Origin of the sequence: Micromonospora sp. CPCC 206060 (genome assembly GCF_036906895.1) — a bacterium.
Classification (GTDB): domain Bacteria; phylum Actinomycetota; class Actinomycetes; order Mycobacteriales; family Micromonosporaceae; genus Micromonospora.
In genome coordinates this window covers 57,050-114,294 of record NZ_JBAKHU010000004.1, presented here as the reverse complement: position 1 = coordinate 114,294, position 57,245 = coordinate 57,050, and the positions used below count along the sequence as shown (strand labels likewise).

The window sequence follows — 57,245 nt, the reverse complement described above, 5'->3', positions numbered from 1 at the left end:
GCCGGGCTGTGATCCTCAGCACCGGATCGGCCTGGCGTCCGCTCGGCGTCCCCGGTGAGCAGAAGTACCTCGGCCACGGCGTGTCGTCCTGCGCCACCTGTGACGGTTTCTTCTTCCGGAACCAGCACATCGTGGTGGTCGGCGGCGGCGACTCGGCGATGGAGGAGGCCACGTTCCTGACCCGGTTCGCCGAGTCGGTGACCATCATCCACCGCCGCGACTCGTTCCGGGCCAGCAAGATCATGGCGGACCGGGCGCTGAGCAACGAGAAGATCAAGGTCGAGTGGAACACCGTGGTCGAGGAGGTCCTCGGCGACGACGGCAAGGTGTCCGGCGTACGGGTGCGGAACGTGCACACCGGTGAGTCGAAGGTGCTCGACGTGACCGGCGTCTTCGTGGCGATCGGCCACGACCCGCGCAGCGAACTCTTCCGCAGCCAGGTGGAACTGGACGACGAGGGCTACGTGAAGGTCCAGTCGCCGAGCACCCGGACCAGCGTGCCTGGTGTGTTCGCCGCCGGTGACGTCGTGGACCACACCTACCGTCAGGCGATCACCGCTGCGGGTACGGGCTGCGCCGCCGCCCTGGACGCCGAGCGCTTCATCGCCACCCTGGAAGTCTGAGCAGTCTGACCAACGCCCCGAGGAGGGTTAACCGTGGGAGCAACAAAGGCGGTCACCGACGCGAACTTCGCCAGTGACGTCCTGAAGTCCGACAAGCCGGTGCTGGTCGACTTCTGGGCGGAGTGGTGCGGCCCGTGCCGCAAGGTGGCACCGCTGCTGGAGGAGATCGCCGGTGAGATGGGCGACCAGATCAGCATCGTGAAGCTCAACATCGACGAGAACCCGGAGACCGCCCGCGCGTACCGGGTCATGTCGGTGCCGACCCTCACCATCTTCAAGAACGGCGAGCCGGTGCAGTCGATCGCGGGCGCCAAGCCCAAGGGCGAACTGGTCCGCCTGATCGAGGCCGCGCTCTGATTTTGGGTCACCCCTGACCGGTTCCGGCTCCCCCCGGACCACCGATGCGCCCGCAGTCCTCCGGCTGCGGGCGCACTGCTTTGTGCGGTTGGGCCACGCACCGCCCCACCAGCGCATACCGTGCTAACGGGGCCAGGGCCGGAATATCCCGGTACGCTCCAGTACGTCACGCAGTGGGGATGGCAGTTGGACCGGGTTCCGGCCGGGCGTCACGACGCCCTGGTCGGCCGGCGTTCCACGCAGAGGGGGTCCGCCATGCGCCCGATCCGTCCTGGTGACCGGGGGCCTGCGGTACGCGAGATCCGCAGCATCCTGGCCCGACTCGATCTGCTTGCCCCGGCCGTGGGGGCGGACGAGTTCAACGCGGACACCGAACGCGCGGTACGCGCCTTCCAGCAGAGCCGGGGCCTGAGCGTCGACGGTCGGGTGGGGCCGGAGACCTGGCGGGCGCTGGACGCGGCCCGCTGGCGGCTCGGCGCCCGTACCCTCTACCACGCCGTACCGGAGCCGCTGGCCGGCGAGGATGTCCGGACCCTCCAGGAACGGCTGCTGGAGATGGGGTACGACGTCGGCCGGGCGGATGCGGTCTACGGGGTACGGACCGCCCGTGCGGTGGCGCAGTTCCAGCGGGAGATGGGGCTCGTCCCCGACGGGTCATGCGGGCCGCACACCATGAACGCGCTGCGCCGGCTGGGGCGCAAGGTGGTCGGGGGACGACCCCAGTGGCTACGCGAGTCGGACGCGATCCGGCAGGCCGGCCCCACGCTGGTGGGACGGACCGTGGTGATCGACCCCGGCCACGGCGGAGCCGACCCGGGTGTGGTCGTACCCGACGGACCGCTCTGCTGGAGCGAGGCCGACCTGGTGCACGACCTGGCCAGCCGGCTGGAGGGGCGGCTGGCCGCCGCCGGGATGCGGGTACAGCTCACCCGTGGTCCGGCTCCCGCCGCACCGCTGCCGGACGTCGAACGGGCGGAACTGGCCAACGCGTTGAACGCCGACGTCTTCATCTCCCTGCACGTCGACTGCCACACCAACCCGGCGGCCGACGGGGTGGCCACCTACCACTACGGCACCGACAACGGGGTCACCTCGGCCACCGGTGAGCGGCTGGCGGGCCTCGTGCAGCGGGAGATCGTCGCCCGGACCGGCCTGCGGGACTGCCGTACCCATGCCAAGAGCTGGGAGTTGCTCCGGTTGACCCGGATGCCGGCGGTCCGGGTGGAGGTCGGTTACCTCACCTCGCCGACCGACCTGGCCCGGCTCATCGATCCACGGTTCCGGGACCGGGTGGTCGACGCGATCGTCGCCGCGGTGCAGCGGATGTACTTCCCCATCGAGCGGGACGTGCCGACCGGCTCGATCAACGTGAGCGAACTGCGGGCGGCGGCGGCCAGCCGGGTGGCGACCACCGCCCCGGCCTGACCGAACTGGGGTGCTCAGCTACCGGAGACCGAGCTGGTGGCCGGGCGTACCGGGCGGAGCAGGGTCTCCGGGCTCATCGAGCCGAGGAGCTTCTCCAGCGCGTACTCGACGTCGGACTTCCAGGACAGCGCGGTTCGCAGTTCCAGGCGCAGCCGGGGGTACCGGGGATGCGGGCGTACGGTCTTGAACCCGACGGAGAGGAAGAAGTCGGCCGGGGCGACACAACCGCCGCCCCCGGGCTCGTCGGCGTCACCGAACTTGGCGTCACCGAACGCCTCGATCGCCTTGATGCCGCGTTTGGTGAGATCCCGGGCGACCCCCTGGACCAGCATCCGGCCCAGGCCACCGCCGGCGAACGCGGCGACCACGTGTGCGGTCATCAGCAGGGCGGCGTCGGCGGAGACCGGTGAGGTGGGGAAGGCCATCGAGCGGGGTACGTAGGCCGGCGGGGCGAACATGACGAACCCGGCGGGCATCCCGTCGACGTAGACGAGCTTGCCGCAGGAGCCCCACTCCAGGAGGGTCTGGGACACCCAGGCCTCCTTCTCCAGGCCCGGGTCGCCGGCTGCGCAGGCCCGTTCTGCGGAGACCGGGTCGAGTTCCCAGTAGACGCAGCTACGGCAGGGACGTGGTAGGTCCTCCAAGGTGTCGAGGGTCAGGCTGACCAGACGTCGCGACATGGCGCATCCCCACAGATAGGCTCGACGGTGCCGGGCACCGTGAATACGTGTGCAGTGGCGGTGCGGACACCCCCGGGCCATCGCCGCCGCCGGTATACCCCCGACGTGCGATCGTACGCCGCCCCGGGACACGGCGGGAGGAGTACGCGCGATCCGGTCCGTCCGGTGCCCGCCATGTGGACTCGACTCACATCCCACGACACGCCGTGGCCTGGGCGGACTACGATCGACCAACGGACACGCGATCGAGGTGATGTCATGACCGGCACGACGCTCGACGACTACACCGACCGGTACGCCCGCCGGGTGCGCGGCATGACCGCCTCGGAGATCCGGGCACTCTTCGCAGTGGCCAGCCGGCCGGAGGTGGTCTCGCTCGCCGGTGGCGCGCCGTACATCGCCGCGCTCCCGCTCGACGCGGTCGGTGAGATGCTCGGGCGGCTCGCCGCCGAGCAGGGCCACACCACCCTCCAGTACGGCATCGGCCAGGGCACCCTGGAGCTGCGCGAGCGCATCTGCGAGGTGATGTCGCTGTCCGGCATCGACGTGGGCTGCGGTGCCTCGCCGGAGGACGTGGTGGTGACCGTCGGTGGGCAGCAGGCCCTCGACCTGGTCGCCCGGCTCTTCCTGGATCCCGGTGACGTGGTGTTCGCCGAGGGGCCGACCTACGTCGGCGCGCTCGGTGTGCTCCAGGCCGCCCAGGCGCAGGTCGTGCACGTGCCGATGGACACCGAGGGGCTGATCCCGGAGGCGCTGGAGGCGGCCATCGCGGACGCCGCCCGGGCCGGCCGCCGGGTGAAGTTCCTCTACACGATCCCGACCTACCAGAACCCGACCGGCGTGACGCTGACCGAGGAGCGACGGGAGCGGGTGCTGGACATCTGCGAGCGGGCCGGGCTGCTGGTGGTCGAGGACGACCCGTACGGTCAGCTCGGTTTCGCCGGGGACGCCCCGGCCCCGCTGCGGGCCCGTCGCCGGGACGGGGTCTTCTACCTGAGCACCTTCTCCAAGACGTTCGCCCCCGGGCTGCGGGTCGGCTGGATCCTGGCGCCGCACGCGGTACGCGACAAGCTGGTGATCGCCAGTGAGGCGCAGATCCTCTGCCCGAGCGCGTACGCCCAGGCGGCGGTGACCACCTACCTGAGCACCATGCCCTGGCGGGAGCAGCTGAAGGTCTACCGCGAGGTGTACCGGGAGCGCCGGGACGCGATGCTGGACGCGCTGGGTGACCTGATGCCGGAGGGCACCACCTGGACGGAACCGGACGGCGGGCTCTTCGTCTGGGCCACCCTGCCGGACGGGCTGGACTCCAAGGCGATGATGCCGAGGGCGATCGCCGCCCGGGTGGCGTACGTGCCGGGGACCGGTTTCTACGCCAACGGTGCGGGCGCCGGCAACATGCGGCTCAACTTCTCCTTCCCGCCGCCGGAGCGGATCCGGGAGGGTATCCGCCGGCTGGCCGGGGTGATGGAGCAGGAGATCGCCATGCGCCGGGTCTTCGGTCCGGTCGCCGGGCAGGCCGCCGGGCGCCGCCGCGGGCAGGCCGCCGCGGACGTGCCGGGTCCTGACTTGGCATGATCTCCCGCATGGGTACATCCGCTGCCGGCACTGCTGGGCACTCCGATCCCCGTATTCTCGTCCTGGCGGGCGGGCTCTCCTACGAACGCGACGTGTCGCTGCGGTCCGGGCGGCGGGTGCTCGACGCCCTGCGGTCGGTGGGCATCGAGGCCGAAATCCGGGACGCCGACGTGGCCCTGCTCCCGGCGCTCCAAGCCGATCCGCCGGACGCCGCAGTGATCGCCCTGCACGGCGCGACCGGTGAGGACGGCTCGCTGCGCGGTGTGCTCGACCTGTGTCGGGTGCCGTACGTCGGTTGTGACGCCCAGGCCGCCCGGGTGGCCTGGGACAAGCCGTCCGCGAAGGCGGTGCTGCGCGAGGTCGGTATCCCCACCCCGGACTGGGTGGCCCTGCCGCACGACCGCTTCTCCGAGTTGGGCGCGGTCGCGGTACTCGACCGGATCGTCGACCGGCTCGGCCTGCCGCTGATGGTGAAGCCGGCGCAGGGTGGTTCCGGGTTGGGGGCGGCGGTGGTCCGCGAGGCCTCCGCGCTGCCCGCCGCGATGGTGGGCTGCTTCGCGTACGGCTCGACGGCGCTGGTCGAGCGGTACGTCTCCGGCATGGACGTGGCCGTCTCCGTGATCGACCTGGGCGAGGGTCCGCAGGCTCTGCCGGCGGTCGAGATCGTGCCCCGCAACGGCGTCTACGACTACGCCGCCCGCTACACGGCCGGCCTGACCACCTGGCACTCTCCGGCCCGGCTCACGCCGGAGGTGGCGGCGGAGGTGGCCCGGGTGGCCCTGGCCGCGCACACCGCACTCGGGCTGCGCGACCTTTCCCGGGTGGACCTGATCGTGGACGCCGCCGGCCGGCCGCACGTGCTGGAGGTCAACGTCTCCCCGGGTATGACCGAGACCTCGCTGCTGCCGCTCGCGGTGCAGGCCGCCGGGCTGGACCTCGGCCGGGTGCTCGGGGCGATGGTCCGCCGGGCCGCCGCCCGGTCGACCGCCGTCGCCTGACGGCAGGGTCCACCCGACTCCGGCACACCCGCTCCGGCCTCGGCGCCCTTGGGGCGGGCGGTCACTCGGCTTCGAACGCCTCGTGCAGCTTCTCCAGGCGGGTCAACTCCTCATTGGAGAGCCGGAGCGCACCAGCGGCCACGTTCTCGACCAGGTGGTCCGGATTGCCGGTACCCGGGATGGCGAGCACGTTGGGGCCACGATGCAGCGCCCACGCCAGCCTGATCTGCGCGGGCGTCGCACCGTGGGCGGCGGCGACGGCGCGTACCTCGTCGTGTTCGGCGTCGACCGCACCCTTCTCCCGACCGGTGGTGGCGATGGAGAAGAACGGTACGAAGGCGATTCCCTGTTCGTCGCAGGTCCGCAGCAGCCCGTCGTACCGTCGGCGGTAGCCGAGGCCGTACGGGTTCTGCACGGCGACCACCGGAGCGATGGCCTGGGCCTCGGTGAGTTGCCAGGGCTGGACGTTGGAGACGCCGAGGTGGCGGATCAGCCCGGCGTCGCGCAGCTCGGCCAGCGCACCGAACAGCTCGGCGATCGGCTTCCGGCCGTGTATCCGGAGGTTCACCAGGTCGAGGTGATCGCGGCCGAGCTGGCGCAGATTCTCCTCGACCTGGCCGCGAAGCTGCGCCGGGCTGGCCAGCGGCAGCCACTCGCCGGACGGGCCCCGACCCGGACCGACCTTGGTGGCGATCACCAGGTCGTCCGGGTACGGAGCGAGGGCCCGGTTGATCAGCTCGTTGGCCGAGCGCAGCGGGGAAAAGTAGAAGGCGGCGGTGTCGATGTGGTTGACGCCCAACTCGACCGCCTGACGCAGGACCCGGATCACCCGGTCCCGGTCACTCGGGCTGCCATCGGCGTTCGCGGTCAGCCGCATGGCGCCGAAGCCCATCCGGTTGACGGTGCGGTCCCCGAGTTGCCAGGTACCTGCCGATGCTGCGGTGCATGCCCCAGGAATCATCGCCGGAGTCTGCCACGGAGGTGGGTTCGACTGCTGCCCCTTCAAGCCCCGCCCGGCTCTACTCCTCCCGGGCCGGTGGCTCCTCCGCCACGGTGATCGAGACCGGGTCGCCGTCACCGTGGGCCGCTGCTGCGGTCGGCTCGGACTCTCCGCCCTCGGTGAAGCTGGCCGGGGCCTGCCAGTGGATCCGGGGCGGTTCGGCCAGCGGTCGTCCCTCGAAGTCGGCCAGCCAGGCAGCCACCATGGCCAGGTTCTCCCGCCACCTCTCCTCGGAGATCGGCGGCAGGATGGCGTCCCACAGCGACAGGAACGTCCCCCGGAGCTGAAGCTGCCCGTACGGGCGGGCGAGGAACCACAGGTGCAGGTGCGCGGAGCCGTCACCCCAACGGTTCACATGCACCCGGGCGACCCCGTCGAGCGACCGGATGGCCCGCTCCAGCCGTACCGTCATCACGCCCAGCTCGGCGGCGAGCAGGTTCGGCAGGTCACCGAGGTCGAGGTGGGACCGGGTTTCCAGGATGAGCACCATGGGCAGGCCGGTGGGCCGGTCCATGGTGCGCACCCGCCATCGCTCACCCACCCAGATGTACGCGTCGTCGGGGGAGGTGCAGGCGGTGCACTCTCGGGAGCCCTCGCCCTTCCGCAACGGCTCAACGTCCACCGGGTCGTCGAGCTGGCGGACGCGGAAGTCGCCCTCGAAGGGAAACGAGGGCCAGTTGGTGAACTCAGGAACAGCGGGAGGGGTGTGCGGCACGACGCTGACCCTAGCCCTTTTGGGGGCGCCTGTCCCTCCCTGCTTCGCGCTGCCACCGGACGGCTACCGACAAGTTATCCACAGGCTCGCTGGGGACAGCGCACCGCGTCAGCCCTTGCTTCCGGGCGGTAATCCACAGGCTCCGAGGGACTTCTACGCGCTGTTTCACGTGAAACAGGGGGTGCCTGTGGATAACTCCTGTGGATAAAGATATCCACCGCGCGGGACTCCCTGTGGAGAACCGGGGCAGTGTCGTCGCGGGCGGCTGTGGGGGTACCCGGATATAGCAACGACGCCCCCGGCCGGATCGGTACGGGGGCGTCGCCATCGATCTGCTCAGTTTTCCAAAGCGCTCCCCCGGCGGGGGCCGACTGTGCCGACGGCGGCCACGAAGCCCCGCCACACCGCCGGGCTGAAGGTCAGCACGGGCCCCTGCCGGTCCTTGCTGTCCCGCACCGCCACGACCCCGGGGAGGTTGTCCGCCACCTCCACGCAGGAGTTGCCACCGTTGTCGCTCCGGGTGGACTTACGCCACCGGGCACCGCTCAGCTCCATAGCTCCTCCGCCACCTTCGCTATCAGCTCGGCGGACTGTCGCCGGGACAGCGCCTCCCCGCGCACCGCCTCCCATCGCCGGTTCAGGTTAGCAACGTCCTCAGGCCGGTCGATGACCTGACCGTGCAGCGGGGTGTCCAGATGGACCACCCGGGTGCCGTCGTCGTAGCAGCCCAGCACGAACGGTCCGGCCAGCCCTGGGTACTCGCCCACGTCGGCGGGGACCACGTGGATCTGGATGTGCGGGCGCCGGCCCATCTCCACCAGGTGGGCCAACTGCTCCCGCATCACCGCCCGGCCGCCCACCGGCCGGTGCAGGATCTGCTCGTCGAACACCGCGACGAACTGCGGCGGCCGGTCCCGGGTGAGCACCGCCTGCCGCTGCATCCGGGAGGTGATCAGCCGCTCGGCCCGGTCCTCGGGGAGCAGGCCGCCGGTGGCCAGCACCGCACGGGCGTAGTCCTCGGTCTGGAGCAGACCGGGCAGCACCGACACCTCGAAGGACCAGAGCGCGGCGACCTCCTGCTCGACTGCCATCCACTCCCGGAACCAGGGTGGCGCGGACTCGATGTGCACGAGGGCCTGCAACCGGACCAGCAGACCGTCGGTGTGAAGCACGTCGTCGGCCCGGGTCATGAAGTCGAGGCCCGGGGTACGGCGGGCCTGTTCGATCATCGAGACCAGGGACTGGGAGTAGTTGATCTGCTGGGCCAGGTCCTCCTGGGAGAGCCCGGCCGCGGTACGGGCCCGGCGCAGCTCGCCAGCAAGGAACTCCAGGGTCGACATCCGGGGGCCGGCCATCACACCTCCATGACGTCCGGCGCACCCGTCAACCACCCTGGTGAGGGGGAACGGACACGACGGACCGGGTAGCTGGGTCAGTGGTTCCGACCGTAGTGGGCGAATCACCACACTGTGAGCGACACGCCACCGCGAGTCGTCCGTACCGCGAGTGATGTTCGCCAGCTCTGAGGAGGAAACCCGTGCCTGCCTACTCCGGTGACTACGAACCGATCCCGTCCCCCCGTACCCCGATCGCCGCCGTCCCGGTCCCGGTCCCGATTTCGGCACCGCCGGAGCCCGACCCGCCTACGCCCGATGTCGGCCCTTCACCGGCATCGCCCGACCCCGCTGCTGGCCCCGCGGGTGCTGGTGCCCCGGTGGCTGCTGCCCCGGCAACTGCTGGCCCGGCAACTGCTGGCCCGGCGGGTGCTGGCCCGGCGGGTGCTGGTGCCCCGGCAACTGCTGGTGCCCCGGCGGCGGCTGGCCTGGCGGGTGTTGGCCCGTCCTTCCCCGCCAGCCCCGGATCACCGGGTGATGGTGCGGCCCCGTCAACCGGGCTACCCCGGACGTGAGGAGCGATCCGGTGCCACTCCAGCCGCGCCACCGCCGGCTCTGGCAACGTTGGGGACGGTGGTGCTCCTGCGGTCTCCGCTGGCCCTGCCCCGATCGCGACCGATCCTCACCTGATCGCGGCTGGGACACTCCCGCTCGCGGACGGTCCGCTCCCGAGCGGAGCCGATCACCGTGGCGACGGTGAATCCGGTGCTGCCGGCCCGGGTGGACGGCCATCTTCCGCTACGCCCGATCTGGCTCTGCCGCTCGTGCCACCGTCCGTGGCCCTGCGCCGCCGCCAGGCTGGCGCTGCGCTGCGAGTACGGCCGAGACCGGGTGGGGCTGGCTGTGCTGATGGCCACCCATCTGCTCGACGCACTGCCGGAGCTGGCCGCGCTCATCCCCGAGCTGGACCCGAAAGTCGCCTTCGAGCGATTCCTGGGCTGGACCCCACCGCACCCCTTGGCGGGCGGGTCCACGGGTTTCACGTGAAACGCGCCGCCGCTCGTCGCATTGACCACGAGATTGACGGTGTCCACGGACCCATCAGCGCCGCTAATCATGATCACCGCGCCGGATGGTTCTGTTTCCGAACGCCGGGACGACGCTGGCCGCGCCCCTCAGAAGGAAGGAGGGTGCGCGGCCAGCGTTGTTGTTCCTGGCGACCGAGTGTGGGCCTCAGCAGGGACCTCCCGCAGCCACTGCACGTGGGGCATGTCTCTGACCTGACCCGGCCCACCCGTCGTACTTTCTGCCCCTGGCCTGGCGGCTGATCACCACCCACAGCGGGGATGGACCAGCCCGGCCAGACCAGGGCGTCCGGCCCGCTCCCGTGGAGCGTTGTCAGTCCTCGGAGTCGGCGTCGGACTGGTCGACACCGATGATGCCGACGATCCGCTCCAGGTCGTCCACCGTGGCGAACTCAATAGTGATCTTGCCCTTGCTGCGCCCGATATCGACCTTCACCCGGGTGTCGAACCGGTCCGAGAGCCGGTCCGCCAGATCGGTGAGCGCCGGGGCGTGCGGCTTGGTCCGCCGCTTGGCCGGAGTCTTCGCCGGCCCTTCCGCCAGCGCGAGCTGGACGATCTCCTCGGTGGCACGCACCGAGAGCCCTTCGGCGACGATGCGGTGGGCGAGCTGCTCCTGCGCCTCCGGCTCGTCCAGGCTGAGCAGCGCCCGGGCGTGCCCGGCGGAGAGCACACCGGCGGCCACCCGCCGCTGGACCTGGGCCGGCAGATTGAGCAGCCGGATGGTGTTGGAGATCTGCGGACGGCTCCGGCCGATCCGCCGGGCCAACTCCTCGTGCGTGGCGCCGAACTCCTCCAGCAACTGCTGGTAGGCGGCAGCCTCTTCCAACGGATTCAGGTTGGCCCGGTGGATGTTCTCCAGCAGAGCGTCCCGGAGCATCGCGTCGTCCCGGGTGTCCCGCACGATCGCCGGGATCGCCTCCCGGCCGACCGCCTGGGCGGCGCGCCAACGCCGCTCACCCATCACCAGCTCGTACCGCTCGTCCTCAAGCTGGCGCACGACGATCGGCTGGAGGAAGCCGACCTCCTCGATCGAGGTCTTCAGCTCCTCCAACGCCTCCTCGTCGAAGACCTGCCGGGGCTGCTTCGGGTTCGGCACGATCGCGTCAACCGGGATCTCGGCGAACCGCGCTCCGGGAACCGGCGCGAGCTGGGGACCAGGATCGACAGCCGGAGGCGGCTCCACCGGCTGCGGAGCCGCCGGAGCCGATGCCGAACCGTTCGCCGTACCCGCAACGGCGTCCGACGGATCAACCGGAACCGGGTCGACAGGTGCCTCGGCGATGGCGACCGCGGACGGCTGGGTCGGCCCGGTGGGGATCAGTGCCCCTAGCCCTCTACCCAGCCCGCCCCGTGGACGGTTCTTCATGCCACGCCTCCCAGCGACTTGTCCCCACTACGCATTCCGGCCGACCGGTTCCTTCACGCCGCGCTCCGCAATCTCCTGCGCAGCCTCGAAGTAACTCGTCGCACCCCGTGACCCGGGATCGTAGGTCATCACCGACTGGCCATAGCTCGGCGCCTCCGAGACCCGTACGTTCCGGGGGATCACCGCCTGGAGGACCTTGTCACCGAAGTGGTTGCGGACATCCTGCTCGACCGCATCGGCCAGCCGGGTACGGCGGTCGTACATGGTCAGCAGGATCGTGGACACGTCGAGGTTCGGGTTGAGGTGCTGCCGTACCAGGTTGATGTTCTGGATGAGCTGGTTGAGCCCTTCCAACGCGTAGTACTCGCACTGGATCGGGATCAGCACCTCCTGCGCGGCAACGAGCGCGTTGACCGTCAGTAGGCCCAGCGAGGGCGGACAGTCGATGAAGACATAGTCGAAGTGGCCCGGGTAGGCGGCGATAGCCCTTTGCAGCCGTGACTCACGGGCCACCACCGAGACCAACTCGATCTCGGCACCGGCCAGGTCGATGGTCGCGGGTACGCACCACAGGTTGGGGATGCCCTCGACGCCCTGGGCCACCTCGGCCAGCGGCACGCTGTTGATGAGGCAGTCGTAGACATCGGGCACACCGCTGTGGTGCGGGACGTTCAACCCGGTCGAGGCGTTGCCCTGTGGGTCGAGATCGATCACCAGTACCCGGTTGCCGTGCAGAGCCAGAGCCACGGCCAGGTTCACCGTGGTCGTGGTCTTGCCGACGCCGCCCTTCTGGTTGGCGACGCACATGACCCGGGTCCGTTCGGGCCGAGGCATGGTCACCTCGCCACTCGGGTTCAGGATCTGCACGGCGCGCATCGCCTCCATAGCCAACGGTGGGTCATCCTCTTCGCGCGTCGGGGTTTCACGTGAAACGTACGCGGCCGGCGCGGTTTCCGGGGGGACCGCTCCGGCGTACGGGGTGGGCGTGTCGACCTGCGCCGCCCAGCGCTGGGGAAGATCATCCCCGGGAGGTTGCTCCCCGACCGGCACAGCGGGAAGGTACTCCACCGGCGCCGGACCTGCGGGCGCCGGCGGTAGTGCCGGAGACTGCTGCGGCGGACGGGCCCGGCCCGCCGCCGACCAGCCATCGGACGCCGTTTCACGTGAAACGGCGTTACCCGGCGCGGAGGGGAAACTCCGGGGCCGGGTCATTCCTGGTTCGTCATTCCTACCGTCGTCCTGCACCCTGTCATCCCTGCCCGCTTCGGATGGTCGGCCGGATCGGCAGAGATGTCGGGGCCGTCGCAACTCGACACGGACCGATCCACATTATCGACGCGCAGTCAGCCTACGGCGGAAAGGTGGATCAGGTCCACGGCGGTTGCTCACGTGAGTCGAGGCGCACCCCGCTGGGGAGCGCAGCTCCGGCAGGAGTCATCGTCCGGGTGCATCGGCAGGGGAGCCGGAACCGGCCCGGTCAGCGGGCCCATTCCCGTCCAAACCTCTCCCCGCCCCCGGCCGCCGGCCATCCCCGTCGCGGCGGGGACATGGTCCGACCGTTAGTCATCCCCGTCGCGGCGGGGACATGGTCCGACCGTTGGTCATCCCCGTCGCGCTCGTCGCCCGCCCCCGGCCGACGAGCCGGACCGTCGAGCCGACTTCGACGGCTTCACCGGTCGGACACCCGGCGGATGCACGATCCGCTCCCGCACGATCTCGACCACGGTGGTCGGCGGGTCGATGATCCCGACCCCGCACTGGTGCACGCTGGGTTCACCACCCCCGAGCCGTTCCACCGCTTCCGCGTGTTCGGCGATCTCCTCCGCTGCGGACATCCCCTTCAGCGCGACCAGCCGACCGCCACGTCCCACCAGCGGCAGACACCACCCGGTGAGCCGGTCGAGTGGCGCCACCGCGCGGGCGGTGACGATGTCGCCGACAAGTACGCCGGCGCTGGTGGTACCCGCCGCCACCTCGTCGGCCCGACCCCGGACCACCCGGACCGACCGGGCCAGGCCGAGACTCTGTACCGCCTCCACCAGGAAGGAGGTACGCCGGGCCAGTGGCTCGACCAGCACCATGGTGAGGTCCGGACGGGCGATCGCCAGGACCAGACCCGGCAGGCCGGCCCCTGATCCGACGTCTAGCACCGTCGCCCCGGCCGGGATCCGCTCGGCGACGGCCGCACAGTTGAGCAGGTGCCGGGACCAGATCCGCGGTGCCTCCCGGGGCCCGATCAGCCCGCGTACCACGCCCTCGGTCGCCAGCAGCTCGGCGTAGCCGGCCGCCAGGTCGAGTCGCTCACCGAAGAGCAATCGGGCGGCACCGGCCAGCTCCGGTGGCAGCGTCACATCGCCGGCCGTGGGCAGTTCGTCGCCATCCGGGGTCACCTGGTCGGTCAGCGGTGTCCCGTCCACAGCCGACGGCCCGGGTGGCGTGCCACCCGGGCCGGACACGGCATCAGCCGCACTGTCGTACGTCATCAGGTCGTCAGTCCTTGGCGGGGCGGACAACGATGCGCCGGTCGGGCTCGACGCCCTCGGACTCGCTCTCCACCCCCGCCATCGCGTTCACCACGTCGTGCACGCACTTGCGCTCGAACGCGGACATCGGCTCCAGCCGGACCGGCTCGCCGTACTCCTTGACCTTCTCCACCGCGTTCTTGGCGACGGCGGCGAGTTCCTTGCGACGGTTCGCCCGGTAGCCACCAACATCCAGCAGCAGACGGCTCGGTGCACCGGTCTGCCGGAAGACCGCGAGGCGGGCCAGTTCCTGCAACGCCTCCAGGGTGGCACCACGCTGACCGACGAGGGCCTGGAGCCGGCCACCGACCACCTCCACCACCGGCCGGCCACTGGAGACCAGCTCGTCGATGTCACCGTCGTAGTCGAGGATGTCGAGCAGCCCCTCGATGTAGTCCGCCGCGATCTCACTCTGCCGGAACAGGTCGGTGTCAGCCGGTACCTTCCGGGCTACTGCCGTCTCCTCGGCCACGTCCTCGGTGTCGTCGGTCTCCTGATCGGCGATCGGATCCGCCGCAGCGTCCAGGGACTCCTTAGTGCGCGGGATGCTGGTGTCGGTCACGGTTCATCTCCGTACTCGTTCGGCCGGACCGTCGGTCCGTTGATCTCCCGCGACCGGGGGATTTCGCCGGTCGCGGGCACGTCTGTACGGGCAGTGTCGCCCGTGACCGCGCTGGTACGCGGCGGAATCCACTTCCGGCGCCGGCGCACCTGGCGGCTGCACGGGCGTGGATTCGGCGCGGTCACCGATGGTGGTGCCACCGGTGACCGCACAAGCTCAACCCTGGCGCTTCGCCGGGCGGTTCTTCTTCGGGTTGGCCGGCTTGGCACCGGGCTTCGGGGCCAGCGCCTTGTTCACCGGCTTCGCCGGAACCACCGGCTGGGCCTGCGTCTTACCCCGGCCGAAGAGACCACCGGACCTGGCCGGCTGCACCGGGCTGCGGGACGCACCCGGCTTCGCAGCACCGGACTTGGCCACACCGGTGTTCATCACCAGCGGCGGGAACTTCCGCAGCACCCACTGCTGCTGCCCGAGCGTGAAGAGGTTGTTGGTGACCCAGTAGATGATCACACCGATCGGGAAGATCGCACCGGAAACCAGCAGGGAGAGCGGGATGCCGTAGAGCATCAGACGCTGGATCATCCGCTGCTGCGGGTCCTCGGCCCAGCCGGTCTTGAGGATCATCTGACGGCTGGTCAGGTAGGTGGTCAGCATCATGACCAGCACCAGGACACCGGCGATGACCTTGACGGTGGTGCCGTTCGCGCCGAGCCGGGACAGTTCCTCGGCCGTCGAGCCGAACTTGCCGGCGATCGGGGCGGTGAAGAGGTTCGCCTGGGAGGCGCTGTTGAACTGGTCGACCGTCCAGCCGTAGAGGGTCTTGCCGGCCTCGCTCTTGTCCGGGTTGAGCCGGCGCAGCACGTGGAAGAGGCCGAGGAAGACCGGGATCTGGAGGAACATCGGAAGGCAGCCCATCAGCGGGTTGGCCTTTTCCTTCCGGTAGAGCTCCATCATCTCCTTCTGGAGCGTCTCCCGGTCACCCTTGTGCTTCTCCTGGAGCTCCTTGACCTTGGGCTGGAGCGCCTGCATCGCCCGCTGCGACTTGATCTGCTTGACGAAGACCGGGAAGAGAATCACCCGGACGGTGACCACCAGGAAGATGATGGCCAGGATCCACGCCCAGTTGGTGCCCGCTACCGCGTCGTCCGGCACCCCGATGGCGTCCCAGGCCGAGTGCCAGAGCAGCAGGATCCACGAAATCGCAGAGTAGATCCAGTCGAGACTCAATTCGGGGCTCCAGTCACGTCGGTACGGCGGGGGCGGCCCGGCTCGGGCACCGGGTCATGCCCACCAGGGTGAAAGGGGTGGCAGCGCAACAGCCGCCGGACCGCCAGGATGGCTCCGCGGAGCGCACCGTGCCGCGTTACCGCCTCCAGGGCGTACGCGCTGCACGACGGGTAGAACCGACAGCGGGCCGGCAGTGCCGGGCTTATCCACCGACGGTACGCGATGATGGGTCCTGCCAGCACCCGGGCACCGACTGTGGCCGGGCGGGACGAACCTGTCGCACCGGTCACCGGGGTCGCCGACCCGACCCGCGCGGGGTCCGTGCAGCGGCCAGGGCAGCGTCGAGATCGGCGCCGAGCCGGGTGTACGACGCTCCCGCCGCAGCGGGCAGCGCCCGGACCACCAGAGTGGCCCCGGCAGGCAACGAGTCGAGCCGTTCCCGGACCAGGTGACGCAGCCGGCGACGGACCGCGTTACGCACCACGGCATTGCCCACCGCCTTGGACACGACAAAGCCGGCACGGGCGGACACGGAGGGCTGCTCCGCGTCGATCGTCCGCGCCGGCTCTGCCGGAGAACTCACGTCAGGGGTGCCGATGGTGTCGGGGAGGTGCAGATGCACCACGACAGCGCCACGACCGGCCCGCCGGCCACCACGGACCGCTGCGGCGAAGTCGACGCTGCGCCGCAGTCGCTGCGCGGCTGCCAGCACGACTGCCCACGTCCCCCGGATCGGGCCCCGTCGGCCGTCAGGCCGACAGGGTGACGCGACCCTTGGCGCGACGGCTCGACAGGATGGCGCGACCGGCCCGGGTGCGCATGCGCAGCCGGAAGCCGTGGGTCTTCGCGCGCCGGCGGTTGTTCGGCTGGTAGGTGCGCTTGCTCACGTCAGGCTCTCCGTCTTCCGTACGTCCCGGGCGCGGGGAGCGCCGGGATCGTGTGGTGGTCTGGCGTGGGCCACCGGACGGGTGGCCCTCCTCGGTGCTGCCCGACGTCGCACGGGCCTCGACGATGCGGGGACGTGACTGCGGACAGCAAGCACCCATCACCCTAGCAGAGGGCGTGAGAGCGGCCGCTCCAGCCTAGGCAGGGGGGCAATCGTCGTCAAACCTCCCCGGCACCGGGTGCGGCGGGCCGTCCCGGTCCAGCCCGGTCCACCTGCCGCGACGCGGGGCGTACCCGCTGGTGGGACCATTTGCGGGGCGAGGCGAAGCGACGGTTTTGACGCATACCGAGAAGGCCGGTGACACTCGCCGGTTGTAGGTGCGTGGAGAACGCTGTTACCGTGCGCGTTTGCGGTCCGCGTCCGGGACCTGACTGTCACCGGGCCGGTCGTCACGGTGGCTCGGTGTCACTGTGGTCCGGTTCTCGCGCCAGCGCAAGACCGGACAAGGTGGTGAATCGTTCGGCACGGTGAACCCGCTTCGGCGCCCGTTTCAGGCAGGGGCAGGTCTGGCACGAGTCCGGCGGGCGGCCACAATCGGTCGATACACAGGCTGTGGATAACTTGTGGATGGTGGATCGACCGACGGTTCGAGCAGGCGACGTTCAGCCTGGTCGAGCGCGGTGGCAGGCCCGGAACGGCGGCTGGGACAGCAGCGGCGGCCGGGGAGCAGAGGCGAGGGGGTGGCACCAGGGTGGCCGGAACGATCGACCTCGCCGCGGTGTGGACGGCGACGACCGACGAACTCGCCGACGAGATCATTTCCGCGCAGCAGCGTGCCTACCTCCGCCTCACCCGGCTCCGTGCGATCGTCGAGGACACCGCCCTGCTCGCCGTACCCGACGCGTTCACCCGGGACGTCATCGAGTCCCGGCTGCGGCCGGCGATCACCGAGGCGCTGACCCGACGGCTGGGCCGGCCGATCCAGGTGGCAGTCACCGTCCGGGTGGCCGAGGAGGGTCAGGCCCGCACCACGGGGACCGTCTACGGCAGTGAGGCGACCGGTTACCCGGCACCCGGCTACGGCGGGTACGACGGACCGACCGGTAACCCGCCCACCGCGCCGGACCACCCCCCGTTCGGAGCGGGCGGCTACGCCGACGACCGTGACCTGGCCCGGGACCTCACCCACGAACGCGACCGTGACCTCGCCCTGGAGCGTGACCGCGAGCTCGCCCGGGAACGCGACCGCAACCACGAGGATCTCAACCGGGATCTCGAACCGTCCCGGGAGCGGGACGCCGGCCGGGAGCGTCCGTCGGCCGGTGGGCCCGGACCGGACCCGGGGATCAGTGGTTCCGCCCAACACCTGCCGGGGGAGACCGGCCTGCGGCCCGGCCTGATCCCGGCCAGCCGGGACGGGCAGGAGGCCCTCTTCTCCGCCCCCTACCTGGAGTCCCGCCGCCCGCCCGCCCAGGAACGGCGGAACCGGGACGACCGGGCCGCCACCGGATCCCCGGTCCTGCCGCCACCGGATCCCCAGGCCTTCGAGCCCCGTTACCGCGACGACGCCGGCGTGCTGCGTGACCAGCCCACCCTGCGGGGACTGCCCCGCGACGGCGGGACGGACAGCGGCCCGGGACGCGGACCGGCCCCCACCGAGCACCGACCCGGCGGCCGGGACGACCGGCGTCCCGGCATCGGTGTGGACACCGGGGGCAACCGGCTCAACCCGAAGTACATGTTCGAGACCTTCGTCATCGGCTCGTCGAACCGGTTCGCCCACGCGGCGAGCGTCGCGGTCGCCGAGTCGCCGGCCAAGGCGTACAACCCGCTCTTCATCTACGGCCACTCCGGGCTGGGCAAGACCCACCTGCTCCATGCCATCGGCCACTACGCCACGACCCTCGGTCACGCCCGCTCGGTGCGGTACGTGTCGACCGAGGAGTTCACCAACGACTTCATCAACTCGCTGCGCGACGACAAGACCAGTGCGTTCCAACGCCGCTACCGCGACGTCGACATCCTGCTGATCGACGACATCCAGTTCCTGGAGAACCGCGAGCGGACCCAGGAGGAGTTCTTCCACACCTTCAACACGCTGCACAACGCCAACAAGCAGATCGTCATCACCTCGGACCGGTCCCCGAAGCAGCTCGCCACCCTGGAGGACCGGCTCCGGACCCGGTTCGAGTGGGGGCTGCTGGCCGACATCCAGCCACCGGATCTGGAGACCCGGATCGCGATCCTGCAGAAGAAGGCCGCCCAGGAGCGCCTGTACGCGCCACCGGACGTGCTGGAGTTCATCGCGTCCCGGGTCGCCAGCTCGATCCGGGAACTGGAGGGTGCCCTGATCCGGGTCACCGCCTTCGCCAGCCTGACCCGTTCCTCCGTCGAGCTGTCCCTGGCCGAGGAGGTGCTCCGGGACTTCATCCCGGACGGCTCCGGGCCGGAGATCAACGCGGACCAGATCATGATCTCCACCGCGGACTACTTCGGCGTCAGCCTGGAGGACCTGCGGGGGCACTCCCGGTCCCGGGTACTGGTCAACGCCCGTCAGGTGGCGATGTACCTGTGCCGGGAACTGACCGACCTCTCCCTGCCCAGGATCGGGCAGGCGTTCGGTGGCCGTGACCACACCACGGTGATGCACGCCGACCGGAAGATCCGGCAGCAGATGGCGGAACGGCGGTCGCTCTACAACCAGATCGCCGAGCTGACCAACCGGATCAAACAGAACGCCTGAGACGTCGCATCGGAAGGTGGCCCGGCCGTTGAGCCGGGCCACCGCCGTTTCCGGGTCCTCCGTCACCCACATCCGGCGTCGGTTCTCCACAGCGGGGCGCACTTGTCCACACCCTGTTATCCACAGCTCGGTGGACAACCTCTGGTGTCCCTCGACCCGGAAACCCACAACCTGTGGACAAGTCCTGTTGACAACCCTGTGGACGGGTCGACACGTTCGGCGCGTCGTCCACCGGCGCTGGGTCCCCTGTGTACAGCCTGTTGAAGGATCTGGGGACAACGGCGCCGGTAACCGATCCGGATTTCCACAGCACTGGGGAGAAAGTCGGTGGATAACCGGTGGATGAGCTGTGGACGGCGGTGGAAAACCTGTGGACCCGGAACCGCCTGTGGAAAAACAGGGGGGTTTTACCCCAGGTCATCCACAGCTAAACCACCGGTGGATAATCGTCTGACCTGCGCAAACGCGGGTTCTCCACAGTTTGCACAGCACCGATGAAGACGATGGCTTCTATCTCTTCTAGAGAACAAAAACCAATCATCACCGTTGGGCTTTCTGTGGATCCCGCTCTCCGTACCGGCCTGGCCGGCAGCGGGAGCGGAATCGGAGGGGCCGGACGCACAGCCGATGGCCGAGCGCCCTAAGGTGCGAGGGTGACCCGCACGGTCGGGCGGGTCGGTAGGCAGCGGTCGGCATGAGAGAGTTGTCGCTGACGTCGACGCGGAGGCATGCATGAAGTTCCGAGTAGAGCGCGACGCGCTCGCCGACGCGGTGGCGTGGACCGCGAAGAGCCTGCCCAACCGGCCATCGGTACCGGTGCTTGCCGGGGTGATGTTGCGGGTTGCCGATGGCAACCTGCAGGTCTCCGGCTTCGACTACGAGGTTTCCAGCCAGGTCACCGTCGAGGTGCAGGGCGACGCCGACGGGGCGGCCCTGGTCTCCGGTCGGCTGCTTGCCGAGATCACCAAGGCTTTGCCGGCAAAGCCGGTGGACATCGCCGCCGACGGCGCCCATCTGGAGCTGGTCTGCGGCAGCGCGCGGTTCACCCTGCCCACCATGCCGGTGGAGGACTACCCGACCCTGCCGGATATGCCGGCCAGCGCCGGGACGATCGACGCGGCCGCGTTCGCCGCCGCGGTCGCCCAGGTCGCGGTTGCCGCCGGCCGGGACGAGACCCTGCCGATGATGACCGGGGTACGCATCGAGCTGACCGGGGACACCCTGGCAATGCTCGCCACCGACCGTTACCGGCTGGCGCTACGCGAAATGCGCTGGAACCCGGAGGATCCCGAGGTCAGCATCAACGCCCTGGTGCCGGCCCGGACGCTGAACGACACCGCCAAGACTCTCGGCCCGCTCGGCGGCGAGGTGACCATGGCGCTGGCCCAGGGCGGCGCCGGCGAGGGCATGATCGGCTTTGCCGGTGGTACCCGACGTACCACCAGCCGCCTGCTGGACGGCGCCAACTACCCGCCGGTCCGGTCGCTCTTCCCGGCCACCCACAACGCCGAGGCCCGGGTGACGGTCTCCACCCTCGTCGAGGTGGTCAAGCGGGTCGCCCTGGTCGCCGAGCGGACCACCCCGGTGCTGCTCAGCTTCAGCTCCGACGGGCTCATCGTGGAGGCCGGCGGCACCGAGGAGGCCCGGGCGAGCGAGGCGATGGACGCCACGTTCACCGGTGACTCGCTGACCATCGGCTTCAACCCGCAGTACCTGATCGACGGGTTGGCCAACCTGGGTGCGCCGACCGCCGTGCTGCACTTCGTCGACGCGTTCAAGCCCGCGGTGATTTCCCCCGCCGGTGAGGATGGCGAGGCCATTCCTGGGTACCGCTATCTGATCATGCCGATCCGGGTCACCCGCTGACCGCGCTGGCCTGACCTGACACGTACCGGAGGGAAAAGACATGCAGCTCGGCCTGGTAGGACTCGGCCGGATGGGCGGCAACATGCGCGAACGGTTGCGCGCCGCCGGGCACGAGGTGGTGGGCTTCGACCAGAACCCGGAGGTGAGCGACGTCGCCAGCCTCGCCGAGCTGGCTGAGAAGCTCGCCGCGCCGCGTGCCGTCTGGGTGATGGTGCCGGCCGGCGTCACCGACGCCACCATCGACTCCCTGGCCGAGGTGCTCGGCGACGGCGACATCATCATCGACGGCGGCAACTCGCGGTTCAGCGACGACGGCCCCCGGGCCGAGCGTCTCGCCACCCGCGGCATCGGTTACCTCGACGTGGGCGTCTCCGGTGGCGTGTGGGGCAAGCAGAACGGCTACGCCCTGATGGTCGGCGGCGCGCAGGAGCACGTCGACCGGCTGATGCCGATCTTCGAGTCGCTGAAGCCGGCCGGCGAGTTCGGCTTCGTGCACGCCGGTCCGGTCGGCGCCGGCCACTACGCCAAGATGGTGCACAACGGCATCGAGTACGGCCTGATGCACGCCTACGCTGAGGGCTACGAGCTGCTGGCCAAGTCCGAGCTGGTCACCAACGTCCCCGGGGTGTTCAAGTCGTGGCGGGAGGGGACCGTCGTGCGGTCCTGGCTGCTCGACCTGCTCGACCGGGCGCTCGACGAGGACCCGGAGCTGGCCACCCTGCGCGGGTACGCCGACGACACCGGCGAGGGCCGGTGGACCGTGGACGAGGCGGTCCGGCTCGCCGTGCCGATGAACGTGATCGCCGCCGCTCTCTTCGCCCGGTTCACCTCGCGCCAGGACGACTCCCCGGCGATGAAGGCCATCGCCGCGCTGCGCCAGCAGTTCGGCGGCCACGCCATCCACAAGCGCTGACCCGTGTACGTCCGCCGGCTCGAACTGGTCGACTTCCGCTCGTACGAGCGGGTGGCGATCGACCTTGAGCCGGGGCCGAACGTGTTCGTCGGTGCCAACGGGGTCGGCAAGACCAACCTGATCGAGGCGTTGGGCTACGTGGCGACCCTGGCCAGCCACCGGGTCGCCATGGACGCCCCGTTGGTCCGGGTGGGTGCCTCGGCGGCGGTGATCCGGTGCGCGGTGGCACACGAGGGGCGCGAGCTGCTGATCGAGCTGGAGATCGTGCCCGGTCGGGCCAACCGCGCCCGGCTGGGCCGGTCCCCGGTCCGCCGGGCCCGGGACGTGCTGGGCGCGCTGCGGATGGTGCTGTTCGCCCCGGAGGACCTGGAACTCGTCCGGGGCGACCCGGCCGAGCGGCGGCGCTACCTCGACGAGCTGCTGGTCACCCGGCAACCCCGGTACGCCGGGGTGCGGGCCGACTACGAGCGGGTGGTCAAACAGCGCAACGCCCTGCTACGGACGGCGTACCTGGCCCGTAAGACGGGAGGCTCCCGGGGGGCCGACCTCTCGACGCTGGACGTCTGGGACACCCACCTGGCCCGGCACGGCGCCGAGCTGCTGGCCGGCCGGCTGGAGCTGGTGGCCGCGCTCGGTCCGCACGTGGCCAAGGCGTACGACGCGGTGGCCGCCGGCCGGGGTGCTGCGGCGATGGCCTACCGGGCCACCGTCGAGCTGGGTACCGCCCCGGTGGACCGGGCGATGTTGCAGGAGGCGCTGGCCACCGCGCTGGCCGACTCCCGCGCGGCGGAGGCGGAGCGGGGGACGACCCTGGTCGGCCCGCACCGGGACGAGTTGGCGCTGACCCTCGGCCCGCTACCCGCCAAGGGGTACGCGAGCCACGGCGAGTCCTGGTCGTTCGCGCTGGCGTTGCGGCTGGCCGCGTACGACCTGCTGCGGGCCGACGGCATCGAGCCGGTACTCGCGCTCGACGACGTCTTCGCGGAACTGGACGCCGGGCGGCGGGACCGCCTGGCCGAGCTGGTCGGTGGGGCCGGGCAGCTTCTGGTGACCTGCGCGGTGGACGATGATGTTCCGGCGGCCCTGAGTGGCACGCGTTACCAGGTGGACGAGGGGGCGGTACGCCGTGCCGGATGAACCCGTGACCCCACCGCCCGCTCCTCCCGGGGCGAGCGGACCCGAGCTGGCCAGGGCGGTACTCGATGCGGCGAAGGCCCGTCGGGAGGCGGTCCGGCCCCGGCGGCGTACCCCGGGCGACCCCGCCTCCGGCGGTGCCGACGGCCGGGGTGGCACCGGTCGCCGGCTGCGTGGCTACTCCGGTCCCGGGCCGGATCCCCGCGACCCGCAGATGCTCGGCACGGTGCTGGCCCGGCTGGTGAAGGCGCGCGGCTGGCAGCAGCCGGCTGCGGAGGCGACCGTCTTCGGTGCCTGGGAGCGGGTGGTCGGTCCGGAGATCGCCAAGCACAGCCGGCCGGTGAAGCTGGAGGACGGTACGTTGACCGTGGAGGCGGAGTCCACCGCCTGGGCCACCCAGCTCCGGCTGCTCACCGGTTCGCTGCTGACCCGAATCGCCCGAGAGCTGGGTCACAACGTCGTCCGCCGGTTGCACATCCACGGCCCGGCCGTGCCGTCCTGGTCGCGGGGACCGCGTCGGGTACGCGGCCGTGGCCCCCGCGACACCTACGGCTGACCGACGTCCGACGCGGGCTGCCGGCCCGCGTCGGACGGACCACGGTCAGGAGTTGGCGTAGACCGCGAAGCCCTTGTCCGCGCAGCGGCGGTAGAAGCGGGCCAGGATCCCCAGCTCGGAGCGGGTGAAGTTCCACTGCGGCGGTGCCCCGGCCTTGTCCCGCAGGGCGTCGAGCCGGTTGTCCAGCCACCGGAGCTGCTGCTCGGCGAGGCGCCCGTCGGCCAGCGCGGCGCGTAGGACGACGCCGACGCTGTCGAAGGTGATCTCCTCGCCGTGATCCCGGTGGCCCTCGACGAAGCGCTCCAATCCACCGGCGATCCAGGCACAGCCGTCCGGGTCGATCACCGGGTCCTCGTCCTCGGCCGCAGCCTCTGTGGCGTAGAGCACATTGTCCAGGCCGAGCAGCAGGTCGACCAGTTCGGTGTACGCGGTGGCCCGGACGGTACCGGTCTGCGCGATCAGCCCGGCGAGGGCACCGGCGGGCGCGGGGATGCCGGGGTACTCGGCGATCGTGCCGAAGTCGACGAACTCGGCGGGCGCCACCGGTTCGTAGAAGCGGCCGGTCCTTGGCCAGTGCACCGCGACGTTGTCCAGCCCCATCGGGCGTCACCTTCCTGAAGGTTCTCGAACCGGGTGGGTCGATCGTCCGGTTCCGGGTCGGTGGATTGTGGACCCGCCGGACGGCGCCGCCAAATTACGGCACGGCGTGGACTCCGCGCGACCCCCGGGATTCCATGATCGGTTGCGGCATGTGTAGGGGGAGTTGCGGGCAGCGCAGTTCGGGCCGCTACGAACGTCTCAGCCCCCGTTACAGGGGTGCCGAGTGGTGGTTTCGTCACCGCCGCACAGTAGGATTGACGGCAGAGACGAGGACACGGTGCGGAGCGATGACGCGGGTTGAGGGCAGCCCGGGCCACCGGTCCCCCGCCGGGTCCGAGCCGATCGCGATCCGCGGGCAACCGCGGCGACCGACGCATTCGGCGGCAATCCGGAACTGATCGGGGTGCCGGTCCGTGCGCCGACGTCGCGTCCTGTCCGCCGTACCCGCACCCCCGTGCGCCCTGGCGCCGGGGACGCGAGAAAGTGGCCCATGGTGTCAGCGCAGAACAAGCAGGAGTACGGCGCCGAGTCGATCACCGTTCTCGAAGGCCTGGAGGCGGTGCGTAAGCGGCCCGGTATGTACATCGGGTCGACCGGTGAGCGGGGTCTGCACCACCTGGTCTGGGAGGTCGTCGACAACGCCGTCGACGAGGCCCTCGCCGGGTACTGCGACACCATCGACGTGGTCCTGCTCGCCGACGGCGGGGTCCAGGTCACCGACAACGGCCGCGGGTTCCCGGTCGACCTGCACCCCAAGCTGAAGAAGCCGGGGGTGGAGGTCGCGCTGACCGTCCTGCACGCGGGCGGCAAGTTCGACGGCAAGGCGTACGCCGTCTCCGGTGGTCTGCACGGCGTGGGTGTGTCGGTGGTCAACGCGCTGTCGACCCGGATGTTCGTCGAGATCCACAAGTCGGGGCACGTCTGGCGCCAGCACTACAACAACTCCAAGCCGGCGCCGCTGGAGCAGGGCGAGAGCACCAACCGCACCGGTTCGGCCGTGTCGTTCTGGCCGGACCCGGACGTCTTCGAGACGGTCAACTTCGACTTCCAGACCATCTACCGCCGCCTCCAGGAGATGGCCTTCCTCAACCGTGGCCTCACCATCCACCTGCTCGACGAGCGGGTCCAGGAGGAGGAGGGCCGGATGCGCGAGGTCACCTTCTGTTACAAGGGCGGCATCGCCGACTTCGTCCGGCACCTCAACGCCTCCAAGAACCCGATCCACAAGTCGGTGGTCGAGTTCGGCGCCGAGGAGGAGGGCATGTCGGTCGAGATCGCCATGCAGTGGAACGAGTCGTACGGTGAGTCGGTCTACACCTTCGCGAACACGATCAACACCCACGAGGGCGGTACCCACGAGGAGGGCTTCCGGGCCGCGTTGACCGGGGTGGTCAACAAGTACGGCACCGAGAAGAAGCTGCTCAAGGCCGACGAGAAGCTCTCCGGCGAGGACATCCGGGAGGGGCTGGCCGCGATCATCTCGGTCAAGCTGGCCAACCCGCAGTTCGAGGGGCAGACCAAGACCAAGCTGGGCAACACCCCGGTGAAGAGCTTCGTGCTGCGGGTCTGCAACGAGTGGCTGGTCGACTGGTTCGACCGTAACCCGGCCGAGGCGAAGCAGATCATCACCAAGGCGACCCAGGCCGCCCGGGCCCGGATCGCCGCCCAGCAGGCTCGCAAGCTGGCCCGCCGCAAGTCGCTGCTGGAGTCCGGTTCGATGCCGGGCAAGCTGGCCGACTGCCAGTCCACCGACCCGCGTGAGTCCGAGGTCTTCATCGTCGAGGGCGACTCGGCCGGTGGCTCGGCGAAGCAGGGCCGGGACCCGCGGACCCAGGCGATCCTGCCGATCCGGGGCAAGATCCTCAACGTCGAGAAGGCGCGGATCGACCGGGTGCTGAAGAACAACGAGGTCCAGGCGCTGATCACCGCGCTGGGTACCGGCATCCACGACGACTTCGACATCGAGAAGCTGCGGTACCACAAGATCGTCCTGATGGCCGACGCCGACGTGGACGGGCAGCACATCCAGACCCTGCTGCTCACTCTCCTCTTCCGCTTCATGCGCCCGCTGGTGGAGCTGGGGCACGTCTACCTGGCCGCCCCGCCGCTCTACAAGATCAAGTGGAACAAGAAGGGCGACGACGCGCAGTACGCCTACTCCGACCGGGAACGGGACGGGCTGATTGCGCTGCGCCAGCAGAAGAAGCCCAACGCCAGGCCGGACGACATCCAGCGGTTCAAGGGTCTCGGTGAGATGAACTACCCCGAGCTGTGGGACACCACGATGAACCCGGGCACCCGTACCCTGCGCCAGGTCACGCTCGACGACGCCGCAACCGCCGACGAGCTGTTCAGCGTTCTGATGGGTGAGGACGTCGAGGCGCGCCGTTCGTTCATCCAGCGCAACGCCAAGGACGTGCGCTTCCTGGACATCTGACCGGTGGCACGGTGGTGGCCGGAGCTGCCGGTCACCACCGCGTCCACATGGTTATCCACAGCTTCGTCGCTTCTCCACAGCGTTATCCACAGCACAAATGCGACTCTGATTCTGATAAGGGTTAACAGTGACTGATACTCCCGAGCCCAACCCGAGCGAAGCGGGCGCGACAGAGACCGGCGGCGCCGCGATCGTGGCGCACGACCGCATCGAGCCGGTCGGGCTCGAAGTCGAGATGCAGCGCTCCTACCTCGACTACGCCATGAGTGTCATCGTGGGCCGCGCGCTGCCGGACGTCCGGGACGGTCTCAAGCCGGTCCACCGCAAGATCCTTTACGCCATGTTCGACTCCGGCTACCGGCCTGACCGGGGGTACGTGAAGTGCTCCCGGGTCGTCGGGGACGTGATGGGGCAGTTCCACCCGCACGGCGACTCGGCCATCTACGACGCGCTGGTCCGGATGGCCCAGCCCTGGTCGCTGCGGTACCCGCTGGTCGACGGCAACGGCAACTTCGGCTCGCCGGGTAACGACCCGGCCGCCGCCATGCGTTACACCGAGTGCAAGCTCGACCCGTTGGCCATGGAGATGCTGCGGGACATCGACGAGGACACCGTCGACCTCCAGGACAACTACGACGGCCGGGCCAAGGAGCCCACCATCCTGCCGTCGCGGATCCCCAACCTGCTGATCAACGGCTCCGAGGGCATCGCGGTGGGTATGGCCACCAAGATCCCGCCGCACAACCTGCGGGAGATCGGCGCTGCGGTGCAGTGGTGCCTGGAGAACCCGGAGGAGGACGAGGCGACCACCCTCGACGCGCTCCTGGAGATCGTCAAGGGCCCGGACTTCCCCACCCATGGCCTGATCGTCGGCACCCAGGCGATCCAGGACGCGTACCGCACCGGTCGGGGTTCGATCCGGATGCGCGCCGTGGTCGAGGTCGAGGAGGACAAGCGGGGCCGCCCCTGCCTCGTGGTCAGCGAGCTTCCCTACCAGGTCAACCCGGACAACCTGGCCGAGCGGATCGCCGAGCTGATCAAGGAGGGCAAGCTCGCCGGCATCGCCGACATCCGTGACGAGTCCTCCGGGCGTACCGGTATGCGGATCGTGCTGGTGCTGAAGCGCGACGCGGTTGCCAAGGTGGTGCTCAACAACCTCTACAAGCACACCCAGCTCCAGGAGACCTTCGGCGCCAACATGCTGGCGCTGGTGGACGGAGTGCCTCGTACCCTCAACCTGGCCCAGTTCATCCGGTACTACGTCGAGCACCAGATCGACGTGATCCGTCGACGTACCGCGTTCCGACTGCGCAAGGCCGAGGAGCGGGCGCACATCCTGCGCGGTCTGGCCAAGGCGCTCGACGCGCTGGACGAGGTGATCGCCCTGATCCGGCGTTCACCCACCGTCGAGGACGCCCGGCAGGGTCTCACCCGGCTGCTGGAGATCGACGAGATCCAGGCGACCGCGATCCTGGACATGCAGCTCCGCCGCCTGGCCGCCCTGGAGCGGCAGAAGCTCCTCGACGAGCTGACCAAGCTGGAGGTGGAGATCGCCGACCTGAAGGACATCCTGGCCAAGCCGGAGCGGCAGCGGAGGATCGTCTCGGAGGAGCTCGGCGAGATCATCGCCAAGTGGGGCGACGAACGGCGGACGAAGATCGTGCCGTTCGACGGCGAGGTCTCGATGGAGGACCTGATCGCCCGCGAGGACGTGGTCGTCACGATCACCCGCACCGGGTACGCCAAGCGGACCAAGGTCGACCTCTACCGTTCCCAGCGTCGGGGCGGCAAGGGGGTCAGCGGGGCCACGCTGCGGCAGGACGACATCGTCAGCCACTTCTTCGTCTGCTCTACCCACGACTGGATCCTGTTCTTCACCAACAAGGGACGGGTGTACCGGGCCAAGGCGTACGAGTTGCCGGAGGCCAGTAGGGTGGCCAAGGGCCAGCACGTGGCCAATCTGCTCGCCTTCCTGCCGGACGAGCAGATCGCGCAGATCATCGAGATCCCGGACTACCAGGTGGCGCCCTATCTGGTACTCGCCACGAAGAACGGTCTGGTGAAGAAGACAAAGCTGGAGGAGTTCGACTCCAACCGGTCCGGCGGCATCATCGCGATCAACCTGCGCGATGAGGACGAGCTGGTCGGTGCCGCCCTGGTCGCGCCCGAGGACGACCTGCTGCTGGTCTCCAAGAACGCCCAGGCGATCCGCTTCAACGCCACCGACGAGGCACTGCGGCCGATGGGCCGGGCGACCTCCGGTGTGATCGGCATGCGCTTCACCGACGACGACGTCCTGCTGGCCATGGAGGTGGTCCGCGAGAACATGGACGTCCTGGTGGCGACGAACGGGGGATATGCAAAACGTACCCCGATCGAGGAATACCCGGTCCAGGGCCGGGGAGGCAAGGGTGTGCTGACTGCGAAGATCACGGAACGACGTGGCGGGCTGGTCGGTGCAGTGGTGATCAATCCGGATGACGAGCTGTTCGCGATCACCAGTAACGGTGGCGTCATCCGGACTCCGGTGAAGCCTGTACGCCGTACGCGTGACCGGAACACAATGGGGGTCAAGCTGATGGACCTCCCGGACGGCGTGACTATCGTGGCGATTGCTCGAAATGCCGACGAGCCTGACGAACAGGACTAGTTGATGACGGAGACACAGGCGAAGTCGGGGACTGCGGGGACTCCGGCCAAACCGGTCGACGGGGAGGGCGCCAAAGGCGGCACCCCGGCAGCCGGCCGGGCGGCTGTGGGTCGCGCGGCAGTTCCCGCCGATGCGCCTGCCCCCAAGTTCACCCGTGCTCCCGGCATGGCACCGCCACCGGACCAGCCTGCCGAGGAGACCGGAGTGCAGCAGCCGGAGAAGGCCGGCGGTGATGGCGCCGCCACCGCCACACCCACCGCCGCCGGCACCGGTACCCCTGGATTCACCGTGCCGGCCGGGCCGAACATCACCGCTGCGCTGCCCAGGGACGCCCAGGCCACCGGTACCCTGCCGCGGGTCGACGGGGCACGGGCCCCGCTGGGCACCGCGAAGCCCAACGGCGGCGGCCTGCCGCCCGGGGTGGGTGGTGCCGGCGGGGCGGCGGTCGGGGCGGCCCGGGTGAACGATGCGGTCCGCGCGGCGCGGAGCACGGTCAGCTCCGCCGCGTCGCGTGGTCCGCGCCGGGCCCGGCTGAACCTGAAGCGGATCGACCCGTGGTCGGTCATGAAGTTCGCGTTCGCGGTGTCCCTGGTGCTGTTCATCGTGGTCATCGTCGCGACCTCGGTGCTCTACCTGGCGCTGGACGCGATGGGTGTGTTCGCCAGTGTCAACGACAGCCTGACCGACCTGGTGAGCGCGGGCGGCGGACAGGAGACCAGCGGCTTCCGGATCACCGCCAAGGGGGTCATCCTCAGTTCGGCACTGATTGGTCTGGTCAACGTGGTGCTCTTCACCGCCCTGGCCACCCTCGGGGCCTTCGTCTACAACGTCTGCGCCGACCTGGTCGGCGGGATCGAGTTGACCCTCGCCGAGCGGGACTGAGTCAGGCGTCGTAGTACCGCCACACCGGGGCGCCGCGAAAGCGGTCGTCCCGGTGTGCCGTATCCGGGTACTCTCGCCAGGTCGGGGGCCACCGGGGACCCCGATTTGAGGACGGGCGTGCGGGTGCGATAGCCTTGCTCGTCGCTTACGGGGCTATAGCTCAGTCGGTTAGAGCGCAGAGCTGATAACTCTGAGGTCGCTGGTTCGATTCCAGCTAGCCCCACTTCACACCGTCCGACAACGGTCGAGCGCGAGGGGTTGCCCCATGGTCAAGAAGCTGCTGTTGCTTGTCGGCATCGTGGGTGTAGCCGCACTGGTCGTCAAGAAGGTCAAGGACGCGAACGACGAGCGCGCCCTGTGGCACGAGGCGACCACCTCGCCCGACCTGCGCTGAATCCCGCGCGACGCGCTGCCCCACCGGGCGGCGCCGTCCGCTTCCGGGGGCCGTAGCTCAACTGGCAGAGCACTGCCTTTGCAAGGCAGGGGTTAGGGGTTCGAGTCCCCTCGGCTCCACTCCATGGGGTGATATCGCTGCTGAGCAGCGGTTTTGCGGTTCGTCCAGCTAGCCTGCTATCTGACTGGATCGTTCCGCCTGCGCTCGGGTGCTGAGTACTTCGACAAGTACCTGTTCGAGGCGTAGCCCGGTCTGCTGCGCGAGGTGGCCGAGGCAATGGTTGCCTTGCTGCCGCAGTGCGACGTGCTGGCGGGGATGGAGATGGGCGGCATACCGGTCGCGACGGTGATGTCGCAGATGACCGGGCGAGGGCGGTCCCGTGGATGGCCGAGGCGCTACGGTTGCGCGCCGCTCTCAGCCGTTGCGATCTGGAGTTCTTCTTGCCGGCGTGACTGGTGCGCTGCGGACACTGCATGATCAGCGGGTGGACGAGGCACGCCGCATTACCGTCGCGCCGACTTCGACAATTTCATGACGCCGAGGCGGTTGTCGACCGGCTGGGTGGCGCTGGTCAGTCGTACAAAGTGGGCGTGGAACTGCTGACCGTGGCCGGTCCGGCGCTGGCGGCTAGGCTGGTCAGCAAGGGTGAGGCTGTCTTCCTCTTACGTCGAGCCGTGGGTCTGATTGCCATATCGCGGTATGGTATCTGTATGGCAGTTAAGAAGGTCACGGTTACCCTTCCTGAGGAGTTGGTGGCGGCGCTTGGTGCGGCGGCCCGTGAAGACGGCGTTCCGCTGTCGCGACTGGTCGCCAGCGCGGCGGAGAGTGAACTCCGGCGGCGGGTCGGGCGGCGATTGGTCGCAGACTGGCAGGCCGAGCACGGTGCATTCACTCTGGAAGAGATCGCTGCGGCGCGGGCGGAGATGGCTGCTGCCGATGCCCAGGCACTCAGCGGACCCGGTCAGGTGGCGGCGTGAGCATTCCCTACGTCTATGACGCCGGGGTGCTGCTAGCGATCGACGGCAATGATCGACGGATGTGGGCAATCCACCACCTGGCCGTGGAAGAGGGGCGGCGCCTGTTCATCCCCTCCGTCGTCGTGAGCCAGGCATGGCGTGACCCTCGCCGCCAGGTCCAGCTCGGTCGGTTCCTGCACAGCTGCGAGATTGTCCCAGTCGGTCTTGAGCTGGCGAGGGCGGCCGGCGTCCTGTGCGGCAAGGCCGGAGTCCGTGACGTCGTCGATGCCACCGTGGTCACCGTCGCTCTCGCCTGCGGCGCGATCGTCTTCACCAGCGATCCCGAGGACATTGCGCAACTTTCGGCCGCCTCGGACGTGAAGCCAGGACTGGTCATCCGCCGTCTCTGATCAAAGCGGGTTTTCCGCCTGCGGTGATTTGGTCGACCGGTCGTGTCAGGCGATCCGCCGGTGGTACGAGGAAGCGATCCCGGTCGCGGAGGTTGCGTACGAGGATTGGCTTGCCTTCGAGAGGAAGCGGAGGAAAGGCTGACGGGCGGCGACTTCCATGACTGGGATGACATCTACGCCGAGCTGCACGATGGGAGACGACGACGCCGCTCGATGCCCGTGAGCTGGGCAAACTCAGCGGTAAGGGGTCACCGGCAATGGTGGCGGTTGTGGTTCGCATGGTGGTACCTCCGGCCCACTCGAAACGCCTTTGGGAGCCGCGAGTCAGTTCTGGCCGGGGCTTGCTACGGGTAGTCCTGCTTCCTTGGCGCATTCGAGCAGCCGCCGGTCGTAGGTGACGAAGGCGACGAGTGTCGTTCCGGACTCGTTGGTCAGAACCTGGGCGGTGGCCAGGTGGATGGTGTCGAGGCTGCGTAGCGTCGGCTCGGCGAACGCGGCTGCGGTCGCGCGGATCGTACTGTCGATCTCCAGTCAGAAGAGCCGTCCGACGGCCGCCGGTACTCCGATCAAGGCTTGCGGGGCTGACCGGCGCAGCGCTCTGGGTACTTCCACCTCGACGAGGGCGGAGGAGACCAGCGGCACGTCGTCGTGGTTGTTGAGCCAGGAGACAAGGTCAGCGCTGCATGCCTCCTGCCGGACCAGCTTGACGACGGCGGCCGAATCGAGGTAGATCACCAGCGCTCCTCCTCGTTGTGACCAGAACCGACGGCACCAGGCCGCCAATCAGGAGGTCCAGCGGAATCCCCGCAGGGTGCGGCGCCCCGTTCGACCACCGTCTGCCCCTCGGGTGCCACGGATGTCGGCCGGAAGCCGGCGTGAGGTTGACGCGATCCATGCATAGTGACCGACCGGCGGTTCGACCGGTCGAGCCGGAATCACCGGGCACCACCCGAGCTCCGTGAGCTGGGCAAACCCAGCGGTAGTGAGTCACCGACGATGGTGGCGGTGTGGTTCGCATGGTGGTACCTCCGGCCCACTCCATGACTTGATCTCGCTGTTGACATGTGCTTTTTCGGCTCGGGTGACGGGTGGTGCGTCCGGTAGGTGGCGGTGCGCGACCCGCAGCGACCGGCTGTGTGCTGTGGCAGGGCCGCTGCTGACGTGGATGACGAGCCACGCAGAGGTCCGCGCCCCATTTGCGGCAAGGCTGCGGGAGGGCAAAGGCTCAGAGGCGTGTGGCTACCCGGACCAGGTCGGCGAGTACTCGAGAGCGGCTGTGTGGCGGCCAGGCGATGACTGTCGTCACGGTCGGCGCGTCTAGAACCGGCACGGCGGCCAGGCCTTCGAGCAGGTTGGCGCGGCAGGATTCGGGCAGGACCACGGTGGTGCGGCCAAGCGCGATCAACTGGAAAAGCTGCGTCAGGTTGCGTACTTCCGCTCCGGGGCCCTCGGGATAGGCACCGCCGGGGCCGGGCCATCGGGCAAGTGGGAGGTCCGTCAGTGAACTGATATCCGCCGTCCGGACGTGGGATCTGCCGGCGAGCGGATGCGAGGCGGGAAGGATGGCGACCTGTCCCTCGGTGTTCAGGATTTCGGTGTCGAGTTCAGCCGTCGAGTCGAAGGGTTGATGCAGCAGTGCCACGTCGGCCTGGCCATCATGCAGCATCTGCTGGGGCTGGGATTCGCAGAGCAGCAGGTCGACTGTGACGGCACCCGGCTCGGCGGCGTACGCGTCGAGCAACTTCGCCAGCAGTTCGCCGGAGGCGCCGGCCTTGGTAGCCAGGACGAGCGAGGGCTGATGGCTCGTCGCGGCATGCTTGGTGCGCCGCTCGGCTGCGGCCAGCGCGCCGAGGATCGCCCGGCCTTCGGCCAGCAGCACTGATCCGGCTTCAGTGAGCGTGACTTTGCGGCTGGTGCGTTCCAGCAATGCGACGCCGAGTCGTTGCTCGAGCTGAGCGATCGTCCGCGACAGCGGCGGCTGGGCGATACCCAGGCGCTGGGCGGCCCGGCCGAAGTGCAACTCCTCGGCGACCGCAACGAAGTACCGCAACTCTCGGGTCTCCACCGGGTCAGACTACCGCCCGACCGATATCAGCTGGGTATCGTTGCGTGACTCAGACGGTGTTGGTGCCCCGTCGGTGCCCGGTCACGATCTGGGGCATGAGCGAACAGACGATTGCGTTGGTCACCGGCGCGAACAAGGGAATCGGATACGAGATCGCGGCCGGGCTCGGCGCGCTGGGCTGGAGCGTCGGAGTCGGGGCCCGGCACGAGCAGCGCCGGGAGGACGCCGTGGCGAAGCTGCGTGCGGCCGGTGTCGACGCGTTCGGGGTATCCCTGGACGTGACCGACGACGCGAGTGTTGTGGCCGCCGCCGCACTGATCGAGGAGCGCGGCGGGCGGCTCGACGTGCTGGTCAACAACGCCGGCGTCGCCGGGGCATGGCCGGAGGAGCCCTCGACCGTCACGCCGGAGAGTATGCGCGCGGTAGTGGAGACCAACGTGATCGGCGTCGTCCGGGTCATCAACGCGATGCTGCCGCTGCTGCGCCGCTCGAAGCATCCGCGGATCGTCAACCAGTCCAGCCACGTCGCTTCACTGACCTTGCAGACCACGCCGGGCGTCGACCTCGGCGGAATCAGCGGGGCGTACTCACCGTCGAAGACGTTCCTCAACGCGGTCACCATCCAGTACGCCAAGGAGCTGAGCGACACCAACATCAAAATCAACAACGCCTGCCCCGGCTACGTCGCGACCGATCTCAACGGCTTCCACGGAACCAGCACGCCTGCCGAAGGCGCCAAGATCGCCATCCGGCTCGCCACGCTGCCGGACGACGGCCCGACCGGAGGGCTGTTCGACGACGCCGGGAATGTGCCCTGGTGACGAGCCTACTGCTCACCCACCGCTGAGATGCCCCACGAGGTCTCCGGGCTGCCGAAGACCTCGTGGGGCATCTCGCATAGGGACACACAACCGTCAGCAGCCCCGCGTATCGGGTGACGGCCGACCGCCAACCCGGAGGCCAGCCCACTCGTGCCTGCATTTCCAGCGTCACGAATACCACGATCGGCCAGAACACCCGAACACGCGCCCGGCTGCGGGCTCCACTCCTCAACGGCGCCCGTTGGCGGGACGAAGGTATGCGCGACGTTCGCTACGACCGAGGTACGTCAAGCCAAGCGCCACGCCGCCGTACGCCCAGCCACGTCCGCTCGACCCGTTCATCGCGCGCTCCGCGAAGACTGGGGACTACGGCGTGACCTGGCAGTTCCTGCGGGCAGCGGGTCACCGGCGATCAGGATCAGCGATTTCGCATTCTGCCGCGCCGGGCCCACTTTTCACCCGCCCTACCGGGCGCTTTGCCTTGGCAAGATCATCGGGCACGAGTCCGGCGCAGGTCATCTTTGATCTTGGTGGTAGCGGTACGGCTCAAAGCCGACCGAAGAACGATGTCGGCTCGCCGTTGATCCGATGCTGGGTGGGGCGTTCAACAACGACAGCGCCGGAGTGTCCTCGTCCCGGAACCTTCTGATCGTGACCATGCATGGGCTCTGCTGATGCACGCGGCTGACGACGCCTTCCGTCGGGGCTTGCCGGGTACCGGCCGATCAGGTCACCGCGCGGCCCAACGGCCTCGGGCGGCGGGTCCCGAGGCCGGGCGGCCGACCGTCGCGGAGATATACCGGACCCTGGCTCGATCGAGGTGACCTGGTGGCCATGGCGAACCCGGCTGGAGGCGGGCGCCTTCATCGGAATCGGGTTCGCCATGCCGATCGGCGTCGCCATCAGGGCCGGCCAGGGCGAAGCGCCCCGGCCGCCCGGGGTCAGTTGGCGCAGGTGGCGTACGCCCGGACCTTCCAGTTGCTGCTGAAACCGGTCTCGTCCTCGACCGCGTTCACCGTGACGGTGGTGTCGGAGCTGGCGAATACGGCGGTGAGGCGTACCTCGCCGTCACCGCCGACGATCTCCGCCCCGACGCCGTGCACCTTCTTGCCGGCGGTGCAGCTGACGCTGATGCTCTTCGGGGTTGCGGAGTTGTAGGCGCTGTCGTCGAGCCGAACCTCGTACCCGGAAGGTTGGGTGGCGCAGATGGCGCGCGCCTGTACCTGCCAGGTGCTGTCGAATCCGGTCTCGTCCTCGGCGCCGGCCACCGTGACACTGGTGCCGTTGATCCGCAGATCCTCCAGGATCAGCTTGCTGTTCCCGGCACCGTTGACCGCGCCCCCCACCCCGATCGCGACGGTACCGATGGGGCAGGAGACGGTGTGCCAGTTCTCCGACGGCGACATCCAGGCCGAACTGCCGGACACGACGGTGTAGCCGGCGGGCGCCGGTGCGCAGACCACGGCGGAGGTCAGCAGCCAGTCGGCCGTGGTACCGGTGGCGTCCTCGCGACCGGTCACGGAGAACCCGGTGTTACCGGACAACGGCAGCATGATGTCCATCCCGACCTGGCCGGGGGCGCCGGTGACGATACCGCCACCGCCGAGCAACACGCTGCCCGTCGGGCAGGACTGGTTCTGCGTCTTGGCCAGGCTGTTGTTCGGGCCGGTGCTGCTCTGCCGGATCAGACCCGGGACCGCCGCCGCCGGTGCGGCGAGCGTCAGCTGGGCGAGCACCAGCGCGCTGAGCAGGCCACCACCGACGGTGGTCACCCGGTTCCGGCGGCTCTGGTCTGGTCGTCTGGGCATGCGGCTTCCCTTCCCGAATCGCGGTGGGCGGCCGGTTCTGCTCCGTACCGGCCGTCCCGGTCGCGCAAGGCTACACAGTGGACAGCCAGCGGAGGCGCTGCCGATCTGTTGGGCTGACGACACTGACGGACTCCCGACCGGAGGCGGTGGCGGCCCATGCGGTCGCGGCCCATGCGGTGGCGGAATCAGCGCGACAGGGCGGCAGTGAGCAGCTCGACCAGGCCGTGGCCGTCCTCGATCGTCGCGTCCGGCGGGCAGTCGGGGACCGGCCGTTCCCGGTCGGTCCGGGGGGAACGCATCAACACCGCCGCCCCGGTACCCGCCCGTCGGGCGCAGGTGATGTCGCGGTGCACGCTGTCGCCGACGAACCAGCACCCGCCGACCGGTACGCCGATCGCCTGGGCGGCCAGCCGCGCCAACTCCGGGTTCGGCTTCCGTACCCCCGCCTCGTCGCTGTAGAACTCGGCGGTGAACAGCCCGGACAGGCCGACTGCGGTGAGGAAGTCGTGGATCGCGGCCCCGCAGAGGGTGTTGCTGACCACCGCCAACGGCAGGCCGGCGTCGGCGGCCAGCCGTAGCGCCTCCGGGATCCCGGGCCGGACCGCCCACTCGTCCCGCCAGGTGAGGGCGTAGGAGAGCGGGGTGGCGGACCGTTCGACGGCCTGTCGGGCCTCCTGCGGCCAGTCCCGGGTGACGAAGTCGTTCCACATCTGCGCGTGGCGCAGCTCGACCGGGTGCTCGCCGTTTCCGACGCTGTCCCGCCACCGCTCGTAGGCCCGTGCGCCCTCGGCCAGGTCCTGCGCGATCCGTTCCGCCGGCACCGCACCACCGACGAGGTGGAGCAGCCGGTCCACCAGTCCCGGTGGGGCCGGTGGTGGGGACGGCGCGTCGGCGAGTACGCCACCGAAGTCGAGCAGCAGGGCACGGGGCGCGGGCAGCATGGGCCCATTTTCCGGTACCGGCGGCGGTTCAGCGCGGTGGCGGCGGCAACCGGTCGAGCAGCCGGGCGAGCGCCGTGTTGCCCAGCGTGGCGCCGAGTGCCGAACCGGTGGCGATGCCCCAGCCGACCGGGCCGAGCGGCGTGCAGCCGAAAAAGTGGCTGAGCCCGGGGGTCTGCACGATCCCGACCAGTACCCCGATCGACGCGGCGGCGGAGGCGAGCACGGTCGGGCTGGTCCCGCCCGCGAGCATGGTCTGACCGAGCTGCGTACCGACCAGCGAGGCGAGGGCGACGGTATCGGCCCGGCGACGACGGCCGGTGTACCGGGCGAGGGTCCAACCGGCGGTGGCCCCCAGCGTGGTGGCGGCGGCACGTAGCCCGATCTCCCGGCTCAGGGTGGCCCCCAGCGAGGTGTCCGGCCCTTCCACGAGCAGGTCGTCGGTCCGGTCTGGATGCGGTGGGCGTACCGCGATGGCCATGGCCGGTACCAGGTCGGTGAGCAGGTTGACCAGCAGCAGTTGCCGGCCGTTCAGCGCGGAGCGGCCGGTGGTGGCGGCGGTGAGCACGCTGAACGCGATCTCCCCGAGGTTCCCGCCGACCAGGATGCTGAGTGCGTGGCGTACCGACGACCACATCGCCCGACCCTCGACCAGGGTGGCGATGATGGTCTCCAGCCGGTCGTCGGTGACCACCAGGTCGGCGGCGGCCCGGGCAGCGGGCGTACCCCGACGACCGAGCGCGATGCCCACATCGGCGAGCCGGATCGCGGGTGCGTCGTTCGCCCCGTCGCCGGTCATCGCCACGGTACGGCCGGCCTGTTGGAGTGCCTGGATGATGCGGACCTTGTGGGCCGGGGTGCACCGTGCCACGACGTCGGTGGTGGCGAGCCGGGTGGCCAGTGCCGCGTCGTCCAGTTCGTCGAGTTCGGTGGCGGTGACGACCCGCTGGTCGGCGCCGTCCGGGCTGATGGTGTCGGCGATCGCCTCGGCGGTGGCCGGATGGTCCCCGGTGATCATGATGGTGTGCACCCCGGCGGCACGGATCCGCCGCACGGACGGGGCGGCGCTGGCGCGTATCCCGTCGGCCAGCGCCAGGAAACCGACGAATACCAGGTCCCGGACGTCCTCGTCGGTGACCCTGGGGTCGGCGTCCGCCGGCAGCGGGCGTTCGGCCACCGCCAGGATCCGGTGCCCACCGCCGGCATGCCGGGTGAGGATCTGCTGCAGGTTTGCCCGACCCGGCTCGTCCAGCGGCCGATCCCGGCCGCCGACCCGGTGGCTGGCACACCGGGGCAGCACGGTCTCCGGCGCCCCCTTGACGCTGAGCAGCAGCCGGCCGTCACAGGTGGCGGTGGTGGCGTGGTAGCCACGGGATGGCTCGAACGGCAGGCCACCAGCCGGTTCCCAGTCCGCCGCGCCGGTGTCGGCACGTACGCCGGTCTCCTGCGCGCCCAGCAGTACCGCCCGGTCGGTCTGCTGCGGCAGATCCTCCGGTTGTGCGGCCACCGGGGTGGCCCGCAGTGCGGCGGCGAGGACGCGCTGGAGCGTACCGTCGAGCTGGTCGGTCCGGCCGTAGTCCGCGCCGTCCCCGACCCCGGCGAGCCGGAGTTCCCCCTCGGTGAGGGTGCCGGTCTTGTCGAAGCAGAGCACGTCGACCCGGCCCAGCGCCTCGATGGTGCGTGGGTTGCGGACCAGGGCACCACGCTCGGCGAGCCGCCGGGCCGCCGCCAGCTGGGCGGCACTGACCAGGAAGGGCAACCCTTCCGGTACGGACGCCACGGCGAGGTTGGCCGCGGTGGCGGCGGTCTCCGCCAGCGGTACGCCCCGCAACAGTCCGGCCCCGGCCACGGCGACCGCCGAACTGGCCGCGAGCGGGATGGAGGCCCGGGTCAGCCGGCCCAGCCGGGCCTCGACCCCGTTGGTCGGTGCCGCCTGTTGGGCCAGGGCCATACCCCGCCCCACCTCGGTCGCCGAGCCGGTGGCCACCACCACCGCCAAGGCCCGTCCGGCGGCCACCGTGGTCCCCTCGTAGAGCATCGAGCGCCGATCGGCGACCGCCGGGGCGACCACCGGCCGGGTGGTCTTGGCGACCGGCAGGGACTCACCGGTCAGGGAGGACTCGTCGGCCTCCAGCCCGACCGAATCGATGATCCGGCAGTCCGCAGGGACCGCGTCGCCCGGTTCGAGCAGGACCACGTCACCGGGGACCAGATCCTCGGCGGCGACCACCTGTTCCGTACCGTCCCGGCGGACCCGGGCGGTGACCGCCGAGCGGGACAGCAGTTCCGCCAGTGAGCGTTCCGTGCGGACCTGGTGTGCGGCACCGATCAGCGCGGACCCGCCGACCACCCCACCCACCAGGGCGGCGTCGACGAACGAGCCGAACGCGGCGGAGAGCGCGGCCCCGGCGGCGAGCACCGGGGTCAACGGGTTGGACAGTTCGTCGACGAAGGCCCGGAGCAGACCGGCCGATCCGGGTCCGGCGGCACCGTCCGGACGGTGCCGCTGGCGTGCCTCGGCGGTGGTCAGACCGTCCGGGCCGGTGTCGAGCCGGTCCAGCACCACGTCCACCGGCATCAGGTGCCAGGCGGTGGCGACCGGTGTCGGCGGATGCGGACGGCCGTGAATCCGGTGCGCGGACCAGACCCCGTGCGCGAACGCCAGCCCGGCGGCACCGTTGACCGCTGCCAGGGCCCGGGCCGGAAGCCGGGCGGGATCGGCGGTGAACGCGGCGATCCCGGCCAGGCCACTGCCGGCGGCAGCCAGGCCGATGCTCTGCCCGACCAGGCGACGGGCGACCCCGGCCGCCTCGATGATCAAAGCGGGTACCCGCAGGTCGGCGCCGACCAGCAGGTGCGCCCCCCAGGGTGGCAGGTCGTCCGGCCCACCCACCCCGAGCCCGCAGTCCGCTGCGGCGAGCGCGACGCGATCGGCGGAGACCAGCAGCACCATCGCCCCCTCGGACTGGAGGGAACGGACCGACTCGGCGAGCCGGTGGCCACCGGGCAGCACCGCGTCGGCGAACCCGTAACGGGCCTCGTCGTCGGCGGCCACCACGAGCCGGAGACCGGCCTGCCGGGCGGCGGCGGGCAGTGCGTCGGCGCCGGGGGCGGGTTCCGGGTCGACCCGGATCACCGCGACCAGCCGGTTCCCCTCGGCGAGCCCGAGTACGGTCCCACCCCCGGTGCGGATCCGCCGGACGTCGTCGGTCTCCGCCGACCCGGTGCCTGTCGTTCCAGCGTCCAGTGCCCCGGTGGCGTCGAGCGAGTCGAGTGGACCGAGCCGCCACCCGTCGGCCTGCTGGAGGGTGTCCGGCGCGGCCGGGTCGAAGAGGGCGAACGCGCGTACCGCCACCTGCTCCGGGTCGGCGCCGGGCAGCGGCGCCAGGTCGGTGAGGGTGCCCCGGGAGGAGAGCAGGACCGCAGCGTCCAGGACCACCGTGTCGATCCGGTCGAGTTCCCGGAGCACGGACCGGTCCATGGCGACGACACCCCGCCGGGCCAGCACCAGACCGAGGTGGGCGGCGTAACCCTCACGTCCGGACCCGGGAGCCTTGGGCAGGGTCGCCAAGCCGAGTGCGGCGGCCCGCTTCCGACCGACCACCGGAGCCGCGACAGCGGCAGCGGCGGCTCCGGCGGCCAGCACCCGGCTGGTGTACCGCTCGACTGGCCCGTCCGGCTTGGGCCTCGATCGATCGGCGACCGGGATGGAGGCTGCCGCCCGTTCCGGGGTACCGGTGAGTGTGGGCTCCGCCCTGCTCCAGGCGCGCAGGTGGGCGTGCGCCTCCTGCCACTGCACTATCCGTTGCGCGCCGTCCAGCACGATGCCCGCCCAGCCGCCGGTCAGTCCCTGCACCACCGCTTCGGCCAGCGGGAAGAGATTGTCCGCCCAGTGGTTCCCGGGGAGTTCCCGGTTGGCAAGGGCGTGCAGGCGGGGATGCAGGTCGACGGCGGCGAGCAGCCCGGCGACCTCGCCGGGGACCGGGGTGAACGGCAGGATCCGGGTGGCGGCGGAGATGGTCAGGCCGAGCGCGTCCGCCGCCAGGGTGCCGACCGCCCGCCGGGTCCGGGGACCCTCCTCGGGCGGGTGCGGAGCGGGCGCGTCGGAATCCGGCTCGTGACCCGAGATGTGCTCCACCGCCACGACCGTGGCGATCAGGTCACGCAGCCGTGGTTCCGGTGGCTGCACCGCCACCACGACCCGACCGGACGGCGCGTTGACCCGTGCCCAGGCCACCCCCGGTAGCCGCTCCAGGGTGTGTTCGATCTGCCGGGCCAGCCGGTCGCCGCCGTCCTGGCAGACCCCGCGGACCTCGATGTGGTGCCGGCCGTCGCGGGACCACACGCCACGCGGGGTCAGGCCGGCGGCCCGGGCGAGCCGACCGGCCACCGCGCCGGCCTGCCGGGACAGGCCCACGAGGTCAGGCAGGCGTACCGGTGGGCGTCCCTGACCCATCTCGCCTCCCGTGCCGCATCTCGGGTCGGCTGGCTTCCCGGCGTACCGCCCGTTATGCCCCTGGAACCGGGGAAGTTTCCGGCACCGGCGGGGCATGGTGCGGTCCGGTCGTGGAATGCGCCGGTGGGATCACGAAGGGGAGGCGACGATGAGCGAGTTGACCCGGCGCCTGACGGAACCCGGCAGCGCGGTACGGACGTACGGCCACCGGGTGGAGGTGCCGTTGCTGGGTGAGGTGGCGGTACCGACGCCGGACAAGGTGGCCTACTACGCCGGCCTGGGGGTGCTGGCCGCGTTGCAGGTGATCGAGTGGCCGCTCGCACTGGTGATCACCGCCGGTCACCTCCTGGCCGACCAGCATCTCTCCGGACTGGCCAAGGGGCTCGGCGAGGCGCTCGAAGCCGCCTGAGGCCGGCCGGTCATCGACCTGAAGTCCGGTTTCAGCCTGCAGGCTGGACCGGGCCGGCGCCGCAGGGCCGGCCAGGGACGTCGCGTCAGCGGTACGGACGCCTGACCGTCACAACCGGAGCCCGCATCCCGTCCGGTCGGGTGGAGGTGTGCCGGGGACCGGCACGGAGCCGAGGGAGAGTCGGATGCGGGTACTGGTGACCGGGGCGAGCGGCACGTTGGGCAGTGCCCTCGTACCCCGGTTGGTCGACGCGGGGTACGAGGTGCGTGGCATGAGCCGGCGCCCGCGTACCGGGTCCGGGGCGCAGTGGGTGACGGCGGACCTGGCCACCGGCGCGGGGGTCGACGGGGCGGTGGACGGGGTGGATGCGGTGGCACACCTCGCCTCGGCGCCGTTCCGTGGGCGTCGCACCGCCCGGGTCGACATCGCCGGTACCCGTCGCCTCGTCGCCGCCGCAACGTCGGCCGGTGTCGGGCACCTGCTCTACCTCTCCATCGTCGGCGTGGACCGGGTGCCGCTCGGCTACTACCGGTACAAGGTGGGCGCGGAGGCGGTGGTCCGCAACAGCCGGGTGCCCTGGACGATCCTGCGGGCCACCCAGTTCCCGCAACTGCTGGACGCGATGCTGCGGGTGACGGGTGCGCTCGGGCCGGTGATCGGGGACCCGGCGGTCGTGGCGCAACCGGTCGACCCCCGCGACGTCGCCGACCGGATCGTGGCCCGGCTCGCCTCCGGTCGCCTCGACGACCTGGAGGAGTTCGGTGGACCGCAGGTGCTCCGGTTCGACGAGGCGGCCCGGGCGTGGCTCACCGCCCGGCACTCGTCCCGCCCGCTGCTGCCGGTACGCGCCCCGGGACGGCTCGGCCGGGCGTGGCGGGCCGGCTGGTTGACCACCACGGCAGTGCCCCGGGGTAGCCGGACCTGGGCGGACTACCTTGCTGACACGTACGGGGGACCGCACCGGAAATGAAACCGTTCCGGATTTCCCCGGACCTAACGTGACGCCATGCTCATCTTCGTCGCCACGGTCGTCCTCTACGTGTTCGGCTTCGTCTTCCTGTACGGCGTGATCAGGCTCGCGGTGCGGCACGGCATCGAGGACGTCGAGTCGCGCCGGGTGGATACCCAGCGTGCGGCCCGGCTGGCCGGCCGGGAGGACCGGGCCTTCGTCCAGGAGAACCCCTTCCTCACTTATCAGTAAGGAAGGGCCCCCGCTTAACGTTTTCGGTAGAGGAAGGGCCCCTTCTTAACACCTGTGCACAGTCGGCCACGTGTGCCGTCACCGCCTCGCGTGGGCGGCGGACGGTCCGAGGTGCGAGGATCACAGACGTGATGGGGACCCTGAAGACCGAGCCGGCGCGGAGCCGGCTCGACCTGCTCGCGCCGCCGGTGGCGGCAGCGGTCGAACAGTGGCCGGCGGACGCCCCAGTGGACGTCGACGACGTGCTGGTGGCTCCGATCGACGCGGAGCTTGCCGACACGGCAGCCTTCTGCACGGCGTACGAGGTGGGGCTGGACGTCTCGGCGAACTGCGTGATCGTGGCGGGAAAGCGTGAGGGTGAGATCCGGTACGCGGCCTGCATCGTCCTGGCCACCACCCGGGCCGACGTCAACGGCGTGGTCCGCCGGCACCTCGGGGTACGCAAGGCGAGTTTCGCGCCGATGGCCGACGCGGTCGAGCTGACCGGCATGGAGTACGGCGGGATCACCCCGATCGGCCTGCCGGAGCAGTGGCCGATCCTGGTCGATCCGCGGGTGATCGCCACGCCGTACGTCATCATCGGATCCGGTCTGCGGCAGAGCAAGATCGCCCTGCCCGGGCCGGCGCTGGGCGCGCTGCCCAATGCTGAGGTGGTGGAAGGGCTGGCCAAGCCGGTCGAGTGAACGGCGGGTGTCGATACCGTTGCACGTGAAACCAAACCCGGGGTGCCCGCCGTGGCCACCGACCAGGGCCGACCGGTCCCTCAGTCGCCCGCCTCGCGGCGGATCACCTCGTCCAGTGCCGCCCGCAGGGTTGCCGACTCCTGGGCGCCGGTCACCGCGTACTTCCCGGCGAGAACGAAGGTGGGCACGCTGCTGACGCCCAGCTCGCGGGCGGCCGCCAGTTCGGCGCGTACCTCCGCCGCGTCAGCGGTCGACGCGAGGAACGCGGACGTCTGGTCGCGGTCGAGGCCGACACCGACGGCGATCGTGGCCAGCGCAGCGTGGTCGGCCACGTCGACTCCCTCGCTGAAGTGGGCCTGGTAGAGAGCCTCCACCAGTTCGGGTGCCCGGCCGTGCCGTGCGGCGAACCGGATCAACCGGTGCGCGTCGAAAGTGTTAGCCGACACCGCGCGGTCGAAGTTCATGGTCAGCCCGACGCTGGCGGCGACCTCGGTCACCTGCGTGGCGATCGCACGGGCCCGGTCCGGCCCGCCGAACTTGTCGGCCAGGGCGTCCAGCAGCGGCTGGGGATGCGACACCGGACGGGGGTCAAGCTGGAAGCGTTGGTAACGCACCGTCACGGGCTTGTCGTACGACTCCAACGCCTGTTCCAGGCGGCGCTTGCCGATCCAGCACCAGGGGCAGACCACGTCAGCGTAGATCTCGATCTCCATGACCTCGGACAACCCGCAGGTCAGGCGATCTGTTCCCGCACCTGTCGCTTCAACCGGGCCAGGATGGCGTTACCACCGCGCACCCGGAGCGGACTGATTGCCTGGGCCAGACCCATCCGTTGATAGAGATCATCCGGCACAGCGAGTACCTGATCGGCGCTCGCGCCGGCCAACCCCTCAGCGAGGATGCCGGCGAAGGCTCGGGTGGTGGGTGCCTCGGGTGGGCAGTCGAACCAGGTGGTGACCGTCCGGTCCGGGTTCACCCGGGCGCGCAGGAAGAAGGCGGTCTGGCACTCCGGTACCTGCTCCATGCCCGACCGGTCGGCGAACTCGGCCGGCAGCGGCGGGATCTCGTCGGAGAATTCGAGCAGCATCTCCAGCACCACCTCGCGGGGCGCGGCGGCGAACTCCTCGACGATCTCGGCGAGCCTCGTCGGCATGGTGGCGTCGGCAGACATGTGATCAGGTTACCGGTGTTAATAAGGGGCCCCTGCTCTACCAAAAGCGTTAAGAAGGGGCCCTTCCTTTCACAGGGCGGGGGCTTTTTCGGCGATGTCGCTCAGGGCGGAGGACGGATCCAGGCACATCGCCAGGTCGCCCAGGGAGATGATGCCGACGAGTTGCCGCTCGGCGTCACAGACCAGCACCCGGCGTACGCCCCGGTCCCGCATCAGGTTGGCGGCGTCGGCGGCGCTGGAGTGCTGCTCGATCATCACGACCTCGCGGGTGGTGATCGAGCCGATGGTGGTCGATGCCGGGTCCTTCCGCTCGGCCACCGCCCGGACCACGATGTCCCGGTCGGTAACCATTCCGGCCAGGCTCGCGCCCTCGGTCACCACGATGTCGCCGATGTCGGCCTCCCGCATCGCGATCGCCGCCTCGTCCAGAGTGGTCTCCGCCGCGAGGTAGATCACCTCTTTGGTCATCACGTCGGCGACGCGGTAGGTAGTCATGGGCACCCTTTCACAGCACACCGGAGCGGATGCCCCTTCTGATACCCAGTGGGCGCGTTGTTACACCCGGTCGGCGTTGCGATACCGGTGTGACCTGCGGTATCACCTACCGTAAATGCCATGAAGGCCACCGAACTGTCGATATCTGGTGCCTGGGAGTTCGTGCCACAGCAGTTCCCGGACGACCGGGGCACCTTCCTGGTCTGGTACGACGCGACTGCCTTCGCCGACGCGCTGGGCTTCACCCTCGACGTGGCCCAAGCCAACCACAGTGTCTCGCGACGGGACGTGGTGCGGGGCGTGCACTGGGCCGACGTGCCGCCCGGCCAGGGGAAGTACGTCTACTGTCCCCGGGGTGCCGTGCTGGACGTCATCGTCGACCTCCGGGTCGGCTCACCCACCTTCGGCCGGCACGAGGCGGTACGGCTGGACCCGGTGGAGCATCGGGCCCTCTATCTGGTCGAGGGTCTGGGGCACGCGTTCGTCTCCCTCGCCGACGACAGCGTGCTCTGCTATCTCTGCTCGACGGGGTACAACCCGGGGCGGGAACACGTGGTCAACGCGCTGGACCCCGACCTCGCCCTGCCGTTGCCGACCGACCGGCCGCTGATCCGGTCCACCCGGGACGCCGACGGCCCCGGGTTGGCGGAGCTCATGGCGGCCGGCCGGCTCCCGTCGTACGAGCAGTGCCAGCAGCACTACCGGGACCTGCGGAGCCGGCACCGCATCCGCTGAGACCACCGGTCAGCGGTCAAGCAGGCCATAGTCAGCACCGCCGGTCAGCCGCCGGTCAAGCGGGCCGTGGTCAGCCCCGCCGGCAGCGTCAGACGCGACCGCTGACGCCCTCGGTCAACCGGGCCACCAGTGCGTCCACCGGCACCTCGTCCCGCTCACCGGTGATCCGGTCGCGCAGTTCGACGTACCCGTCGGTGAAGCGGCGGCCGACCACGACGGTGCGGGGGATGCCGATCAGCTCGGCGTCGGTGAACTTCACCCCGGCGGAGACGTGGGTCCGGTCGTCGACCAGCACCCGCAGACCCCGCCCGGCGAGCTGCCCGCCGAGGTCGAGCGCCGCGTCGAGCTGCGGCCCCTTGCCGGCCGCCACCAGGTGTACGTCGCACGGCGCGACCGCCGCCGGCCAGACCAGTCCCCGCTCGTCGTGGTGTTGCTCGGCGATCGCCGCGACCGCCCGGGACACCCCGATCCCGTAGCAGCCCATGGTCGGGCGGACGGGCTTGCCGGCCGGACCGAGCACGTCGACCGCGAACGCGTCGGTGAACCGGCGCCCGAGCTGGAAGATGTGCCCGATCTCGATGCCCCGCCGGATGGTCAGGGTGCCGGAGCCACAGGCCGGGCAGGGGTCACCGGGCCGCACCTCCGCCGCCTCGATGGTGCCGTCCGGGACGAAGTCCCGCCCGCAGACCACGTCCACGGCGTGCCGCCCGGGCTCGTTGGCGCCGGTCAGCCAGGCGGTACCGGGAACCACGCGCGGGTCCACCAGGTAACGGACGCCGCAGGCCGCCAGGATCTGCGGCCCGATGTAGCCGCGCACCAGTTCCGGCCGGTCGGCGAAGCTGTCGAACATGGTCACCGTGGCCGGGTGCAGCGCCGCACCGACCCGCCTCAGGTCCACCTCACGGTCCCCGGGCAGGCCGATGACCAGCAGCTCCGGCTCGTCGGACCCGGGCCGGCGGACGGTCAGCACCACGTTCTTGAGCGTGTCGGCGGCCGTCCAGTCCGCCCGGTCCCCGAGCCGGCGGGCGTTCGCCAGCTCCACCAGGCTTTCGATGCTCGGGGTGTCCGGGGTGTCGTACACCCGGGCCGGCGGTGGGGCGTCCGGGTCCCCGGCCGGCGGAGCGGGTGTGGTCACCGCCTCGGTGTTCGCGGCGTAGTCGCAGCCGGTGCAGGCGACGAAGGTGTCCTCGCCGACCTCGCTGCTCGCGACGAACTCCTCGGAGACCGAGCCGCCCATCGCGCCGGAGGTGGCGGCGACCACCGTGTGGTCCAGGCCGAGCCGGTCGAAGATCCGCCGGTACGCGTCGCGGTGCCGGTCGTAGGCGGCGGCGAGACCGGAGTCGTCCAGGTCGAAGGAGTACGCGTCCTTCATCAGGAACTCACGTCCCCGCAGCAGCCCGGCCCGGGGACGGGTCTCGTCGCGGAACTTGGTCTGGATCTGGAACAGCGTCACCGGGAAGTCCCGGTACGACGTGAACAGGTCCTTCACCAGCAGGGCGGCCAGCTCCTCGTGGGTCGGGGCGAGCAGGTGCTCGGCACCGCGCCGGTCGGCGAGGGTGAAAATGTCGTCGCCGTACTCGGCCCACCGGCCGCTGGTCCGGTAGGGCTCGGCCGGCAGCAACGCCGGGAAGAGCACCTCCTGGTCGCCGATCGCCGTCATCTCCTGCCGGACGACGTCGGTGACCCGGTCCAGCACGAGCTTCCCCAACGGCAGCCAGGTGTAGCCGCCCGGCGCGGCACGGCGCAGGTATCCGGCGCGCAGCAGCAGCCGGTGGCTCGGCACCTCGGCGTCCGCCGGGTCCTCGCGGAGGGTCCGGAGCAGCAGGGTCGACATGCGCAGCAACATCCGGGCAGCGTACGACCGCAGGGCCGGGCCGCTCAGCGGAATTCCGTGCCGACCGGCAACCATGCCGGACCAGGGTGACGTCTGGAAAGGCACCGAAGCCGTGCACCACAGCACGCTCCGGTGCCGCCGACAGCAACCTGGTGGCCCGGGTGCGGGCCGGCACCGGCTGATGCGGTGCCGGTCACGTCCCGCCGCGTAGCGGACCACGTCGTCCCGGACCGGATGACAAACTTGCCGATGCACGGTAAGCGGGGAGAGCGGCAAGGGGGGGGGGGACACCTGTGCGCTGGCGCAGCTTCGTGGCGGTGGGTGACAGTTTCACCGAGGGAATGGACGACGCGTACCCGGACGGCAGCTACCGGGGTTGGGCGGACCTGGTGGCGGCGCGACTGGCCGCCGAGGCCGGGCCGGACTTCGGGTACGCGAACCTCGCGATCCGGGGCCGGCTCTTCCCGAGTGTGGTCGCCGAGCAGGTCCCGGCGGCACTGGCCATGCGTCCCGACCTGATCAGTTTCGCCGCCGGGGGCAACGACGTGCTGCGCCGCAGCTTCGACCCGGACGCCCTGCTGGAACGCTTCGACCAGGTGGTCAGTCGGCTCCGGGGAACCGGCGCCGACCTGCTGCTCTTCCGGTTCGCCGACGTGATGGCGCGGCTGCCCGGGCAGCGCCTGGTGGCGCCCCGGGTGCAGCTGCTCAACCAGGCGGTCGGGGAAATCGCCGACCGGCACGGCGCGATCCTGGTCGACCTCTTCGCCGACGACACCTTCCGCAACCCGGCGCTGTGGAGCGCCGACCGGCTGCACCTGTCCGCCGCCGGGCACCGGCGGGTCGCCGGTCGGGTGCTCGACGCCCTCGGGGTGGGCTGCGACGAGGAGTGGCTGCTGGTACCGCCGCATCCGGAGCCGACGCCGTGGCTGTCCGCCCGCGCCGCCGACCTGCGCTGGGCCGGTCGGCACCTGGCCCCGTGGATCAGGCGGCGGCTGACCGGCCGGTCCTCCGGTGACTTCGTCACCGCGAAGCGCCCGGTACTCAGCCCGTTCACCGACTGACCCTCGGCGAAGACGGGTTCCGACCGGGCGGGGAGGCCCCTCCCGCGACCGGGGTGCGCCGGCCGGTTCCCCGGCCGGGTGCGCCGGTCCGGCGTACTTTGGGGATCATGCCACTGCCGAGTGATCCCGCCCCCGTCCTGCAGTCGTACGCCGATCCGCAGCGACTCGTCACCACCGGATGGCTCGCCGAGCATCTCGGTGCCGACGGGCTGGTCGTCGTCGAATCCGACGAGGATGTGCTGCTCTACGACACCGGGCACATCCCCGGTGCGGTGAAGGTCGACTGGCACCTCGAACTGAACGACCAGGTGACCCGGGACTACCTCGACGCGGCCGGGTTCGCCGAGCTGTGTGCCGCCAAGGGCATCGGGCGGGACGACACGGTGGTCTTCTACGGCGACAACTTCAACTGGTGGGCGGCGTACGCGCTCTGGGTCTTCTCCCTCTTCGGCCACCCCGACGTCCGGCTGGTCGACGGCGGCCGGCAGAAGTGGATCGCCGAGGGGCGGGAGCTGACCCGGGAGCGGGTGACCCGGCCCCGCGCCGACTATCCGGTGCCGGTCCGCGACGACGCGCCGATCCGGGCGTACCGGGACCAGGTGATGGCGCACATCGCGGCGGCCCGGCCGCTGGTCGACGTCCGGTCGCCCGGCGAGTACACCGGCGAGATGCTGCACATGCCGGACTACCCGCAGGAGGGCGCGCTGCGCGGCGGGCACATCCCCGGTGCGGTCAACAAGCCGTGGAAGTCGGCGGCCAACGACGACGGCACCTTCCGGTCGGCGGACGAACTGCGGGCGATCTACGCCGACCAGCTGGGACTGGACCCGTCCGACGACGTGATTGCGTACTGCCGGATCGGGGAGCGGTCCAGCCACACCTGGTTCGTGCTGCGGCACCTGCTCGGCTATCCCCAGGTCCGCAACTATGACGGCTCGTGGACCGAGTGGGGCAACCTGGTCCGGGCACCCGTCGTCCGGGGCGACCAGCCGGGCGGCCTTACCGGCGACTGAGCGCCCCGCCGAGGGGGCGACCGGGTCGATCATGGAGTTGTGGTGGTAGATAAGAGAAGTAAGTGGCCTTTGTCACCCACCACAAGTCCATGATCGGCGGGGCGGGGGCGGGGCGGGGCGGGGACGGGAAACCGGGGACCTCGGACGTCGCCCCCTACCGGTACGGTGGGCGCCGACATTCCAGGGTGGGGAGCAATCAGGCGTGGACCGTACCTTCCAGGTCGACCTCCGTGGCGTGGTCGACCTGCTCAGTCATCACCTGTACGGCAGCCCACGGGTCTTCGTCCGTGAACTGCTGCAGAACGCCGTCGACGCGATCACCGCGCGCCGGTCCACCGACCCGGGGGCACCCGCCGTGGTCTGGATCGAGCCGCCGGAGCTGACCGGGGACGGCACGCTGCGGGTGCACGACACCGGCATCGGGCTGACCGAGGCGCAGGTGCACGAGCTGCTCGCCACCATCGGCCGCAGCTCCAAGCGTGACGAGCTGGGGTTCGCCCGGCACGAGTTCCTCGGCCAGTTCGGCATCGGGCTGCTCTCCTGCTTCCTCGTCGCCGACGAGATCCGGGTGGTGACCCGGCACGCCGACGAGCCGACCGTGCTCTGGACCGGCCACTCCGACGGCCGGTACGCGGTCGACCTGGCCGCGCCGGACGCCCAGCGGATCGAGCCGGGCACCACGGTGACCCTGGTCCCGCGCCGGGACGCCGACCAGTGGCTCTCCGTGCCGACCGTGACCGAGCTGGCCCGGCTCTACGGCTCGCTGCTGCCGGTCACCGTCCGGGTCGGTGACGTGGAGACCACCTCCGGGCCGCCGCCCTGGTCGGCCGTTCCCGGCCGGTCCCCCGCCGCCCGCCGGGACGATCTGATCCGGTACGCCCGGGAGAATCTTGGCTACACCCCGTTCGACGTGGTGCCGCTGTCGGTTCCGGAGGCGGGGCTGACCGGGGTGGCGTACGTGCTGCCGGCCCCGGTGAACCCGGCCGCCCGCGCCGGTCACCGGGTCTACCTCAAGCGGATGCTGCTCACCGAGAACGCGGACGGCCTGCTGCCGGACTGGGCGTTCTTCGCGCACTGCGTGGTCGACGCCAGCGAGCTGCGTCCGACGGCCAGCCGGGAGGCGCTCTACGAGGACAGCCTGCTGGAGAGCACCCGGGAGGCCCTCGGCGACCAGCTCCGGGGCTGGCTGGTCCGGTTGGCCGGGGCCGATCCGCGCCGGCTCGCCGAGTTCCTCCAGATCCACCATCTCGGGGTCAAGGCCCTGGCGCTGCACGACGACGAGATGCTCCGGCTGGTGGAGCAGTGGTGGCCGATGGAGACCAACGCCGGCCAGTCCACCCTCGCCGAGTTCCGCGAGCGGCACGGCGTGATCCGGTACGCGGCCAGCATCGACGAGTTCCGGCAGCTCGCAGCGGTCGCGGCGGCCCAGGACCTGGCCGTGGTCAACGCCGGGTACACGTACGACACCGAGCTGATCGAGCGGCTGCCCGCAGTGGACCGGGCGGTGCTGATCGAGCGGCTGGAACCGAGCGACCTGACCACCCGGTTTGACAGCCTCGACCCGGCGACCGAGCTGGCCCTGCGGCCGTTCCTCACCGCCGCCCAGCGGGTCCTGGACCGGCTCGGCTGCGAGGTGGTGCTGCGTGCCTTCGATCCGGTCTCGTTGCCGGCGCTGTACCTGGTCAGCCGGTCGGCGCTCTTTCACGACCAGCTCGCCGAGACCCGGCAGCGCGCCGACGAGCTGTGGGGCGGGGTGCTCGACGCGCTCGCCGCGTCCGGCCCGCCGGAGCGACCGCAGTTGGTGCTCAACCACCGCAACCCGTTGGTCCGTCGGGTCACCACGCTCGGCGACCCGGAGCTGGCCGGCCTCGCCGTCGAGGCGTTGTACGGGCAGGCCCTGCTGCTCGGGTACCACCCGATCCGGCCGGCCGACGCCGCGTTGTTGAACAGTTCCTTCCTCGGCCTGTTGGGCCGGGCGGTGCCAGGACAGGGGAGTGAGGCGTGACCACCAGCGAGGACCTGTGGCGGGTGCTGCACGAGGTCTACGAGATGCCGTACGGGCCCGGTCAGGTGGCCGCCGTCGAGCAGCTCGTCCGCCGGGCCGATGCCGAGGGTGACGCGCACCTGGCCTTCGCCGTGCGGATGCTGGCCACCACCGCGTACGTCTACGGCGGTGAGCCGGCCAAGTCGTTCGTCAGCTTCTCCTGGTGTCTGGCGGATTTCGACCGGGCACCCCAGCCGTACCACGCCCGGCACGCGGACAACCTGCTGTGGCACTTCAAGTACATGATCAACGCCCTGCTCGACTTCCCCGAGGTGCCGCTGGACCGCACGTACGCGGTCCTGGACGACATGGAGCGGCGCTACCGGGACGGTGGGCACAGCCTCCAGGCCGTCTACAAGCACCGGCACCGGGTGGCCCGGCACCTCGGCGCCGACGAGGAGGCGGCCGAGTGGTACCGGCGATGGGTCACCACCCCCCGCGACGACCTCTCCGACTGCGCTGGCTGTGACCCGTCCGCGCAGGCGGGGTACCTCGCCGCCACCGGGCAGGACGAGGCGGCGGTGGCGCTCGCCGAGCCGGTACTCGCCGGCCGGCTCTCCTGCACCGAGCAGCCGCAGGGCATCCTCACCGCCCTGCTCCTGCCGTACCTGCGGACCGACCGGCGGGACGCCGCCCGGGACGCACACCGGCAGGCGTACCGGCGGATCCGGGGCAACCTCGCCGACCTCGGGCAGATCGGTGAGCACCTGGAGTTCTGCGCGCTCACCGGCAACGAGGCGCGTGGCCTGGAGATCGTGGAACGGCACCTGGAGTGGCTGGACCGGGCACCCTCCCCGGGCGCCGCGCTGGAGTTCTCCGGTGCGGCGGCCCTGGTGCTGCGCCGGCTCGACGCGGCCGGGCACGGCGACCTGACGGTGCACCGCCGGGCGCACGGTGACCGCCCGGCCGCGGACGTACCGGTCAGCGTGCTCGCCGTCGAGCTGGCCGACCTGGCCACCGGGCTGGCCGCCCGCTTCGACGAGCGCAACGGCACGGACACCCAGTCGCGGCGGCTCGTCGCCCGGCTGGCGGCCGAACCGATCGGTGCGCACCTGCCGCTCTCCGCCAGCCTGCGGCGTCAGCCCCCGGCCCGGCCCGGGGCGGCCCCGGCGACGGCCACCCCGTCCGGCGCCGGCGCGGTGACCGGGTCGACGACGACGCCCGTCGCGGTCACCCGCCCCGCCGTCGAGATCCCGGCGGACGCCACGGCCGGGGAACTGCTGGACCTCGCCGGGCAGCGGTGGCGGGCGGACCGGCTGGACGACATGGCCGCCGTCCTCGACCGGTACGACGAACGTTTCGCTGACGACCCCGGGGTGCCCGAGCTGGTCCGGGTCCGGCGGGTCGAGCTGCGCGCAGCCCAGTTCGACAGTGCGGAGGAGCTGCCGGCGGCCCGGGCCGCCAACGAGGAGGCGATGCGCCGCTACCGGGAGCTCGGCGAGCAGGTGCGGGAGCAGATCGTGGCCGGCCGGCTCGGGGTGCTGTGCTGTGCCCTCGGCGAGCCCGACGAGGGGTTGCAGCTGGTCCGGTCGGCGGCCGGGTACCTGGCCGAACACGGTGACCCGGTCGAGCGGGCCGGTGGCTACGACCGGTTGGCGTCCGCCCTGATCCGCCAGGACCGCTGGGCCGAGGCCCTGGAGGCGGTGGAACGGGCCGAGGAGGCGGCCAAGGAGAGCGACGACCCGTACCTGCCCGTGCTTCTCGCCCTGCGGCGTACCCAGTGCCTGGAACAGCTCGACGAGCCGGCGGAGTTCCTGGCTGCGGCCCGCCGCTCCCGGGAGCTGAGCCGGGAGCTGGCGATGCCCCGGTTCCTGACCGCGTCCTGCCTGGCGTACGCGCGGGCGGTGGACGATCCGGCGGAGGCGGTCGACGCCTGCGACGAGGCGCTGCGGGTGGCGCCGGCCGAGGCGGCGCTACCGGTCCGGTTGACCCGGGGCCGGCTGCTGATGACGGCGGACCGGCCGGCCCAGGCGGTCGAGGACTTCGTGGAGGCGGTCGCGCTCTGCGTGGAGCGGGGCGTCGCCGACGGTGCGGCGTTCCTCCGCTGGGAGCTGGCCAACGCGTACCGGCTGGCCGGACGGCTGGCGGAGGCGGCCGAGGTCGCCGAGGAGGCGGTCGGCGCGCTGGACCGGCTGGGTCACCAGTCGGAGGCCGACCAGTGCCGGCATCTGCTGGCCACCATCTATCTCGCGCTCGACGAGGACCAGCCGGCCCTGGCGCTGCTCGACCAGCTGGCCGAGAACCTCGACGGGCCGGACAACCTACCGGGGCGGGCACAGGTGCTTGAGGAGGCCGGCGGAGTGCTGTACGACCGAGACCGGGACGTTCTGGCCGCACAGCGGTTCGCTGCTGCGGCGACCGCGTACCAGTTGGCCGGTCTGTCGGTGGACGAGTTGCGGTCGCGGCGGCGGGAGGCGGCGGCGCTGCTCTGGTCCGGTGACGTGACCCAGGCGCTGGCCGCCGTCGACCGGGCCGACCAGGTCGCCGCCGCGCTCCCCGCAGCCACCGTCGAACAGCCGGCGGTGATCTGGGAGCTGGCTATGCTGGCCGACGCGGCGGCCCGGGTGCTGCTCGGTGCCGACCGGCCCGGGGAGGCACTGGACCGGCTGGCCGGGGTGACCGGGCAGCTACGGGCGATCGACGCGTTCGGTGAGGCGCTGCAGGTGGAACTGCTCACCGGCGAGCTGCTGCTACGGCTGGACCGGCCGGCCGAGGCGGAGCCGGTGCTGCGCCGCGCGTTGGGGGCGTTGCCGAAGACGTCCGGTGCGGTACCCCGGGCGGCCTGGCTGCTCGCCCGCGCGCTGACCGGGCTGGGGCGCACCGCCGAGGCGGACGCGCTGCGCGACGAGTACCGCCTGGCCGACGGGGACTGACCGGGGGCCGCGCGGGGCCTGACCGGGGACCGCGCGGGGACCGGGCGGCAAACCGCTGGTGGGAGCGACGATTGACAGCGGATTAGGCTGACCGGGTGACGGTGGAGCAGCAGGCGACGGGGACGGCGGCGAAGGGGCCGGTGGCCGGCCGACGGCGGTCACGGCGCGACGAGATCCTGGAGATCGCGGTCGGGCTCTTCGCCGCCCGTGGCTACCACGGCGTGTCGATGGACGACATCGGTGCGGCGGCCGGGGTGACCGGACCGGCGCTGTACCACCACTTCGCCGGCAAGGAGGCGATGCTGGCCGCCGCCCTCATCCCGGTGAGCGAGGGACTGCTCGCCGGTGGCCGTGAGCGGGCGGCGGCACATCCGGCGGACCCGCGTACCGCGCTGGAGTCGCTGATCGACTTCCACGTCGACTTCGCGCTGGCCAACCCGGCGGTGATCGCCCTGCACCTGCACGAGCTGGACCGGTTGCCCGAGGATCCGCGCCGGCAGATCCGCCGGTTGCAGCGGCTCTACGTGGAGGAGTGGGTGGTGGTGCTGACCGCCCTGCACCCGGGTCTCCCCGCCGGTGAGGGCCGGGTGCTGGCGCATGCGGCGTTCGGTCTGATGAACTCCACCCCGTTCCTCGGTGGTGAGGTCGACCAGGCGCGGCGGGCCCGGTTGCTGCGTACCGCCACGCTGACCGCGTTGCTTGCCGACCCCGATCAGTGACCGTCGCGGTACCGGATGGAGTAGCCCGCACCGCTTCTTCCCCGTCACCCGTACCGGATTTTCCTGTCCCCGTTCCGATGTCCGGATCCGCAGAGAGGGAACCATGATCGACTCGTTGCTCGTCGCCAACCGGGGCGAGATCGCCCGCCGGATCATCCGTACCGCCCGGCGGCTCGGGATCCGTACGGTCGCGGTGCACTCCGAGGCGGACGCCGGACTGCCGTTCGTCACCGAGGCGGACGAGGCGGTCTGCGTTGGCCCGGCCAACCCGGCGCTGAGCTACCGCAACGTCGAGGCGATCCTCGCCGCTGCCAAGTCGACCGGGGTCCAGGCGATCCACCCCGGCTACGGCTTCCTGTCGGAGAACGCCGACTTTGCCCGTACCGTCGAGGCCAACGGCCTGATCTGGGTCGGTCCCTCGGCGGACGCGATCACCGCGATGGGCGACAAGATCAACGCGCGGAACCTGATGGCGGCGGCCGGCGTGCCGGTTGCGCCCGGCACCACCGACCCGGCCGCCGACATCGACGCGGCGGTGACGGCGGCGAACGAGATCGGCTACCCGGTGATGGTCAAGGCCGCCGCCGGCGGCGGTGGCATGGGCATGGGCGTGGCCAACGACGAGGAGGCGCTGCGCACCGAGTACGACAAGGTCCGCTCGTTCGCCGAGCGGATGTTCGGTGACGGTTCGGTGCTGATCGAGCGGTACTTCCCCCGGGTACGGCACGTCGAGGTGCAGATCCTCGGCCTGGCCGACGGTCGGGTGGTGGCGCTCGGTGAGCGGGAGTGCTCGGTGCAGCGGCGCAACCAGAAGCTGGTCGAGGAGTCGCCGTCCCCGGCGGTCTCCCCCGAGCTGCGGGAGCGGTTCCTCGCGGCTGCGGTCCGCGCCGGTGAGGCGGTCGGCTACCGCAACGCCGGCACGGTCGAGTGCCTGCTGGTCCCGGGTGAACGGGACTCCGACGGCTCGGCTTCCGGCCTCGATGACTTCTTCTTCCTGGAGATGAACACCCGGCTCCAGGT

At 70.8% G+C, this 57,245-nt stretch carries 52 protein-coding genes, 2 tRNA genes and 1 pseudogene (2 of these 55 running past the window's edge); 32 read left to right on the top strand and 23 right to left on the bottom strand.

Translation table 11 applies throughout. The annotated features are described in order from the left end of the window. The 3 genes from trxB to V6U90_RS05905 form a co-directional block, all read left to right on the top strand. Window positions 1-623, top strand: the 3' portion of a protein-coding gene (trxB, locus tag V6U90_RS05915) for a thioredoxin-disulfide reductase (protein ID WP_334431732.1). It extends 331 nt beyond the left edge of the window; the window shows 623 of its 954 coding nt (coding positions 332-954); the start codon falls outside the window, past its left edge; it ends in the stop codon at window positions 621-623. 33 nt (window positions 624-656) lie between these two features. Further along, entirely contained in the window at window positions 657-980 is a 324-nt protein-coding gene (trxA, locus tag V6U90_RS05910; protein ID WP_208810587.1) for a thioredoxin, read from the top strand. 255 nt (window positions 981-1,235) lie between these two features. Continuing rightward, window positions 1,236-2,405 carry an N-acetylmuramoyl-L-alanine amidase gene (locus V6U90_RS05905; RefSeq protein WP_334431729.1) on the top strand — a complete coding sequence of 390 codons (1,170 nt, stop codon included), beginning with the start codon at window positions 1,236-1,238 and terminating at the stop codon, window positions 2,403-2,405. 14 nt (window positions 2,406-2,419) lie between these two features. Here the strand turns inward: V6U90_RS05905 and V6U90_RS05900 are convergent, their stop codons facing one another. Continuing rightward, complete coding sequence (locus tag V6U90_RS05900) at window positions 2,420-3,085, bottom strand: GNAT family N-acetyltransferase (protein WP_208810589.1); 666 nt, start codon at window positions 3,083-3,085, stop codon at window positions 2,420-2,422. Window positions 3,086-3,343: 258 nt separating this feature from the next. Between V6U90_RS05900 and V6U90_RS05895 the strand changes: the two genes are divergently transcribed. Together V6U90_RS05895 and V6U90_RS05890 are read left to right on the top strand one after the other, a co-directional pair. Then, window positions 3,344-4,663: an aminotransferase-like domain-containing protein gene (locus tag V6U90_RS05895; RefSeq protein WP_334431726.1), complete on the top strand. Its 1,320-nt coding sequence runs from the start codon at window positions 3,344-3,346 to the stop codon at window positions 4,661-4,663. Between the two features lie 8 nt (window positions 4,664-4,671). Beyond that, window positions 4,672-5,661, top strand: coding sequence for a D-alanine--D-alanine ligase family protein (locus V6U90_RS05890; protein WP_334431724.1), 990 nt, complete (start codon window positions 4,672-4,674; stop codon window positions 5,659-5,661). Between the two features lie 61 nt (window positions 5,662-5,722). Here V6U90_RS05890 and V6U90_RS05885 read toward each other — a convergent pair whose 3' ends face one another. The 4 genes and pseudogenes from V6U90_RS05885 to V6U90_RS05870 all read right to left on the bottom strand — a co-directional run bounded on the left by V6U90_RS05885 (window position 5,723) and on the right by V6U90_RS05870 (window position 8,731). After that, a complete protein-coding gene (locus V6U90_RS05885) occupies window positions 5,723-6,622 on the bottom strand; it encodes an oxidoreductase (RefSeq protein WP_334431722.1) in 900 nt (299 codons plus the stop codon). Beyond that, window positions 6,621-7,376, bottom strand: a pseudogene (locus V6U90_RS05880) (hypothetical protein); the annotation flags it as partial. The pseudogene V6U90_RS05880 and the gene V6U90_RS05885, both read right to left, overlap by 2 nt. 336 nt (window positions 7,377-7,712) lie before the next feature. Next, window positions 7,713-7,931, bottom strand: coding sequence for a DUF397 domain-containing protein (locus V6U90_RS05875; protein ID WP_334431720.1), 219 nt, complete (start codon window positions 7,929-7,931; stop codon window positions 7,713-7,715). Beyond that, window positions 7,922-8,731, bottom strand: coding sequence for a helix-turn-helix domain-containing protein (locus V6U90_RS05870; RefSeq protein WP_334431718.1), 810 nt, complete (start codon window positions 8,729-8,731; stop codon window positions 7,922-7,924). Before V6U90_RS05870 ends, V6U90_RS05875 begins: the two co-directional genes overlap by 10 nt. 297 nt (window positions 8,732-9,028) lie before the next feature. Here V6U90_RS05870 and V6U90_RS05865 point away from each other — a divergent pair, with 297 nt between their 5' ends. After that, window positions 9,029-9,400 (top strand): hypothetical protein, encoded by a 372-nt coding sequence (locus tag V6U90_RS05865; RefSeq protein ID WP_334431715.1) that lies wholly within the window; start codon window positions 9,029-9,031, stop codon window positions 9,398-9,400. Between the two features lie 66 nt (window positions 9,401-9,466). Beyond that, window positions 9,467-9,757: a hypothetical protein gene (locus V6U90_RS05860; RefSeq protein ID WP_334431713.1), complete on the top strand. Its 291-nt coding sequence runs from the start codon at window positions 9,467-9,469 to the stop codon at window positions 9,755-9,757. 351 nt (window positions 9,758-10,108) lie between these two features. Here V6U90_RS05860 and V6U90_RS05855 read toward each other — a convergent pair whose 3' ends face one another. The 8 genes from V6U90_RS05855 to rpmH all read right to left on the bottom strand — a co-directional run bounded on the left by V6U90_RS05855 (window position 10,109) and on the right by rpmH (window position 16,359). Further along, a complete protein-coding gene (locus V6U90_RS05855; protein WP_334431710.1) occupies window positions 10,109-11,161 on the bottom strand; it encodes a ParB/RepB/Spo0J family partition protein in 1,053 nt (350 codons plus the stop codon). 27 nt (window positions 11,162-11,188) lie between these two features. Next, window positions 11,189-12,373, bottom strand: coding sequence for an AAA family ATPase (locus tag V6U90_RS05850; RefSeq protein WP_442933532.1), 1,185 nt, complete (start codon window positions 12,371-12,373; stop codon window positions 11,189-11,191). A 389-nt stretch (window positions 12,374-12,762) separates the two neighbouring features. Further along, window positions 12,763-13,530, bottom strand: a complete 768-nt coding sequence (rsmG, locus tag V6U90_RS05845; RefSeq protein WP_442933537.1) for a 16S rRNA (guanine(527)-N(7))-methyltransferase RsmG — start codon at window positions 13,528-13,530, stop codon at window positions 12,763-12,765. A 121-nt stretch (window positions 13,531-13,651) separates the two neighbouring features. Next, on the bottom strand, window positions 13,652-14,245 hold the full coding sequence (locus V6U90_RS05840; protein ID WP_334431704.1) for a Jag family protein: 594 nt from the start codon (window positions 14,243-14,245) through the stop codon (window positions 13,652-13,654). A 216-nt stretch (window positions 14,246-14,461) separates the two neighbouring features. After that, window positions 14,462-15,472, bottom strand: coding sequence for a membrane protein insertase YidC (gene yidC, locus V6U90_RS05835; RefSeq protein ID WP_334431701.1), 1,011 nt, complete (start codon window positions 15,470-15,472; stop codon window positions 14,462-14,464). Continuing rightward, the gene (gene yidD / locus V6U90_RS05830; protein WP_442933531.1) at window positions 15,469-15,714 is read right to left on the bottom strand and encodes a membrane protein insertion efficiency factor YidD; all 246 of its coding nucleotides are present in this window, start codon (window positions 15,712-15,714) and stop codon (window positions 15,469-15,471) included. Before yidD ends, yidC begins: the two co-directional genes overlap by 4 nt. A 44-nt stretch (window positions 15,715-15,758) precedes the next feature. Beyond that, window positions 15,759-16,184 carry a ribonuclease P protein component gene (gene rnpA / locus V6U90_RS05825; RefSeq protein ID WP_334431697.1) on the bottom strand — a complete coding sequence of 142 codons (426 nt, stop codon included), beginning with the start codon at window positions 16,182-16,184 and terminating at the stop codon, window positions 15,759-15,761. 37 nt (window positions 16,185-16,221) lie between these two features. Then, complete coding sequence (gene rpmH / locus V6U90_RS05820; protein ID WP_208810600.1) at window positions 16,222-16,359, bottom strand: 50S ribosomal protein L34; 138 nt, start codon at window positions 16,357-16,359, stop codon at window positions 16,222-16,224. Between the two features lie 750 nt (window positions 16,360-17,109). Here rpmH and dnaA point away from each other — a divergent pair. The 5 genes from dnaA (at window position 17,110) to V6U90_RS05795 (ending at window position 23,570) form a co-directional block, all read left to right on the top strand. Further along, window positions 17,110-19,101, top strand: coding sequence for a chromosomal replication initiator protein DnaA (gene dnaA, locus V6U90_RS05815; RefSeq protein ID WP_334431695.1), 1,992 nt, complete (start codon window positions 17,110-17,112; stop codon window positions 19,099-19,101). 732 nt (window positions 19,102-19,833) lie between these two features. Continuing rightward, on the top strand, window positions 19,834-20,967 hold the full coding sequence (gene dnaN, locus V6U90_RS05810) for a DNA polymerase III subunit beta (RefSeq protein WP_334431692.1): 1,134 nt from the start codon (window positions 19,834-19,836) through the stop codon (window positions 20,965-20,967). A gap of 40 nt (window positions 20,968-21,007) precedes the next feature. Further along, window positions 21,008-21,880, top strand: a complete 873-nt coding sequence (gene gnd, locus V6U90_RS05805; protein ID WP_334431690.1) for a phosphogluconate dehydrogenase (NAD(+)-dependent, decarboxylating) — start codon at window positions 21,008-21,010, stop codon at window positions 21,878-21,880. Window positions 21,881-21,883: 3 nt separating this feature from the next. Beyond that, a complete protein-coding gene (recF, locus tag V6U90_RS05800) occupies window positions 21,884-23,017 on the top strand; it encodes a DNA replication/repair protein RecF (protein WP_334431687.1) in 1,134 nt (377 codons plus the stop codon). After that, the gene (locus tag V6U90_RS05795; protein ID WP_442933530.1) at window positions 23,007-23,570 is read left to right on the top strand and encodes a DUF721 domain-containing protein; all 564 of its coding nucleotides are present in this window, start codon (window positions 23,007-23,009) and stop codon (window positions 23,568-23,570) included. Before recF ends, V6U90_RS05795 begins: the two co-directional genes overlap by 11 nt. Before the next feature lie 45 nt (window positions 23,571-23,615). Here the strand turns inward: V6U90_RS05795 and V6U90_RS05790 are convergent, their stop codons facing one another. Next, entirely contained in the window at window positions 23,616-24,170 is a 555-nt protein-coding gene (locus V6U90_RS05790; RefSeq protein WP_334431683.1) for a hypothetical protein, read from the bottom strand. Window positions 24,171-24,663: 493 nt separating this feature from the next. Between V6U90_RS05790 and gyrB the strand changes: the two genes are divergently transcribed. From gyrB to V6U90_RS05745, 8 genes are all read left to right on the top strand, one after another. Further along, complete coding sequence (gyrB, locus tag V6U90_RS05785) at window positions 24,664-26,607, top strand: DNA topoisomerase (ATP-hydrolyzing) subunit B (RefSeq protein WP_334432058.1); 1,944 nt, start codon at window positions 24,664-24,666, stop codon at window positions 26,605-26,607. A gap of 127 nt (window positions 26,608-26,734) precedes the next feature. Beyond that, on the top strand, window positions 26,735-29,257 hold the full coding sequence (gene gyrA, locus V6U90_RS05780; protein WP_334431681.1) for a DNA gyrase subunit A: 2,523 nt from the start codon (window positions 26,735-26,737) through the stop codon (window positions 29,255-29,257). A gap of 3 nt (window positions 29,258-29,260) precedes the next feature. After that, a complete protein-coding gene (locus V6U90_RS05775) occupies window positions 29,261-30,139 on the top strand; it encodes a DUF3566 domain-containing protein (RefSeq protein ID WP_334431679.1) in 879 nt (292 codons plus the stop codon). Between the two features lie 149 nt (window positions 30,140-30,288). Continuing rightward, window positions 30,289-30,362: transfer RNA gene (locus V6U90_RS05770), tRNA-Ile, on the top strand. A gap of 42 nt (window positions 30,363-30,404) precedes the next feature. Next, a complete protein-coding gene (locus V6U90_RS05765; protein ID WP_208810609.1) occupies window positions 30,405-30,533 on the top strand; it encodes a DLW-39 family protein in 129 nt (42 codons plus the stop codon). 46 nt (window positions 30,534-30,579) lie between these two features. Continuing rightward, a tRNA-Ala gene (locus V6U90_RS05760) sits at window positions 30,580-30,652 on the top strand. A 471-nt stretch (window positions 30,653-31,123) separates the two neighbouring features. Then, window positions 31,124-31,510: a hypothetical protein gene (locus V6U90_RS05750; RefSeq protein ID WP_334431674.1), complete on the top strand. Its 387-nt coding sequence runs from the start codon at window positions 31,124-31,126 to the stop codon at window positions 31,508-31,510. Then, complete coding sequence (locus tag V6U90_RS05745; protein WP_334431672.1) at window positions 31,507-31,899, top strand: PIN domain-containing protein; 393 nt, start codon at window positions 31,507-31,509, stop codon at window positions 31,897-31,899. Before V6U90_RS05750 ends, V6U90_RS05745 begins: the two co-directional genes overlap by 4 nt. A 531-nt stretch (window positions 31,900-32,430) precedes the next feature. On the opposite strand, the gene V6U90_RS05740 is transcribed toward V6U90_RS05745, so the two are convergent. Next, window positions 32,431-32,634, bottom strand: coding sequence for a hypothetical protein (locus tag V6U90_RS05740; protein ID WP_334431670.1), 204 nt, complete (start codon window positions 32,632-32,634; stop codon window positions 32,431-32,433). A 490-nt stretch (window positions 32,635-33,124) separates the two neighbouring features. Beyond that, entirely contained in the window at window positions 33,125-33,964 is an 840-nt protein-coding gene (locus tag V6U90_RS05735) for a LysR family transcriptional regulator (protein WP_334431668.1), read from the bottom strand. Between the two features lie 95 nt (window positions 33,965-34,059). On the opposite strand from V6U90_RS05735, the gene V6U90_RS05730 reads away from it, so the two are divergent. Next, entirely contained in the window at window positions 34,060-34,785 is a 726-nt protein-coding gene (locus tag V6U90_RS05730) for an SDR family NAD(P)-dependent oxidoreductase (protein WP_334431666.1), read from the top strand. 941 nt (window positions 34,786-35,726) lie between these two features. On the opposite strand, the gene V6U90_RS05725 is transcribed toward V6U90_RS05730, so the two are convergent. From V6U90_RS05725 to V6U90_RS05715, 3 genes are all read right to left on the bottom strand, one after another. Next, a complete protein-coding gene (locus tag V6U90_RS05725) occupies window positions 35,727-36,593 on the bottom strand; it encodes a hypothetical protein (RefSeq protein WP_334431664.1) in 867 nt (288 codons plus the stop codon). Window positions 36,594-36,778: 185 nt separating this feature from the next. Beyond that, entirely contained in the window at window positions 36,779-37,534 is a 756-nt protein-coding gene (locus V6U90_RS05720) for an HAD family hydrolase (protein WP_334431662.1), read from the bottom strand. A gap of 28 nt (window positions 37,535-37,562) precedes the next feature. After that, window positions 37,563-41,987, bottom strand: a complete 4,425-nt coding sequence (locus V6U90_RS05715; RefSeq protein ID WP_334431660.1) for a cation-translocating P-type ATPase — start codon at window positions 41,985-41,987, stop codon at window positions 37,563-37,565. A 94-nt stretch (window positions 41,988-42,081) separates the two neighbouring features. Between V6U90_RS05715 and V6U90_RS05710 the strand changes: the two genes are divergently transcribed. The 4 genes from V6U90_RS05710 (at window position 42,082) to V6U90_RS05695 (ending at window position 44,280) form a co-directional block, all read left to right on the top strand. After that, on the top strand, window positions 42,082-42,396 hold the full coding sequence (locus tag V6U90_RS05710; protein WP_442933529.1) for a hypothetical protein: 315 nt from the start codon (window positions 42,082-42,084) through the stop codon (window positions 42,394-42,396). A 184-nt stretch (window positions 42,397-42,580) separates the two neighbouring features. Next, the gene (locus V6U90_RS05705; RefSeq protein ID WP_334431657.1) at window positions 42,581-43,366 is read left to right on the top strand and encodes an SDR family oxidoreductase; all 786 of its coding nucleotides are present in this window, start codon (window positions 42,581-42,583) and stop codon (window positions 43,364-43,366) included. Between the two features lie 36 nt (window positions 43,367-43,402). Beyond that, the gene (locus V6U90_RS05700) at window positions 43,403-43,597 is read left to right on the top strand and encodes a hypothetical protein (RefSeq protein ID WP_334431655.1); all 195 of its coding nucleotides are present in this window, start codon (window positions 43,403-43,405) and stop codon (window positions 43,595-43,597) included. Window positions 43,598-43,728: 131 nt separating this feature from the next. Beyond that, the gene (locus V6U90_RS05695) at window positions 43,729-44,280 is read left to right on the top strand and encodes a YbaK/EbsC family protein (RefSeq protein ID WP_334432056.1); all 552 of its coding nucleotides are present in this window, start codon (window positions 43,729-43,731) and stop codon (window positions 44,278-44,280) included. A gap of 80 nt (window positions 44,281-44,360) precedes the next feature. Here the strand turns inward: V6U90_RS05695 and V6U90_RS05690 are convergent, their stop codons facing one another. From V6U90_RS05690 to V6U90_RS05680, 3 genes are all read right to left on the bottom strand, one after another. Beyond that, window positions 44,361-44,993 (bottom strand): DsbA family oxidoreductase, encoded by a 633-nt coding sequence (locus tag V6U90_RS05690; RefSeq protein ID WP_334431653.1) that lies wholly within the window; start codon window positions 44,991-44,993, stop codon window positions 44,361-44,363. Between the two features lie 20 nt (window positions 44,994-45,013). Further along, the gene (locus tag V6U90_RS05685; protein WP_334432054.1) at window positions 45,014-45,433 is read right to left on the bottom strand and encodes a SufE family protein; all 420 of its coding nucleotides are present in this window, start codon (window positions 45,431-45,433) and stop codon (window positions 45,014-45,016) included. A gap of 87 nt (window positions 45,434-45,520) precedes the next feature. Continuing rightward, window positions 45,521-45,946 (bottom strand): CBS domain-containing protein, encoded by a 426-nt coding sequence (locus tag V6U90_RS05680; RefSeq protein ID WP_334431651.1) that lies wholly within the window; start codon window positions 45,944-45,946, stop codon window positions 45,521-45,523. A gap of 120 nt (window positions 45,947-46,066) precedes the next feature. On the opposite strand from V6U90_RS05680, the gene V6U90_RS05675 reads away from it, so the two are divergent. Beyond that, complete coding sequence (locus tag V6U90_RS05675; protein WP_334431649.1) at window positions 46,067-46,681, top strand: dTDP-4-dehydrorhamnose 3,5-epimerase family protein; 615 nt, start codon at window positions 46,067-46,069, stop codon at window positions 46,679-46,681. An 88-nt stretch (window positions 46,682-46,769) separates the two neighbouring features. Here the strand turns inward: V6U90_RS05675 and V6U90_RS05670 are convergent, their stop codons facing one another. Next, window positions 46,770-48,527, bottom strand: coding sequence for a proline--tRNA ligase (locus V6U90_RS05670; RefSeq protein ID WP_334431647.1), 1,758 nt, complete (start codon window positions 48,525-48,527; stop codon window positions 46,770-46,772). A gap of 281 nt (window positions 48,528-48,808) precedes the next feature. Between V6U90_RS05670 and V6U90_RS05665 the strand changes: the two genes are divergently transcribed. From V6U90_RS05665 to V6U90_RS05640, 6 genes are all read left to right on the top strand, one after another. Further along, entirely contained in the window at window positions 48,809-49,576 is a 768-nt protein-coding gene (locus V6U90_RS05665) for an SGNH/GDSL hydrolase family protein (RefSeq protein ID WP_334431645.1), read from the top strand. 107 nt (window positions 49,577-49,683) lie between these two features. Beyond that, on the top strand, window positions 49,684-50,589 hold the full coding sequence (locus V6U90_RS05660) for a sulfurtransferase (protein ID WP_334431643.1): 906 nt from the start codon (window positions 49,684-49,686) through the stop codon (window positions 50,587-50,589). A gap of 202 nt (window positions 50,590-50,791) precedes the next feature. Continuing rightward, window positions 50,792-52,594 (top strand): HSP90 family protein, encoded by a 1,803-nt coding sequence (locus V6U90_RS05655; RefSeq protein ID WP_334431641.1) that lies wholly within the window; start codon window positions 50,792-50,794, stop codon window positions 52,592-52,594. Next, a complete protein-coding gene (locus V6U90_RS05650; RefSeq protein ID WP_334431639.1) occupies window positions 52,591-55,506 on the top strand; it encodes a hypothetical protein in 2,916 nt (971 codons plus the stop codon). Before V6U90_RS05655 ends, V6U90_RS05650 begins: the two co-directional genes overlap by 4 nt. A 95-nt stretch (window positions 55,507-55,601) precedes the next feature. Then, window positions 55,602-56,225, top strand: a complete 624-nt coding sequence (locus V6U90_RS05645) for a TetR/AcrR family transcriptional regulator (RefSeq protein WP_334431637.1) — start codon at window positions 55,602-55,604, stop codon at window positions 56,223-56,225. 103 nt (window positions 56,226-56,328) lie between these two features. Next, window positions 56,329-57,245, top strand: the 5' portion of a protein-coding gene (locus V6U90_RS05640) for an acetyl-CoA carboxylase biotin carboxylase subunit (RefSeq protein WP_334431635.1). 451 nt of this gene lie beyond the right edge of the window; the window shows 917 of its 1,368 coding nt (coding positions 1-917); it begins with the start codon at window positions 56,329-56,331; its stop codon lies off the right edge, out of view.

What these genes read in the sequence shown, in the direction of transcription:
- V6U90_RS05905 (WP_334431729.1), top strand. Translation starts at nt 1,236, where the DNA reads ATGCGCCCGATCCGTCCTGGTGACCGGGGGCCTGCGGTACGCGAGATC.
- V6U90_RS05900 (WP_208810589.1), bottom strand. Translation starts at nt 3,085, where the DNA reads ATGTCGCGACGTCTGGTCAGCCTGACCCTCGACACCTTGGAGGACCTA.
- V6U90_RS05895 (WP_334431726.1), top strand. Translation starts at nt 3,344, where the DNA reads ATGACCGGCACGACGCTCGACGACTACACCGACCGGTACGCCCGCCGG.
- V6U90_RS05890 (WP_334431724.1), top strand. Translation starts at nt 4,672, where the DNA reads ATGGGTACATCCGCTGCCGGCACTGCTGGGCACTCCGATCCCCGTATT.
- V6U90_RS05885 (WP_334431722.1), bottom strand. Translation starts at nt 6,622, where the DNA reads ATGATTCCTGGGGCATGCACCGCAGCATCGGCAGGTACCTGGCAACTC.
- V6U90_RS05875 (WP_334431720.1), bottom strand. Translation starts at nt 7,931, where the DNA reads ATGGAGCTGAGCGGTGCCCGGTGGCGTAAGTCCACCCGGAGCGACAAC.
- V6U90_RS05870 (WP_334431718.1), bottom strand. Translation starts at nt 8,731, where the DNA reads ATGGCCGGCCCCCGGATGTCGACCCTGGAGTTCCTTGCTGGCGAGCTG.
- V6U90_RS05865 (WP_334431715.1), top strand. Translation starts at nt 9,029, where the DNA reads ATGTCGGCCCTTCACCGGCATCGCCCGACCCCGCTGCTGGCCCCGCGG.
- V6U90_RS05855 (WP_334431710.1), bottom strand. Translation starts at nt 11,161, where the DNA reads ATGAAGAACCGTCCACGGGGCGGGCTGGGTAGAGGGCTAGGGGCACTG.
- V6U90_RS05850 (WP_442933532.1), bottom strand. Translation starts at nt 12,373, where the DNA reads ATGACCCGGCCCCGGAGTTTCCCCTCCGCGCCGGGTAACGCCGTTTCA.
- dnaN (WP_334431692.1), top strand. Translation starts at nt 19,834, where the DNA reads ATGAAGTTCCGAGTAGAGCGCGACGCGCTCGCCGACGCGGTGGCGTGG.
- gnd (WP_334431690.1), top strand. Translation starts at nt 21,008, where the DNA reads ATGCAGCTCGGCCTGGTAGGACTCGGCCGGATGGGCGGCAACATGCGC.
- V6U90_RS05790 (WP_334431683.1), bottom strand. Translation starts at nt 24,170, where the DNA reads ATGGGGCTGGACAACGTCGCGGTGCACTGGCCAAGGACCGGCCGCTTC.
- V6U90_RS05775 (WP_334431679.1), top strand. Translation starts at nt 29,261, where the DNA reads ATGACGGAGACACAGGCGAAGTCGGGGACTGCGGGGACTCCGGCCAAA.
- V6U90_RS05765 (WP_208810609.1), top strand. Translation starts at nt 30,405, where the DNA reads ATGGTCAAGAAGCTGCTGTTGCTTGTCGGCATCGTGGGTGTAGCCGCA.
- V6U90_RS05730 (WP_334431666.1), top strand. Translation starts at nt 34,060, where the DNA reads ATGAGCGAACAGACGATTGCGTTGGTCACCGGCGCGAACAAGGGAATC.
- V6U90_RS05725 (WP_334431664.1), bottom strand. Translation starts at nt 36,593, where the DNA reads ATGCCCAGACGACCAGACCAGAGCCGCCGGAACCGGGTGACCACCGTC.
- V6U90_RS05720 (WP_334431662.1), bottom strand. Translation starts at nt 37,534, where the DNA reads ATGCTGCCCGCGCCCCGTGCCCTGCTGCTCGACTTCGGTGGCGTACTC.
- V6U90_RS05715 (WP_334431660.1), bottom strand. Translation starts at nt 41,987, where the DNA reads ATGGGTCAGGGACGCCCACCGGTACGCCTGCCTGACCTCGTGGGCCTG.
- V6U90_RS05710 (WP_442933529.1), top strand. Translation starts at nt 42,082, where the DNA reads ATGGTGCGGTCCGGTCGTGGAATGCGCCGGTGGGATCACGAAGGGGAG.
- V6U90_RS05705 (WP_334431657.1), top strand. Translation starts at nt 42,581, where the DNA reads ATGCGGGTACTGGTGACCGGGGCGAGCGGCACGTTGGGCAGTGCCCTC.
- V6U90_RS05700 (WP_334431655.1), top strand. Translation starts at nt 43,403, where the DNA reads ATGCTCATCTTCGTCGCCACGGTCGTCCTCTACGTGTTCGGCTTCGTC.
- V6U90_RS05695 (WP_334432056.1), top strand. Translation starts at nt 43,729, where the DNA reads ATGGGGACCCTGAAGACCGAGCCGGCGCGGAGCCGGCTCGACCTGCTC.
- V6U90_RS05690 (WP_334431653.1), bottom strand. Translation starts at nt 44,993, where the DNA reads ATGGAGATCGAGATCTACGCTGACGTGGTCTGCCCCTGGTGCTGGATC.
- V6U90_RS05685 (WP_334432054.1), bottom strand. Translation starts at nt 45,433, where the DNA reads ATGCCGACGAGGCTCGCCGAGATCGTCGAGGAGTTCGCCGCCGCGCCC.
- V6U90_RS05680 (WP_334431651.1), bottom strand. Translation starts at nt 45,946, where the DNA reads ATGACTACCTACCGCGTCGCCGACGTGATGACCAAAGAGGTGATCTAC.
- V6U90_RS05675 (WP_334431649.1), top strand. Translation starts at nt 46,067, where the DNA reads ATGAAGGCCACCGAACTGTCGATATCTGGTGCCTGGGAGTTCGTGCCA.
- V6U90_RS05670 (WP_334431647.1), bottom strand. Translation starts at nt 48,527, where the DNA reads ATGTTGCTGCGCATGTCGACCCTGCTGCTCCGGACCCTCCGCGAGGAC.
- V6U90_RS05660 (WP_334431643.1), top strand. Translation starts at nt 49,684, where the DNA reads ATGCCACTGCCGAGTGATCCCGCCCCCGTCCTGCAGTCGTACGCCGAT.